The organism is Micromonospora sp. NPDC005172, assembly GCF_040608555.1.
Classification (GTDB): Bacteria; Actinomycetota; Actinomycetes; order Mycobacteriales; family Micromonosporaceae; genus Micromonospora.
The window spans coordinates 1-54,100 of the sequence record NZ_JBEXIL010000042.1; the positions used below are offsets into that span (position 1 = coordinate 1).

The following is a 54,100-nucleotide window of genomic DNA, read 5'->3' on the forward strand; positions in this document are numbered from 1 at the left end:
TATATTGCCCTCCGCTTCGGCGTGTCGCGGCAATAACTTCATGATCAACCGCGGGGTGCGGCCGGGGGTGGGGGGGCCGGGGGTGGGGGTGGGTGGGGTTAGTGGTTGGGGGGGATTACGCGGAGGTGGCCTCGGCGGCCGGTCTGGTGGGGGTTCTCCGGGCGTGGCTGGTCGGGCTCCGGGGGGCGGGGAGCCGGACGGGCGGCCTCGCGGACCGCCTCGGCAAGCGCTACCAGGTCGTCAGTGGTGGGCGGGGGCGGCTCGAACTCGCCCTCGTGCCGGACCACGTCCCAGCCGCGCGGCGCGGTGAGGCTGCGGGCGTGCTGCTCACACAGGTCGTACGTGTGCGGCTCGGCGAACGCCGCCAACGGACCGACCACGGCTGTCGACTCGTTGTAGACATAGGTCAATGTGGCGACCGCTTGCCGGGGGCAGCCGTTACGGGAGCAGCGCCGTGGTGACCTCACGTGCGGCAGGGTATCTCCATTACCGGGTCCGGCGCATCGCTTCGCGTTGCGACACGCCCGTCGTGGTGATCACAATCCGCGGTTCGTGCCGCGCCGCGCCACGCTGGCGGCGGTGCCGCTGGCCGGCCCGGCACGGGGGCTACCCTTTGCCTCATGACGAGCCCGGAACACCGCCGCCCCGGCCCCGGCCGGCGGACGCACCGCGACCGGCACGGGCGTGGCCTGCGTGGGCGCCTGGTGCCGGCGACCGTGCCGTTGGCGCGGACCAAGGCGGAGGTCTTCGATGACCTGGTCCTGGACACCGTCGAGACGTTGGAGCGACGGTTCGCCAAGGAACTGGCCGGCGTCGAGTTTGCGGTCGAGGACGTTCCGCCGGACCTGAATGTCTACGACTCCGACGTGCTGGAGGACGGCGAGGTGCCGCTGGCCCGGCTGCTGCCGGGTCGTCCCGGCCGTCAGGAGGTGCCGCCCCGGATCGTGCTGTATCGCCGGCCCCTGGAATTCCGGGCGATGGACCGCGAAGATCTCGCCGACCTCGTCCATGACGTGATCATCGAGCAGGTGGCGAACCTGCTCGGGGTCGACCCCGACGAGCTGGCCTGAGTCGGGCGGCCCCCACCGCCTCGACTCCGCACCACCCCCGACCCCGTACCGCTCAGGCGGCGCGCCGCTTCAACTTGCGCCGTTCCCGCTCCGAGAGCCCACCCCAGATCCCGAACCGCTCGTCGTGGCCGAGAGCGTATTCGAGGCATTCGGTCTTGACCTCGCAGCGCGAGCAGATTCGCTTCGCCTCGCGGGTCGAGCCGCCCTTCTCGGGAAAGAACGCCTCGGGGTCGGTCTGCGAGCACAAGGCCCGCTCCTGCCACTCCGGCGCGTTTCCGAGCAGGTCGGCCACCTCAAGCTGGCCGTCCATCAAATGCCTCCTTGTCGCGCACCGGCGTCATCGCCGCTGCAACCCCCCACGCGAAAGGCGTGCGTGTCCGTCCGGTCCCGTTTTGTTGCGTTCCGTGCGAACAACCCCATTCAAATTACACGCGTGTAATGCGTGCGCCGTCAAGCCAAACTTGATAATGGAGTCGCCCTCCCGACAACCCTGGCCGGCCACCAGGACCGTCCAGCCTCGCAACCTGCCCTATCGATTCAGACCCCGGCCGAGTAACGCCCTCTCCGGCGAGTTGCCCGACTTTTCTGCCGTGGCGCTCCCCCGACGCCCCATCGGGCGAGGAGCGCCGGCACCCTCCCTCACAAAGCTGATCTTGGTGGGGGACAGGTTAACGCGGCGCGGTGCAGACTGCCCGTCCAGCCGTGGACAGCGATCGCACCCCGCCCACGATGTGGACGGGGTGCGAACGGAAAGGTGGTGCGAAGAGGTCAGCCAGCGACCCCGAAACCGCTGCTCGGCCAGGCGAACTCGGCTATGCCTCCACCATGGACGGACACGGTGCCGGCCGACGTGCTCTCGTCCCACCAGACGGTATAAATGCCCTCGGGCAGATCGGGGTAGACCGCACTGTGGAACGAACCGTCCCGCACCCGGCGCTCCCGTACGGCCGAGTGGACCCGCCGATCGTCGCCGCGACTGATCTCGATCTCCCGGCCGTGCAGATCCCGACCCGTGTAGATGATCAAGGCACCGGTGTCGCCGCCCAGATCGAGGACGACGCTCCCCGCCTCCGACGGCCCGTACGTGTGCTCGTGCATGACTGCTCCCCCGGCCGTGGTCAGGACGACGCCGGCGGGTTGTTGAACCCGTCGTACGGCGTACCGAGGTAGGGGAAGTTCGCGAGGAACGGAGCCGTCACGTCCGCGGCACTGAGCCCCGGAGTCACGGCGCCGGCCGCCGCGTCCGGCCGGAACGTCTTGTCGACAAGCGGAACGGTCACGCCGGCGATCGCCCGCAACGCGATACTCACCACGTCGTCGCCGACCCGCCGCCCGTTCGGGAACCCGGCCAGGTCGCCGCCGAGCACACCGAACCGGTCCGGCCGACGGTTCGGCGCGATCGCCGTGTTCAGGCGCAGCATGTCGGCCTGCACGTCGCCGGTGACGTTGGTGAAGCCGTCGATGAGACCGGCCGGCACGCCGGTGAGCAGGATCGCCACCAGGTCCGCGCGGGCCTTCTTGGACTTGTTGAGCTTGTCCAGGTTGGGAAAGACGTCCGGGTACAGCGCCGGCAGCAGCGCCGCCAACTCCGGCTGCTCGACGAACCGCGCGAACCGCTTGTCCTCCGACGGCGGCAGCGAGTTCCACAGGTCCTTCTTGGACATCGGCACGATGACCTCGTTGAACAGCGGATTGCCCAGCCGGGAGACCTGGGTGAACGGGCCGGTGGACGTGTCCGCTCCGCCCCGGTCACCGAGCACCCGGACCTGCCGGCGCGACGCCGACGTCCACACCCCCAGCACGGAGGCGGCATCGGCGGGACCGTACCGGTTGGCGCGGCGACGCACCTGCTTCAGCGGCACCTGCACGGCGATGCTGTGCACGTTCATCCGGTCGGTGGCGTTGACCGGCTCGCCCTCGGTCTTGAAGATCTTCTTGCCGGCCACGTGCAACTGCTGGAACGGCCGCAGCGTGCCGAGGTCGAAGATCGCCCCCAGGTCGACGAAGAAGCCGTCCGCGCGCTGCCCGGCGAAGACCCGCTCCCCCGTCGACAGGGTGTACGTGGCCTGCCGTACCAGGTCGGCGTACTTCGGGGTCGACAGCGGGCCGACGTTGCACGGTGGGCACGGCAGCTTGTGCGCGAGCCGGTGCTCCTTGCCGTCGGCGATCCGGGTCAGGCTGTAGAACTGCCGGCGGTTCCAGTTCCTGCTGTCCAGCGAGTCGATCGGGCCCGTGTTGTAGAGAAAGCTGTTCGGGTTGGTGATCTCGGTGGTGAACTCGAACCGGTAGGTGACGTCGGGATGCCCGTCACCGTTGTTGTCGATGTGGATCTCATAGCGCACGTCGTCGCCGAACTCGAAGAAGTTCGGCCCCCCGGACGGGAGCTGCAACGGCACGTAGTTGGCGATCAACGTGACCGTGTCGGGCTTGTCAGGGCTGACGAACGCGTAAAGGTCGGAGCTGTCGGCGACCGGATCCTTGGCTATCTCCGGGGCCTCGCGGTGGGAAGACATGGCGGACCAACCTCACTGGGCGGGGACTGATGGCGGGGCGGAGGGTGCTGGTCAGCGCCGGGCGGCGCGGCGCAGCCGGTCCGCGAGGCCGCGGTCGCGTACCTCGATCCGGGATTCACCGACGAAGACGTCCATCGTTCCGGACGCGGCGTCGCGCAGATGCACGACGATCGGCTCGTCGGCCCGAGCGGACGCGCCGGGCGCGTTCTGGGCGGCCGACAGGCCTGGCACGGTGAGCGCGGCCGCGCCGAGGGTGGCGCTGGCCGCGGCGGTCAACGTCTGCCGGCGGGTCAGTCGCGGCCAGGGCCGCTTCCGCTGATCACTGGTCATGGGGAACCTTTCCGGCGGCGGCGCGCACGCGCCCGCGGTGACGGACGGGTCCGGTGCCGCCGACCGACGCCGCCGGGCCCCTGAGGAAACACCGGCGGCGATCCTCGCCGCGACCGCCGCCGGCACCGCTTGGTACGGCCGACGGCGGGAAAAGGTTCGACCTCAGCGCCGGGCGTGACCGTACGCGGTCGTTCGCTTGCGCGCCGGACGCCCGGCCGCCGTCGCGATGGCCCGCAACTGCTCCTCGGTACGCGCCGAACCGTTGTCGGACCCCGCCATCCGGGAGATGGTCTCCTCCATCAGCGTGCCGCCCAGGTCGTTGCAGCCGCCCTGGAGCATCACCACGGTGCCCTCGTCGCCGAGTTTGACCCAGGAGCACTGGATGTTGTCGATCCGGCCGTGCAGCAGCAGGCGGGACATGGCGTGCACCACCCGGTTCTCCCGCCAGGTCGGCCCCGGTCGGGCGATCCCGGCCAGGTAGATCGGGGCGTTGGTGTGCACGAACGGCAGCGCCACGAACTCGGTGAACCCAGCCGTACGGTCCTGCACGCCGGCCAGCACCCGGAAGTGCGCGAGCCACTGTCCAGGGTGGTCGACATGGCCGTACATCATGGTGGAGCTGGACCGGATGCCCAGCTCATGGGCCGTGCTGACCACCTCGACCCAGGCGGCCGCCGGCAGTTTGCCCTTGGTCAGCACCCAGCGCACGTCGTCGTCGAGGATCTCGGCGGCGGTGCCCGGAATGGTGTCCAGACCGGCCTCGCGGAGCTGGGTCAGCCACTCGCGGACCGGCACGCCGGCCTTCGCCGCGGCCGTGACGATCTCCATCGGGGAGAACGCGTGCACGTGCATCTCCGGCACCCGTGCCTTGATGGCACGCACGATGTCCGCGTAGCCGGTGACCGGCATCTTCGGATCGATCCCGCCCTGGAGGCACACCTCGCTGGCACCGGCCGCCCACGCATGCTCGGCCCGGTCCGCGACCTGGTCGACGGAGAGCCGGTACGCGTCGGCGTCCCGCTCACGCTGCGCGAACGCGCAGAACCGGCAGCCCACGTAGCAGACGTTGCTGAAGTTGATGTTGCGGTTGACCACGTAGGTCACGTCGTCACCGACCGCGTCCCGGCGCACGTCGTCGGCGAGCCGGCACAGCTCGTCCAGCGCCGGCCCGTCCGCGCCGAACAACGCCAGCGCCGCATCCGTGTGTGCGGGTTCGAGCAGCGCCGCCGGGTCGTCGGCCGCGAGCCGCAGCCCGGCCGCCAGGTCACGGTCCGCGCCGCCAGCGGCCGACACCAGGGGTACGTCCGCCCGGCGCGCCGCCGCCTCCGGGCTGACCTCTCCGGCCACCGCCTTCGCCTCCGGGGTGACCTTGCCGGCGACCGCTTTCGCCTCCGGGGTGACCTTGCCGGCGACCGCTTTCGCCTCCGGGGTGACCTTGCCGGCGACCTCGGCCCAGTCGCCGTAGACGCTGTCGAAGTCGCCGCGCCGGTCGTCGGTGCGGCCGGTGGTGTCGATGGTGGCGTGCAGGTCGATCCGACCGCCGAACACCTCCTCCGGCTCCTGCCAGGGGCGGCCCTGCGGGAGGGCCGACTCGACCGCCATCCCGGTCGCCGGGTCGGCGAGGGCGCTCACGTGCGGCAGCAGCCGCGGGTCGAGCCACGGGTCGCCCGCCCGCACGTACTCCGGGTAGATCGTCAGCCGCTCGCGCAGCGTGAACCCGGCCAGCTCGGTGTGCGCGGCCAGTTCCTCGATCTGCGGCCAGGGACGCTCCGGGTTCACGTGGTCCGGGGTGAGCGGGGAGACGCCGCCCCAGTCGTCGATCCCGGCGCGCAGCAGAAGCGCGTACTCGCCGGCGATGAGGTTCGGCGGGGCCTGGATGCGGGCCTTCGGGCCGAGCAGCAGCCGGGCCACCGCCACCGTGGCCGCGAGATCATGCAGCTCCGCATCGGGCATACCGCGCATCGCCGTGTCCGGCTTGGCCCGGAAGTTCTGCACGATCACCTCCTGGAGGTGCCCGTACTCCCGGTGCGCACGGCGGATCGCGAACAACGCGTCCACCCGCTCGGCCGGTGTCTCCCCGATGCCGATGAGGATGCCGGTGGTGAACGGCACCCCCACCCGGCCCGCGTCGTCGAGCACCCGCAGCCGTACCGCCGGCTCCTTGTCCGGTGACCCGTAGTGCGGCCCACCCGGCTCGGACCACAGCCGCGTCGCGGTGGTCTCCAACATCATGCCCATGCTGGGCGCGACCGGCTTGAGCCTCTGCAGCTCCGACCAGGACAGCACGCCCGGGTTGAGGTGCGGCAACAGGCCGGTCTCCTCCAGCACGGCCACCGCGCAGGCGCGCAGGTAGTCGAGGGTGGAGTCGTAGCCGCGCTCGTCCAGCCACGTACGCGCCGCCGGCCACCGCTCCTCCGGCCGGTCACCGAGGGTGAACAGGGCCTCCTTGCAGCCCTGCGCGGCACCCTCACGGGCGATGGCCAGCACCTCGTCCCGGTCCAGGAACGGCGCCGGCAACCGATGCGGCACGGTGGCGAACGTGCAGTAGTGGCAGCGGTCCCGGCAGAGCCGGGTCAGCGGGATGAAGACCTTCTTCGAGTACGTGACGACGCCCGGCCGTCCGGCCTCGCGCAGCCCGGCGTCGCGGATGTGACCGGCCACCCGGAGCAACTCGTCGAGAGCATCACCACGGGCGGCGAGCAGCGCGGTGGCCTCGTCAAGGTCCAGCGCCCGCCCGGCGGCGGCCCGGCCCAGGGCCCGCCGCACGCTCGCCTCGCTGGGACCGGAGTGGGTGCGATCAACCATCCGCTCACCCTATGCGCACCCCACCCCACCCACCCCCAGCCCCGCCCGCCCCGCCCTCGCCCCGGCCGCCCTGCCCTCGCGCCGCCCCGCCCTGCCCGGCCCTGCCCGTTCCGCCCAACCCGGCCCGGCCCTGCCCTGCCCTGCCCTGCCCTGCCCTGCCCTGCCCTGCCCTGCCCTGCCCTGCCCTGCCCTGCCCTGCCCTGCCCTGCCCTGCCCTGCCCTGTCGATCATGAAGTTATTGCGCGTTCACGCGGCGTGTCGGCGCAATAACTTCATGATCGACCGAGGTGGGGCCGGGGGGCGACCCAAGATCTGCGCAACTTCCCTGTTGTTGCTGCCTCGGAGGCGGCTGAGGCAGCAACAACCCTGTTCTTGTGCGGATCTTGAAGGGGCGTCGGGCGTGGATCGCGGGTCGAAGGGCGGGGCCGGGCGCGGGGTGGGCCGGGCGCGGGGTGGGCCGGGCGCGGGGTGGGCCGGGCGTGGGGTGGGCCGGGCGCGGGGTGGGGTGGGGTGGGGTGGGCCGGGCGCGGGGTGGGGTGGGGTGGGCCGGGCGGGGGTGGGCCGGGCGGGGGGTGGGATTGAGTTGGGCTTCGGCGGGTGGGCGGGCGTGGGTTAGCGGGGTTGGTCGGGGTTGATGTGTTGGGTGCGGTCGTTGTCCTCGGCCGGACGCGGGATCGCCTGGGTCGGGTCGGCGGCCGGCTCGGCGGACTGGCGCGGGATGGTCTGGGTCGGGTCGGCCGACGGCGGCTGTCCGAACGGCGGGGCAGGCGGCGCGGACTGCGGTGCCGCCTCGAACGGCGGCGCGGACTGCGGGAACGCCGCTGCCGACTGCGGGAACGACGGCGCGGACTGCGAGCCCGGGCTGGCCGGCGGCGCGGACTGCGGGAACGGCGGCGCGGAGTGCGGGTGCGGCGCTGCCGACTGCTGGTGCGGCGCTGCCGACTGCTGGTGCGGCGGGGCGGACTGCGGGGCCTGGAACGGCGGGGACGGCTGGCCGTACTGGCCGGGGAACTGCGCCGGCGGGTAACCGCCCTGCTGGCCCGCCTGCGGGTAGCCGCCCGGCTGGCCGGGGGTAGGCCATCCGCCCTGCGGCTGCCCGCCGGGCTGGCCCGGCCAACCGCCCTGCTGCTGTGGCCAACCCGGCTGCGGCTGGCCGTAGACGCCCGGCTGCGGCTTCGGCTTGGGCACGTAGTAGAACGCCCGCCAGATCGTGAAGACCACCCAGGCGGCCACCGCGAAGATCACCATCCAGGCGAACCGGGTGAGGATGCCGAGCAGCGCGTCGAGGATCTCGGCGTTGGCGAGGCGGCCCACCGTCCAGATCAGCATGGTGAGCGTGCCGAGCAGCGCGCTGAACGCGTACTCGCCGAGAGCCACCTGCGTGATCAGCTTCGCCTTGGGCAGCACGGGCGCGACGTGAGTGGCCAGCAGCACGGCCAGCAGCGGCAGAACCACCGCCTCGACGCCGATGAACATGGAGAAGGAGCTGCCCGCCCGGCCGGTGAAGTCGGTGTAGTCGGCGGGACTGATGAGCCGGAGCAGCCCCACGAAGAGGAACACGGCGTTGGCGCCGAGCAGGGCGAACGCACCCAGTTCGCGCAGTGGCTTGGTCAGCTGGCGGGCCTGCGTCGCGTCGGCGGACGCGGGCTCGGCGGGGCTGGTCACGAGCTCCCCCTCGGGGCATGGACGGACAGGGCGCACGTGAGCCTAGTCTCCCCCGGCACCGGCGGACCGGAGGCGTCACGTGCGCGAGGATGGTCGACATGCGCATCGTGGTTCTGGCCGGCGGCATCGGGGGCGCCCGGTTCCTGCTCGGCGTCCGGGCGTACGCCCGCGAGGTCGGTGCCGAGGTGACCGCCGTGGTCAACGTCGGCGACGACCTGTGGCTGCACGGTTTGAAGATCTGTCCCGACCTGGACAGCGTCATGTACACCCTCGGGGGCGGCGCCGACCCGGAGCGGGGCTGGGGTCGGGTCGGCGAGAGCTGGACGGTCAAGGAGGAGCTGGCCGCGTACGGCGCGGAGCCCACCTGGTTCGGCCTCGGCGACAAGGACATCGCCACCCACCTGGTCCGCAGCACCATGCTCAACGGCGGGTACCCGCTCAGCGCGGTCACCGAGGCACTGGCGACCCGTTGGAAGCCGGGCGTACGCCTGCTTCCGGCGACCGACGACCGGCTGGAGACCCACGCCGTGGTGAGCGGTGGGGGCGAGCCCGGGAGCAGCGCCGGCGCTGTCCGGGACGACCAGGGCCAGCGGGCCATCCACTTCCAGGAGTGGTGGGTGCGGTACCGGGCGAACATCGAGACTCACCGCTTCGTGTTCGTGGGCGCGGAGACGGCCAAGCCGGCACCGGGGGTGCTGGACGCCATCGGGGCGGCCGACCTGGTGCTGATCGCCCCGAGCAATCCGGTGGTGAGCGTCGCGCCGGTCCTCGCCGTACCCGGGATTCGTGAGGCCGTGGCGGACGGCCCGGCACCGGTGGTGGGCGTCTCGCCGATCATCGGCGGCGCTCCGGTGCGCGGCATGGCCGACCGCTGTCTCGCGGTGCTCGGGGTCGAGTGCAGCGCGGCGGGCGTGGGCCGGCTGTACGGTGGCCGGCCAGCCGGCGGCCTGCTGGACGGCTGGCTGGTCGCCGAGGAGGACGCCGACACGCTGGTGCCGGAGGTGACGGTCCGCGCGGTGCCGCTGCGGATGACCGACGAGGCGGCGACGGCGGCGATGGTCCGCGCCGCGGTGGAGTTGACGTGAGGCTGGAAATCCTGCCGGTGCTGGGCATCGGGCATGTGACCGAGGGTGACGACCTGGCGGCGTTGATCGCCACCGCTGCGCCGTGGCTGCGCGACGGCGACGTGCTGGTGGTGACGAGCAAGATCGTCTCCAAGGCGGAGGGACGTTTGGTCGACGTCCCGGCGGACGGGCCGGAGCGGCTCGCCGCGCGCGACGAGGTGCTGGCCGGCGAGACCGCGCGAGTCGTGGCCAGCCGGGGCGCGACCCGCATCGTGCAGACCCACCACGGGTTCGTGATGGCGTCCGCCGGGATCGACGCGTCGAACGTCGACAAGACCCGGCTGGTGCTGTTGCCGGTGGATCCGGACGCGTCGGCCCGTGAGCTGCGCGCCGCGCTCCAGGAGAGGTACGACCTCGATGTCGCCGTGATCATCAGCGACACCATGGGCCGGCCCTGGCGCAACGGACTGACCGACGTCGCGCTCGGAGTCGCCGGTATGCCGGCCATCCGCGACCATCGGGGCGAGGTCGACCCGTACGGCAACGAGCTTCAGCTCACCCAGATGGCCGTGGTCGATGAGCTGGCGGGCGCCGGCGAGTTGATCAAGGGTAAGTGTGACCAGGTCCCGGTGGCCGTGGTGCGGGGCTACCTCACCGCCACCGGCGCGGACGATTCCGGGGGTGCTCGGGCACTGGTCCGTGACGCCGCACAGGACCTCTTCTCGATGGGCACCGCCGAGGCCCGGGCCGCCGGGCTGGCCGACGCCGCGACCCTCACCGAGGCCGTCGGCGCGGAGCCGGTCGACCCCGCCGCGGTGCGGCGGGCGCTCGAAGCGGTGGCCGGGGTGGTCACGCCGGGCACGGTCTTCAACCTCGTCGACGAGTCCGAGGTACGCGCCGGCCTGGTCGCCCAGGTACCGGGCTGGCCCGCCGACGCCACCGCGCTGGTGCTCGGTACCGCCCCAGCACCGATCGACCCGATGGACCTGGTCCGCTTCGGCGCCGACCTGCACCGGCTGCGCCTCGCCCTGGCCGCCGAGGGCGTCCCGTCGACGCTGCTGCCCCCACCCGCCGGCAGCCCGGCAAGCGCCGCCCTGGCCCTGTAACCACCCCCGGCGCCCCCGGCGCCCCCGGCGCCCCCGGCGCCCCCGGCGCCCCCCGGCGTCGATCATGAAGTTATTGCCTGTCGCCTCGGCGTGTCAGGACTATAACTTCATGATCGACGCTGCGAGGGAGGGGCGTCAGGCCTCCAGGACGGCTCGGCCCAGGGGGGTCAGGGTGTGCAGCACGGTGTTGCGGTCGCGGTGGCTGACGAGCAGGCCGGCGTTGCGGAGCACCGTGGCGTGCTGGCTCGCCGCCGCCGGGGAGATGTCGAGCCGGCGGGCCATCTCGCCCGTGGTGCAGCCGTCGTCGCTGGCCTGCAACACGGCGGCCCTGGTCCGGCCCAGCAGCGCGGCGAGCGAGTCGCGGCTCGCACCGGACGCGGCCGGTGAGTCGCCGTCGGTCGCGGCGAGGCCGCCCAACCGGTCCACCGGGTACACCAGGACCGGCGGCAGCGCCGGGTCGAGCAGGGCGACCGGGGTGGCAGCGCAGAAGAAGGACGGCACCAGCAGCAGCCCGCGCCCGTCGAGGTGCAGCTCACGGCTGTGCGGGTAGTCGCGCACCTCGAGCACCCCGCTCTCCCAGCGCATGCTCGGGCGCAGGCTGCTCAGCAGTCCCTCGACGCCACCGTCCAGCAGGGCGCGCGCACGACGGTTGCGGTCCGCCGCCACGGCGGCCTGGATGCGGCTCCAGTACGGGCTGATCGCCATCGCCCGGTACTGCTTCATCGACTCCGCGAGGTGGTGCAGCGTCGCCACGTCGCCACGGGCCAGCGCGGCGGCCGAGGCGGGCAGTTGGTTCCCGGCGGCCACCAGGGTCAGGTCACGCTGGAGCAGCTCGATCGGGGTGCTGCGGACCGCGTCCAGCCCCGCCTCGAAACCCTCCAAGCTGGCGTACGGGGTGAGGAAGTCGGGGAAGTAGCCGCGCGGCGGGTTCAACGCGAAGAGCAGTCGAAGCTGGTCGGAGGCGATGTCCTGGCGCAGCTCGCGGGTCACGGTGTGCCGCCAGGCCGACGTCAGCGGGTCGCGGTTGCGGCCCTGCAACACGTGCAGGCTGAGGACCAGCTCCCAAACCGGGTCGGCCGCCGGCGCCACCCGGGTCCGGAGGATGTCCTCGCCGGAAAAGTGGATCTTCAGCATGGAGCGCTCCCGTGTCGCCGGCAGAGGGATGCCGGGCGACCGTTTCGACTCTACCTGGCCGGCAGTTATCTCCATCTTTAAGCCTGGGCTGAAAAACCTCGACGCTCCCGGGGGCGGTTGGGCATGCTTCCAATGCCCGCGCACGGCACCGACGCGTCCTGGACGCACTCGACGCCGGGGCACCGGGAACTGGGGAGGGACCGGTGATCGGGCGGCACCACGAGGGTCTGCGGCCCTTGCTCCGCAGAGGTGTCGTCCGGTCACCCCACCGCTGCGGTGCGCCTACCCCCGCTCAGCCGACCCAGAGCGCGACCCGGTGGTCCTCGTCCGTGACGTAGAACGGCCGGCCGTCCACCTCGGCCAAGCCCTCGACGTGATGGAACGGCGTCAGGTCGGCCACCTGTTCCCCGACGAGCCGGTAGCCGTCGCCCGTCCGATCCACGGGCAACCGGAACCGCACGTGCCGGGAGGTGACCGCACCCCCACCCGGATGGTCGTCGAGCAGCACCGAACCCTTGCCCAGCGCGTCGATCGAGCCGATCACGGCCGCGTACGCGCCGTCCGCCGTCGACGCGAGCGCCCGGAAGCCGGTCAACTCGCCCGGCGGGGTCACCCCGGCCACCGCGTACGCGCCCAACGCCCGGGGCCACACCGGGTCCGCGGCGAACATGCCCGGCACGCCGGACACCTCCACCAGGATCGGTTCACCGGCCCCGGTGACCGGGAACCGCAGTCCGAGCAGGACCGTGCCCTCCGGGGTGAAGGCTGCCGCCTCCACGTTCAGGGGCAGGTCGTCCGGGGCCAGGCGACTCACCCAGCTCTTCGCCCGACTGGTCCCCCGGGCCAGGGTCTCCACGATGAACCGGTCCCGCACCCGCTCGCCTGGAGGCAGCAGGGTCAGCGGCGACGCGGCCAGGGCGTCGTTCACCGTCCGGTGCAGCCGGAACCGGTTGCGCACCACCTGCACCGGCAGCGGACCAACCGCCGCGTCGTCCTCGCGGAAGCGGGCCACGAACGCCCGTCGGGGGCGCAGCGGGCCGGCCTTCGAACCGAAGTGGGAGCCGAAGACGTACACCCAGCCGTCGTGGTGGGCGAGCGCCTCACCGTCCTCGGTCCGGTCGTTCTCGGCCCCGGCGTCCGCCGTGACGTGCCGGGCCGTCCACTCACCGTCGTCCAGCTCCAACAGCAGGGCCAGGCAGCGCTCCACCGGGCCCTCGTCCAGCACGGTCCAGAAACCCCGCCGCGCACCGTACGAGCGCAGCAGCGCCGGCGATCGCACCGGAAGCAGATCGCTGGCCTCGTTGCCGGCCACCACGAATTCGAGGAGTCGCAGGGTCACCGCGCCAGGGTACGGAGCCCACGCTCGTACAGTGTCGGGGTGCCTGACACCGCGATCACCGGACCCGCCGTCGACCCCACCGATCCCGCCGCGTTCGCGACGCTGCACGCCGAGGCCGTCGCGCTGCTCGAGGGCTGGCAGCCAACCAGCCCGGCGGCGGCCGACGCGCGGGAGCGGACCCTCGCGCTGCTCGCCGCCGGGCCGATCACGATGAGCCGGCAGCACCGCCCCGGCCATGTCACCGCAAGCGCGCTGGTGCTGGACCCGACCGGTGCACGGGTGCTGCTCTGCCTGCACGCCAAGTTCGGCCGGTGGGTGCAGCTCGGCGGGCACTGCGAGCCGGTGGACCGGACGCTGGCCGGGGCCGCGCTGCGCGAGGCCACCGAGGAGTCCGGCATCGATGGCCTGCGCATCGACCCGGTACCGATCGACATCGACGTACACGAGGTGGGTTGCCAGGGCGGCTCGCGCCACTACGACATCCGGTTCGCCGTGGTCGCCCCGGCCGACGCGGTCGAGCAGGTCAGCGATGAGGCCGAGGAGCTGGGGTGGTTTCCGCCCGACCGGCTGCCCGAGCCGCTGGCCGGTGGGACCGTACAACTCGTCGAGCCGGCCCTGGCCGCCCTGCGCAGGTTCTGACAGCGGGTCTGCGCTGGCGACGGCCTGCCGCCGCCAGCGTTTACGACACCGGTCAGACGTAGCCCTCTTCGCCGCGCTCCTTGAGCTCGTCGACCAGGAGCTTGACGTCCTGGGCACGCTCACGCGGACAGACCAGCACCGCGTCCGGAGTGTCCACCACGATCAGGTCGCGCACACCGAGGACCGCCACCAGCCGACCCGACTGCGGCACCACGACCAGGTTGGCGGTGTCCCGCAGGAGCACGCCGGGCTTGGCGTCGGTGCCGAGCACCACGTTGCCCGCTTCGTCGGCGGGTAGCACGTCACCGAGGGTGTGGAAGTCGCCGACGTCGTTCCAGCCGAAGTCGCCCGGCACCGTGGCGACCCGACCCGCGGTCGCCGCGCCCTCCATCACCGCGTAGTCCACGGAGATCTTCGGCAACGTCGGCCAGACCGTGCCGAGCACGTCGTCCTGCTCCGGCGTGCCCCAGGCAGCGGCGATCGCCATGACGCCCGCGTGCAGGGCCGGTTGCTGGCGGGCCAGCTCGGCGAGGAACACGTCCACCCGCCAGACGAACATGCTGGCGTTCCAGAGGTGCCGACCCGAGCGGACGTACGCCTCGGCGACCTCAGCGGCCGGCTTCTCCTTGAACTCGGCCACCTGACGCCACGGCGTGCCGTCGGTCTCGTCGCCGGTCTCCAGGTAGCCGTATCCGGTCTCGGGGCGGGTCGGGGTGATGCCGACCGTCATCAGCATGCCCTGCTCGGCCCCCCGGACCGCCTCCTGGACCGTGCGCACCCAGTTGTCCGGGTCGCTGATCAGGTGGTCGGCGGCGAAGCTGCCCATCACCGCCTCCGGGTCGCGGCCCGCGATCACCGCCGCGGCCAGCGCGATCGCCGCGCAGGAATCCCGGGGCGACGGCTCGACCAGGATGTTCTCCTCCGGCAGCCCGGTCAGCTGCCGGGCGACCGCCGCGACGTGCGCGGCACCGGTGACCACAAGGGTGCGATCCGGTGTCGTCAGCGGCGCGAGCCGCTCCACGGTCGCCTGCAACAGCGAGGAGCTGGTGCCGGTCAGTGGATGGAGGAACTTGGGGTGGCCGGCGCGGGACAACGGCCACAACCTCGTGCCGCTGCCACCTGCCGGGATGACCGCATAAAGCATCCGCACATCATGCCCGACGCATCCCCCCGCAGTGGCACGGGTCACCATGAGGGGCCCGAATGGTCACGAACGGGCGCGACTCCATGCGGCGATGTGCACCTCGGCGCTGGACTCCCAGGTGAACTCCTTGGCCCGGTCGAAGCCGGCCTTCGCCAGCGACAACCGGCGCTGCTCGTCGTCGAGCAGGGCGGCCAGGTCGGTGGCGATCTGCTCCGGGTCCTCGGAGGTGTACGCGACCGCGTCGCCACCCACCTCGGGCAGCGACAGGCGGGGCGTGGTCAGCACCGGGGCGGCGCACGCCATCGCCTCCAGGATCGGCAGGCCGAACCCCTCGCCGTACGACGGGTACGCGGCGACCAGCGCGCCGCCGAGGAAGCCGGGCAGGTCGGCGTACCGCAGATAACCGGGGCGCAGCAGGCGCAGGTGCGACGGGACCTCGGCCACCGCGCGGTCGATGTCGTCGTCGTGCCCCTGCCCGCCGGCGATCACCAGCGCCGGCGGGTCGGTCCGGTCGGCCACCGCACGAGCCCAACCCCGGATCAGATTGGGTACGTTCTTGCGCGGCTCCTTGGCACCGAGGAAGGCGACGTAGCTGCTGTTGCCCAGCCCGAGCCGAGCGCGTACGCGGGCCTTCTCATCCTCGCTGGGCGCGTGGAAGGCGGCGTGGTCGACGCCGTGGTAGGCCACGTCGATGCGGGTCGGGTCGGCGTCGAGCAGCCGGATCAGCTCGTCACGGGTGGCCTTACTGGGCACGATCACCCGGTCGGCGCGACGCATCGACGTCTTGATGGCGCTTCGGAAGAACGTCCGGCGCGACTTGTCGTAGTGCTCCGGCTCGGTGAAGAACGTCGCGTCGTGCACGGTGACCGTCACCGGACAGCCGGCCCGCAGCGGGCAGGTGTAGAAGGGCGAGTGCAGCACCTGCGCGCCGACCTGCTGGGCGAGCAGCGGCAGACCGGTCTGCTCCCAGGCGAGGCGGGCCGGGCGGTGCGCCACGGCGGCCGGAGCGGGGATGATCTCCGCACCGGGCAGCATCCGGGTGTAACGCTCCAGGTCGGTGCGGAGGCTCACCACGGCCAGCTCCACCCCCGAACCGCACACCTTGCCGAGGGCACCGAGCAGACCGTCGACGTATCGACCGACGCCACCACGGTCGGTGGGGACACTCGTGGCGTCGATGAGCACGCGGGGCGGGCGACCGGCGGTCACGGGGCGACTCCTTGCGGGTGGGTCTGTGGGGAACAACACTCCGGGGGTTAAGCCTACGCCGGAGTACGGGGGCGACGCTGACTGCGACCCGACCGTACGCCGACTTGTCATCGTCATCGAGTACGGGTGCCAGAGGCGTATCGTTCGCGCCGATGGCCGACAACATTGCCCGGGTCTTCGCCGACGCGATCGCGACCGACCCGACCCGACCGCTGCTGACCTGGTACGACGACTCCACCGGAGATCGCACCGAACTTTCCGGCGCCACCCTGGCGAACTGGGTGTCGAAGACCGCCAATCTCCTCGTCGACGAGGTCGGCCTCGCGCCGGGCACACCGGCCGGCGTCCTGCTCCCTCCGCACTGGCAGACCGCCGCGGTGCTGCTGGGCTGCTGGTCGGCCAAGCTGAGCGTGCTCGACACGCCGGGGGACGTGGACGTCCTCTTCGCCGCCGCCGACCGGTTCGACGAGGCGCAGTCCTGGCCTGCCGACGAGCGGTACGCCCTGGGTCTCGCGCCGCTCGCCGCCCCACTGCGGCAGGTGCCGCCGGGCTTCGCCGACTACGTGGTCGAGGTACGCGGGCACGGCGACTACTTCACCCCACAGCCCGGCCCCGGCCCCGCAGACACGCACCTTCTCGCCCGCGCCGAGGCACGGGCGGTGGAGTTGGGCATCGAGCCGGGCGCGCGGGTCCTGGTCGACGCGTCGCGCTATCCCGACCCGGTCGACTGGCTCCTCGCGCCGCTCACCCGTGCCGCCACGGTGGTCCTCTGCGCCAACCCGGACCCGGCCCGTCTGGCCACCCGGCTGTCCAGCGAGAAGGTCACCCACTCCCTCCCGTAGCCCGCTCGCCGCAACCGACGACAGCCCGCGCCGGCAGCACCGCCGAGCGCCAGCACGGTCGAGCGCCAGCACGGTCGAGCGCCAGCACGGCTGAGGGCCGGCATCGCGGAGGGCCGGCACGGGAGGGGTGCCCGCACATCCTTTGCTCTGCTTCCCTATAGGCGACACAGCGCTGGCCCCGGTGTCGCCTATGTTGAAGCAGAGCAAAGGACGCATCGACCACTCGGCCTGGGCACCTCCGCCCTCCCCAGGTCCAGCCCAGCCAGGTCCAGCCCGCCCCGGCCCAGCCCGCCCGACCCAGCCCAGCCGGCCGGGTTCGGCGATCTTGCAGTTTTGGTTGCCGATATGCGAGTGATGCCCCTTAATTCCCGACAGCAAGTGCAAGATCGCGGAGAACGTGGGCCGTGGCGGTGTGATCAGCTCCAGATCGGCGAACTGGGGGTATTCGAGTCAGCTGATACCGCGAGGTCGGCGAAGTTGAGTTGATCACCTGGAGTGAGGGCCGCCGGGGGCGTGGGTGCGGGACTGGGCGAAGGTGGCGAAGGCGGTCAGGGACTCGGGGTTGGCCAACGCGCCCTTGGCGGCGGCCGAGTCGACCGGCGTGCCGGTGAGGATCTTCTTGACCGGCACCTCCAGCTTCTTGGCCGAGAGGGTGCGGGGCACCGCGCGTACCTGGTGGATCTCGTCGGGCACGTGCCGGGGTGAGAGGGACGTACGCAGCTCGCGGCTGATCTTTGCGCGCAGCGCGTCGTCCAGGGTCAGGCCGTCGGCCAGCACCACGAAGAGCAGCAGCTCGCCCGCGCCGCCCTCGTCGTCCTCCAGGTGCACCACGACCGAGTCGACGACCTCGTCGAGCCCTTCGACCACCGAGTAGAACTCGGCGGTGCCCAGCCGTACGCCGCCTCGGTTGAGGGTGGCGTCGGAGCGTCCGGTGATCACGCAGCCGCCGCGGGCGTTGATGGTGATCCAGTCGCCGTGCCGCCACACACCCGGGTAGACCGAGAAGTACGCCTCGGAGTAGCGGACGCCGTCGGGGTCGTTCCAGAAGCCCACCGGCATACTCGGCATCGGCTCGGTGATCACCAACTCGCCCAGCTCGCCGATCACCGGGATGCCATCGGCCGAGCGGGCCTCCACCTTGGCGCCCAGGGCGCGGCAGGCGATCTCACCGGCGTACACGGGCAGCAGCGGCACTCCGCCGACGAAGCCTGTGCACACGTCGGTGCCGCCGGAGAGCGACTGGAGCTGCACCTGGTCGCCGACCGTCTCGTACACCCATTCGAAGCCCTCGGCGGGCAGCGGCGCACCGGTGGAACCGACGCCGCGCAGCGCGGACAGGTCGGCGACCTCTCGGGGGACGAGGCCGGCCTTGCGGCAGGCCAGCAGAAACGGCGCCGAGGTGCCGAAGTACGTGGTGCCGGTCTCCGCCGCCAGTCGCCACAGGCCGCCGAGGTCAGACTCAGCCGGCCGGCCGGGCTCCGCCCGGACCCCCGGGTTGCCGTCGAAGAGCACGATGGCCGCGCCCACCGCCGGCCCGGAGACCAGGAAGTTCCACATCATCCAGCCGGTGGTGGTGAACCAGAAGAACCGGTCGGACGGGCCGAGGTCGTGGTGCAGGGCCAGCATCTTCAGGTGTTCCAGCAGGATGCCGCCGTGGCCGTGGACGATCGGCTTGGGCAGGCCGGTGGTGCCCGAGGAGTAGAGCACGTACAGCGGGTGGTCGAACGGCACCGGCGTGAACGTCAACGGCTCGTCGGTGGGTGCGGCCAGGTCCGCCCAGGCCAGCGCGCCCTCGGGCGTGGGGCCCGTCGGATCGAGGTAGCCGATGCTGACGGTATGCCGTAGCGACGGCAGGGCGGCGCGGATGGCGGCGACCTCGGCCCGCCGGTCGACGGGCTTGTCGCCGTACCGGTAGCCGTCCACCGCGACCAGCACGGTCGGCTCGATCTGCTGCCAACGGTCGGTGACGCTGCGGGTGCCGAACTCGGGCGCGCAGGACGAGAAGATCGCGCCCAGGCTGGCGGTGGCGAGCAGCAGGACGTACGTCTCAGGAATGTTCGGCGCGTACGCTGCCACCCGGTCCCCGGCGGTGACGCCGAGCCGGCGCAGACCAGTCGACACCCGGCGGACCTGCTCACGCAGCTCGGCGGCGGTGAGGGTGACCGGCGGTCGGGTCTGGCCGTGCGCGATCACGACGGGGTCGTCGTCGGCGCGGCCCGGCATCCGTAGCACGTTCTCGGCGTAGTTGAGGGTGGTGCCGGGGAACCAGCGGGCACCGGGCATCGTCCGCTCGGCCAGCGTGGCGGTGGGCGGGGTGTGCGCGATGACGTCGAAGTGGTCCCAGATCGAACGCCAGAAGGCGTCCAGGTCGGTGACCGACCAGCGCCACAACGCGTCGTAGTCGGCGAAGTGCAGCCCGCGGTGCTCCCCCAGCCAGCGCAGGTAGCTGCCGATCCGGGACCGCTCGTGCACGTCCGCCGGCGGCGTCCACAGCACGTCACCCACCGCTCCACCCTCCCTGAGGCCCGCACGACACTGTGCATGGGCCGTGGCGCCATCTTGCCCTACCTCGAAGCGCCATTCTGCGCACCGGGTGGGCCGATCGACGCGTGCCCGGCCCACACTCCAGCGCGGCAGACCATGTGGGTCAGCCGGCCCGATGCGCCAGGATGGCCTTGCGGCGGGCCAGGCGGTGTTCGCGGCGGATCTCCGCCTCCCGGTACCGGCGCTCGTCCTCCGGCGTCTCCGGCAGCACCGGACGGACCGAGCGCGGCGCGCCGCCGACGTCCACCCCGACGAAGACGAGGTACGCGGTGGCGACCCGAACCGGCGCGTCCTCGGCCGAGTCCCACCGCTCGGCGACCACCCGCACGCCCACCTCCATGGAGGTCTGCCCGGTCCAGTTCACCTGCGCGTGCGCATGCACCAGGTCACCGACCCGGACGGCCTCGGAGAAGACGATCTCGTCGATCGCCGCGGTGACCGCCGTTCCGCCGCTGTGCCGGGCGGCGGCAGCGCCCGCCACGTCGTCGACGAACTTCATCAGGACCCCGCCGTGGACGGTTCCGTAGAGGTTGACGTCCACCGCGGTCATGATCTTGCTGAGGGTGACGCGGGAGTACGACGTCGGCTTGCCGGTCGGAGCGGCGGAGAGGTGCTCGGTCATGCCGGAAACGGTACGGTGCGCGGATGCGACATCTCTGGAGCTTCCTCGCCGGGTTGGTGGTGGCACCCATCACGTGGGCGCTTGTCACACTCGGGCAGGACGGGTCGAGCCGGACGGTCGACCGCTGGGTGGAGATCGGCACCTTCAACACCGCCAACCTGATCGAGCCGGCCGTGTACCTCGGTGTCGGCGGTGTCCTGCTCGGGCTGCTCGGCACACTGCGCTTCTCGCCGGCCGGCCCGCTGGTGGCCGGGCTGCTGCTGGTCACCCCGTACGTCGGAATGTTCGTGGCGCCGTTCGAGGTGCGCGACGCGATCCCGCACGACTGGAAGGTGTTCGGCGACCCGCTACCGCTGCGGCTGCCGGTCGAGAACGGCACGCTCTTCCTGATCGGCCTGCTGCTGCTGATGGCGACGTTCAGCGGTCAACGTTGGCGGCAGTGGCCGCAGCCGGCGACCGTGCCCGGCGCGACGCCGACCCCGGCGGAAGCCCCGCGCGGCGACGACTTCACCATGACCGACTGGTCGCCGTCCGAGCCCGCGGAGCGCGACACCGCACCGTTGACCCTGGGCTACCCGGCCGATCCGACGCCGACCGAGCCGCTGCCGCGCCGGGTGGGCGGCGAATCGCCGTGGTCCGCGCCTCCGCGCGGCCAGTCGCGGCCCGAGGACACCACCGAGATCCGCTGACCGTCGGGCGGGCCGGGGAACCGGCCCGCCCCTGCAAGCGGCGGGCTCGGTCGACTCCGCCGGTCGCCGGTCCTAGTGCACGGCGACGGCCAGGTCCGCATCGACCGCGCCGAGGGTGGCGCGAGGCACGACCAGGATCATGACCGCCAGCGCCGCGGCCATGCCGCCCGCGATGACGAGCGCCATCGGTACGCTGCCCGTCCCGAACAGACCGGCCAGGGGCGCCGACAGCGCGCCGACGCCGAACTGGACGGCACCGAGCAGTGCCGCTGCCGTACCGGCGGCCTCGCTGTGCCGGCTCATGGCCAGCGCCGGCGCGTTCGGCAGGGCCAGACCCGCGGCGGCCAGCACCAGCCACAGGGACGCGAGCAGCGTGCCCAGACCACCGAAACCGGTGGCCGCGAACAGCACCAGCAGCAGACCGGCGGCCGTCCCCATGACCAGGGCGCCGACGAGGATCTGCTGTGGGGTGTAGCGCCGCAGCAGGCGGACGTTGAACTGGGTGGCCCCGATCAGGCCCACGGCCCCGGCACCGAAGGCCAGGCCGAACTGCTGCTCGTCGAGGCCGTACTGGTCCTGCAGGACGAAGGACGACCCGGCGACGTACGCGAACAGCGACGCCATGGCCAGCCCGGCGACCAGCACCAGACCGACGAACGCCCGGTCGTTGATTAGCCCCCGGTAGTCACGCAGGGTCGCCGCCACCCCGCCGTGCCGACGGCGCGACACGTCCAGGGTCTCCGGCAGCTTCAACGCCGCCACGACGATCAGCGCCGCGCCCAGCACGGCCAACGCCGCGAACACGCCCCGCCACTCGGTCCAGCGCAGCAGGCCACTGCCCAGCGTCGGCGCGAGGACCGGCGCCAGCCCCATGACCAGCATCAACCGGGAGAAGATCCGCGCGAACGACGCGCCGCTGAACAGGTCCCGCACGACGGCGGTGGCGACCACGGTGGCAGCGGCGACGCCCAGGCCCTGCAGGACACGCAGTACGCCGAGCACGGCGATGTTGGGGGCGAAGACGCACAGCACCGAGGCCACGATGTGCGCGGCCAGTCCGGCGAGCAGCGGCAGGCGTCGCCCGACCACGTCGGAGACCGGCCCGATCAGCAACTGGCCCAGCGCGAGGCCCAGCAGTGTGCCGGTCAGCGTCAACTGCACGGCCGTCTCGGTGGTCTGCAGGCCGGTGGTGATGGCGGGCAGCGCCGGCAGGTACATGTCGATGGTCAGCGGGCCGATGGCGATCAACGCGCCCAGCACGAGCACGAGCTGCATCCGCTGGCGGTTGGTCATCAGGTCGCCGGGCAGCGCGTCCTGCTCGGGGGCGGTCTTTTCCATCTTGATCTCTCTCCGGTGCTGACGCGCCGTCATCGAGAGATTGACGAGGCGGGGTGGGCTGACTTCCTCGCCCTGCAACGCCATGGGGGTGGATCAAGATTCCCGCGCTGGCGTCGGTCCTCGGCCCACGTTCCCGGGAAGGAGGCCCGGCCAATTCGACCGCGGCCGACCCGTGATGCGTCGGTGTAATGACTTGCAGAATAGTGGACAGGCTCTTTATAAATTGTTCCTCCCAGTCGGCAATCATGCCCGCTACCAGCATGAACAACATATTCAACGCACCTCCCGGACGTCGGCGGCGAAGTGACCAGAATGACAGTTCCGACGACACCGATCGTGAGCTGTTTAAGCTCCCTCCCGGAGTGCGGCATAAACCTCCACGCTCCGCGAAAACCCATTTTCGCGTGGCGGGTACCGAGGCCACGCTTCGACGAAACGGAATGCAGTCATGAGTGAACCCCCCGTGACAGCCGAGCCGCCGGGCGACGTGTCACCGCCGCGCGAAGCGACCGATCGCAGCCCCTGGAACTGGCTCCTGATCCTCCCGATCGTGGTGCCGCTGGCCCCCGCGCTGTTCAACATGGATTCGCCGCGCCTGTTCGGCTTCCCCGCCTACTACTGGGTGCAGTTGGCCTTCATCGTGCTCGGCGTGGCCACGACCAGCGTGGTCTACCGGATGACCAGGGACCGGGCGGTGAGGTCGTGATGTGGCGGAACCACCTGACTGAGATCATCGTCTTCACGGTGCTGTTCCTGCTGGTCAGCGCGATGGGCTTCCTCGCGGCGCGGTGGCGGGCACCGAAGGACATGGCGCACCTCGACGAATGGGGCTTGGGCGGTCGCACCTTCGGCGGCTGGATCACCTGGTTCCTCGTCGGCGGCGACGTCTACACGGCGTACACCTTCGTGGCGGTTCCGGCACTGATGTTCGGGGCCGGGGCGGCCGGGTTCTTCGCCGTGCCGTACACGATCATCGTCTATCCGCTCGTCTTCCTGGTACTGCTCCGACTCTGGTCGGTGTCGCGCCAGCACGGCTTCGTGACGCCCGCGGACTTCGTCCGGACCCGCTTCGGCTCACCGACGCTGGCGTTGATCATCGCGATCACCGGTATCGCCGCGACAATGCCGTACATCGCCCTGCAGCTGGTCGGCATCGAGGCGGTCCTCAAGACGATGGGGGTCACCGGGGACAGCACCGTTGCCCGGCACCTGCCGATCATCATCGCGTTCGCCATCCTCGCCGCGTACACCTACCAGTCAGGGCTGCGCGCACCGGCGCTTATCGCGTTCGTCAAGGACAGCCTGATCTACATCGTGATCCTGGTGGCGGTGATCTACCTGCCGTACAAGCTGGGCGGTTGGGGCGAGATCTTCGACGCGGCGGACGCGAAGTTCAAGGCGACGCCCGCGCCGGGTGACGGCATCCTGCTGAACCAGAACAACCAACTCCAGTACGTGACGCTGGCGCTGGGCTCGGCACTCGCGCTCTTCCTCTACCCGCACACCCAGACGGGCGTCCTGGCCAGCCGCAGCCGTGCCGTGATCAAGCGGAACATGTCGGCGCTGCCCGCGTACACCCTGCTGCTCGGCTTGATCGCGCTGCTCGGCTACATGGCCATCGCGGCCGGCGTGAAGCCACTGCCCGGTGCGAAGGAGGGCACGGTCGACAGCAACACGGTCGTACCGCTGCTGTTCGACCACACCTTCCCGGACTGGTTCGCCGGAGTCGCGTACGCGGCGATCGGCATCGGCGCGCTGGTGCCGGCGGCGATCATGTCGATCGCGGCGGCGAACCTGTTCACCCGCAACATCTACAAGGAGTACCTGAAGAAGGACGCCTCGGCGGCACAGGAGGCGAAGGTCTCCAAGGTCGCCTCGCTGGTGGTGAAGGTCGGCGCGGTCGCCTGCATCGTGTTCCTCGACCCACAGTTCTCGATCGACCTCCAACTCATCGGCGGCGTGATCATCCTCCAGACGCTGCCGGCCGTGGGTCTGGGCCTCTACACCCGCTGGTTCCACCGGGGCGCGCTCATCGCCGGCTGGGTGGCCGGCATGGGGCTCGGCGTCTGGATGCTCTACCAGATCCCGAACCCGGCGACGAAGCGCGCGCACTTCGGTGGGTCCGCGTTCCCGCTGGAGAAGTTCGGCTTCGACACCCCGAAGACGATCTACGTCGGTATCGTCGCCGTACTGGTCAACCTGGTGGTCGCGGCGCTGGCGACCCTCGCGCTGAAGGCCGGCCGGGTGCCCGACGGCACGGACGGCACCAGTCCCGGCGACTACTTCGTCGACGAAGGCGACGAGAAGCTGGCCCCGAGGACGCGCCAGGACGGCGACGAGGTGGCCGTCGAGCCCGCACCGCAGGTCTGAGCACCGACGGGGTACCCGTGAAACCGCTCCCGGGTACCCCGTCGCCATCGGGAGCAGCCAACCTCGACAGTGGACGGTGGCATGGGCCGATACCCTCAGCTTGATTCCTGCAACCCTGGTTGGGGGCCGCCCTCATGCGCATTCTCATGCCACTGCCCGACAACGACTTCGACGTGACGGAAGTCGCCGTGCCGTGGCAGGTTCTGACCGCTGCCGGGCACCAGATCCAATTCGCGACCGAAGCCACCGGGGTAGTCCCGGCCGCCGATCCGCGACTGCTCACCGGCGTGATTCTGGGCCGACTCGGCGCGGCCGACGAACCGAAACACTTCTACCATCAGCTCGTCCAGAGCCCCGATTTCCGGAACACGGTGGCCTGGGCCGACCTGAACCCGGCCGACTACGACGGGCTCATCCTGCCCGGCGGCCACGCCCCCGGCATGCGGCAATATCTGGGCTCCGAGATCCTGGCGGACAAAGTCGCCCAGTTCTGGGCGCTCGGCCGCCCGGTCGGGGCGATCTGCCATGGCGTACTGGTCCTGGCCCGGACGATAGACCCGGCAACCGGACGCAGTGTCCTGGCGGACCGACGTACGACCTGCCTGCTGAAATATCAGGAGCGCGCCGCATATCTCCTGACCGCGTGGAAACTCGGACGTTACTACCGCACCTACCCCGCATATGTCGAAGACGAGGTACGGGCCGCGCTGAACTCGCCTGGGCAGCTCGAACGTGGACCACGGGTCCTCAACCGGCGCGGTACGGCCACCGATGACACCTCCGCCTTCGCCGTGCAGGACGGCAACTACGTCTCTGCACGGTGGCCCGGCGATGCCTACCTGTTCGCGAGAACCTTCTGCGAGCTTCTCGACGGCAGCTCGGTGCGCGGGAACCGATAGGCCCCCTCTAGCTCGGAGCTGCGGGGGCAGGCCGCGGTCAATCCTTCAGGAGCTCCCGCGCCATCACGATTCGCTGCACCTGGTTCGTTCCCTCGTAGATCTGGGTGAACAACGAGGGCATGGCTTCTTAGCTGGTAAAACTCGCTGGTCTGACCCTCGCCCCAGGATTTCCCCAGACCCCCGCGCAGGACTCGTCCACCAGTATCGGCGCACTACGAGTCACTTCGTGTCGGAGCAACAACCAGCACCATCCAACACCGGATAGCACTGACTTGGTACTCCACGCCAGGCTGTTCGGTGTCCGCAGGCCGCCCGAGGAGCTTCAGCCGCCACTCAGGGTCACACTCAGTCGGAGCGGATGCTTGCAGAGTTCAGCGGGCTGCGCGCCCTCCCGGCGAAGTCAGCGCGGCGCATACCGACGAAATTCCAGCCAAAATACCAGAACGACGACCACATCATGGCGCAGAAGAGACGCGGGTCGATCTACGCCCTGTCCCTGACGGCCCATCGGTCAAGGCGACGCGAGCATGACCCGTTTCTGACGGCAACCGACGCCTCGGGTCCTCGATGACCATTGAGCGACCGATTCCATGCCGAACAACCCAGCAAGGGCGCGTCTGCACAGTTAGACACAAACCAGACACGGCAGAGCCTTGCCGGACGCGCTGGTCCTGAAACCGTGGCGCCTCAATCGTCATCTGCCACTTGAGGAAGGGCCGCGATCAGGCTGCTGCTGGTCCTCCACGGTCGTCACCTAAGCCTCTGCAGTAGCGGCGCAGGGCGCAGGCAGGGGCCACTCGGGCACCAGCACATAATCAGTGGAGCACCATAGCTGTGGTCGCTCCCTGTTGCACGGTAACCTCCCTCCATGCCCGGCGAAGCGATGCACAAAAAAGGTGCTGACGGGGCGCAGCGCGCCAAGCGCTGGCTCGACGCGACCACCCGGACTCGTGCGTCATGGACGAACGAAGACGAAGTAGCCGGCGGCCGACTCGAGTTTCATTGGCCGCACGCCGGCCAAGAGCCTTACTCTTTCGATGTCGGGGGATTTCTTTACGGACAACCTTTTGACAACCATTCATTCATGGCGGAAGTCAAGAACTACTCAGGCGACAACCTCGGCAACGACTATGACGACTTTCTTGCAAAATGCTACCTCACCTGGCGGGACAATACCCGTTGGGCGAATCAATTCATGTTTCTAACGTGGCACCCGTTTCGCATAAAGACCTGGACTCAGCTGCGCGACCCGGACGCGATCATCAAGGGATGTGTTGCTAACCGTCGGCGACTGTTCGGCGTCGATGATGAGATCGAAGCCCGGACACACGTGGATAACTCCCTCATAGACGAGCTTAAAAATCGCCTCTGGCTAGTCGTGCTTTCTGAAAAGCAGGAACAACTTCTGATATCTGACCAGGATCGCGCCCTGATCGTGTCCTCGCGTATCGAGAAGGGACTGATGTGAGCCAGTTCGGTGACGCCATAGCCGCCCTGGTGGGCCAAAGTCCCTCGGAACGGATCGGCGCTATCAAGGCAGCAGTTGCGGACAATCTACGCGCCGCCGACAGTCGAATGAGGGTCGACACCACTGACCACTTCAACCATTCATTCGTGCCGGATCTCATTCTATCTTGGCCGGGCCAGACCGAGAAACGCCGCGTTTTCCTACGAACCTCGTATCGCATTGAAGATCTTCTTCGTGACGTCGACCTTCTCGCTGGCGATAAACCTATCCTTATGCCGCTGGTTCCAATGCGCGAACAGGAAGACGCAGATGCCTCTGCGCTGAATGAACGTACTCGAGAAAGCCGGACCCTTGTCGCCGATCCATACGGATTAGAGGTTTTCGCCGAAGGACGCGATGCCGCGCCAGTCGTAGGGCTGCTCACTCACGCGATACTTCAAGGTGGGCGTGGGGTCATTACGACCGGCCGGGCCCGTGAGATTAGCAGTCAAGTTGCGGCCGGCTTCTCCGGGGCACGTAATGCCGCCTATGAAGCCACCAGCACAGCCTTAGACGCGAGTGAACGCAATCTCGACTCACACCGCGCATCCCAGCTGAACCGCCTGCTTCACGCGCTGTGGATTGGCTCGGGCGCCCCCCCGAGTGAATTTCCCGGTGACAACGACGCGACGGCCAGCTTGGACGAAGAAGCATTGCGCTTTGTTCTTGAACTGCCTGACCTTGAGGACGACGCCTTCTGGAGCCGCCTTGGTCTCAGTCTTACTACTTCGCGGCTCTGCCAACTAATCGACTTTCCAGCCAACGCAAATCTTCAACGACTGTTGAAATACAGTGCACATCGCCTAACCGCCAAGGCCTGTCGCCTGATCGCGGCTTCGGAGCATCCGACGAGTGCCGCGCCACGCTGGTCAATCACGTCGAGCACTCTCACGCTACATTTACCTCGCTATCGCATACATTTCGCGCCACGGTCGGTGATGGAACTACCCGAAAACAATTCGATTTATCAGACGGTATCAGCTGCAGAACTCAAGAGGCGAGCAGACACCGCGGGAGTCGACGTTGCCGAGGTACGTCTATCGAACGGCGATGCCACCGTGACCTATGCCTCGATTGAACGACCCGACGTAGCCCAAGACGACTTCTTGGGCGCCATCGCCGCTCTCCTCAGCAACGGCTTCGTTGCTAGCGTCAAAGTGCAAATCGGCAATGGATCGCGAAGCGTGCGATGCTCTTTCGACACCCGCACCGGTGCCGGAAATGGCAATGCTCGGTTCCTCCTAGCCGAACTCGCCACTGTCGCTGCCCCACTACTCAGTCCGACGCGCGATGACGACTTAATAAATATCCGATCCGCAACTTCTTCAGGCGCCGCAGAGACTGAGCTGACATGAATTTCTTAGTAGAAAGCGAAAGCTTAGCGATAACTGCACTGCTAACCCTTAGTTAGTTCGAGGAGTTGCAGGGAGGCTGCGGCAGCTATGTACAGCATCGAGTCAAGTAGCACCGCGGAGCTACTGCAATACTTGCACGAGTCGCTGCACACCAAGTTTTCAGAATTACACCAATCGAGGCGGCAGTTCAAGCACACTTCACCAGTTTTCGCACTGGAACACGACCTAGCTGGAGACGAACTCGACCTTCTGACGTCCACCGTCCGTCTCGAGGTACGGAAGGGCCTGGGTGCCGCTCAGCGCCAATGGTGGCTACCGTTCGTCGTCTATGCTGCCGAATCTGGATACCGCTACGTCGGCGATGAGTACTGGCCAAGCTTCGAACGGTCGACCCCAGGATGGCGCGGTGACCAACGCCCATGGCTGAAAACCTGCTTCCAGAAGTTCGGGACCGACTATGGCGGCGCTGTGCCAACCGGGGCCTTTGCGTCCAACTTCACGATTATCGCTTGGCCAATCACCCACGCGGTCTTGCCGACCTACTTGCAACGCCAGCTCGCCCAGTTGTTGTTTGAATTTAGGGACGCACTCACATCTGATTTGCTGGATGATCCGGCCAACCTCGGCGCACGGTTGGCTCGTCGGGCCTCAAACTACACGGAGAGGTTCAGGATCTTCTGCGAGAATAGAACCCTCGTCGGCCAAGTCGCCGCTGCACTGCTGTCGGGCGATGAGGAGCAAACGCCCTACCTACTGCCGTCGACATTGAAGCGGATTGTCGATAGCTTGTCCGGAGAGCGGCAAGCCCGTCATTGGCTTAAGTCGGCTCAGAGAAGTGCGAGCTGCGTGCGTGGCTTCCAGCGACAAAGGGCCGACACGACCGGGCAGAATAGAACCAAAGTCGTCTCGCGAGCGACTGATCCGCTCCTGTTTCTGCGGCTCGAGGCTGGTTGGACCGCCTATGCCGAGTTGCCCGACCTGACCTCTCTTGGCGCCGGACTGCCGGCCGTGTACGAGCAACTCCGATCATCGCGGGGCACCGTAAACGGGGCAGCCCGGGCTGTACCGCCGAGCGCCCTGCTTTACAGCGGTCAGGACGTCAGGCTCGCCAGGTGGCCGCAGCCTGACCGGCCATTCCTTCAGCTGGAGCGGGGCGACGAGAAGACCAATCTATTGTTGGCTGATCAGTGCGTCATCACCAGCGGACCGTACTGGCTATTTCGCCGCCAGAGCGACGGTGTCGCGCTTGAGGTCAAGGGTAAATTCGTACGTCCTGGTCACCGGTATGTTCTGGTCATGCTTCAGGCCGCAACGCCGCCCGTCGTCCCGTGGTGTGCACAGGTCGCAATCGACGTGCAGGGGGTCAACGCGTACGAGCTATCGATTCCCGAGCAAATCAATGAGTCTGACGCGATTGCGCTAAATGCCAGCGGTATCACCGTCGCGTCACACGTCGACATTCGCCCGGTAGGGGTCGTTGCGAGCGCTTGGACTGGGGACGGCGAGGTCGAGTGGCTCGCGGGCGAGCCGGCCATGCTCGGTGTCAGGTCTGATCTACTTCCGCAGCGTTGCCGGGTGACTGTCGACGGCGTCACCTACTTCCTCGACTGGGCGCTCGGTGAATTGGAACTACTGTTTTCTCTACACAACCTGAGTGTTGGCACTCATGATCTCAGCGTCGTGCTGCTTGGCGACGGCGGCCGGAAACTCGCCGCAGGCTCGCTCGAAGTTACGATCCGTGATCCGCAGGTACGTCCCGAAGTTGCTTCAGTGGGTGAGGGTATCCGCATGCTAACCGCTCCCGCCCGCCCAACGTTGAGTGAACTTTGGGATGATCGCGCAACTGTCACGATCGACGGGCCGTCCGGGAGCAGTGCAGAATTGCTCATAACGCTACGCGGCAGTGACGACAGAGCCGTGGCCGAACTGAAGCGGTCGGTTCGCCTACCTGTCGATGAGGCCTCGTGGAAGGCGACGGCGAAGGCAATCCGAACTGACCGACGCTTCAGGAATGCATACGACCAGTCCGAGTCATGCGTCGTCACTGTGCGGCGAGATGGAATCGGGTTTGCGACGTTAACCTGCGAACGCGGTTTCCAGGCACTTCGTTGGCGCTTCGCGCGGTCGCACGATGGTCAGGTCGTTGCGAGCCTGATCGACCGCACCGACGGGGGAGGCACCACGGTCGAGGTCTTCGACATCGAGGCCCCGCTGGTCCCCATTCCCAAGGCGCCTGCTGAACCGTTCGGCGTTCCCGCCCGAGGTGGCCTAGCGATCGCAAGGTCGGGTGATGTGGCCGCCGCTATCGTCCTGCCGACGAATCCTAACGCGGTCCTTCGGCTACCTCCTGCGCAACCGGAAATTCCGTCTCCTACACGGTCAGCTAATGCGATCCTTCACCTCGCCCGAGCACACCAACGGTGGCTAAACGCTGATCTCCCGGCGGATATCTTCGCGGCGTACGAGCAGCAGATGGTCGGGGGCGCGATCGCCCGATCGATTGGCGCCGCTATCGGCGGCGGCTACTGGGCTCGGCTAGAGTGGCGAATCGCCGCGGCTAGCGAACCTGCCGACCACCTCCAAGCCATGCAGGACGCCGTCGGCGTCAGCGGCCCGCAAAAGGCGATCGCTTCTACCATTGCCCTAAACCTTTACAAATGGCTCACGCCCAATAGTTTACTGTCCGGCTTCGAACAGGTCATCATGCCACATCTCGACGGCTACGGCATCGCCGGACGGCCAACGACGCCCCGTCTTCTTCTCATGCTCGCAGGTCGCCCAGGTTACATAACGGAGTGGGAAACATCGGAGGCAGAGTTCATTCTCGAGTGCGTGCTCAAGTCGCCGATACTTTACCGAGCGGCACGCTTCGCCGTACTCGGAACTCACGCGCTTAGCGACGCCGCTGGTGTGCGGTGGGAGTATTAGTGAAACTCACCAGATTGTCTCCTGATGAAGCGTCGCGCATCGCTATTGCGACGCTAAGAATGGACGCAGAGAGCGTCGATCTTGGGTCGCGCGAGGGAGTAGCGGCATCGCTGCGCCGAGCCGCGTCTTTCATGTGTCCAACGAGTCCCAGCCGCCTGATCGGCGCCGTACTTGACGCGATCCGCCCAGTGAGTGCCTGCGAGCTTGGCCGCGACGATGTGGTTGACGTTCTTGAATTATTGGTGGCATCCGGTGATCTGCTTGAGCTGCGGCGTGACAGTGGCAGATCGACGCGGCTGCTCTACCTAGCGCCTCCGTCGTATATCGAGCGCGTACCCGGCACTTACCTGCTTATGGGCATCCGGCCGTACGGTGCACCGCTTATCGAGGACGAACTCGCGCTCAACATCGACTACGAGAACCACACACGTGTCTTGAAACTCGATCCTTCGAATGCTAGACCGAGACTCGCGACGCTCGGACTTCAGTCCCTTCCGAAGGACCGCTGGGTGGCTAGTCCGGCATCGGAACCGCCAGCGGAATTAGTCGGCCGGTACCGCGCGCGCCTCGACGCCGCAGGCCAAGCCGGCCAGCTCGATGGCCTTTCGATACTTGATCCGTCGTCGTCCGTCCGCTACTACCGGGGTCGCTGGCGGTCGCCAGCGCCCTCTGACGCACACGATTTCATCGCGCGCCGGCCACAGGCCTATGGCGCCGACCTGTGGTGCCTGCTTCGCCTCCAGGCGGGTGTCGCTCAGCGCCTCATCGAACTGCCAGTTGACGATCCTCTCGCTTCCGGACGCGACGAAGCGTGGCGGTACCAAGCCGCCGCCGACGCGCTAGCTGGCGTCCGACAGCTATTCCGAATTCGGCGAGGCGCCACCCCTGACGCCATCTTCGACTTCTTCTCGCCGTTGCCAGGATTCACCGAGCGTTACATGCAGTTGGTTGGCCTATCACTCGGCAAGACGCCAGGAGCTTTGTTCTCCTATCGAGTTCCGCATTCTGCCACTGGCGACGTTGCGGCATTTCTAGCAGACATGCTGTGGATGGCTCAAGAGGAGGAAACAAGTGGGGTCTGAAGCGCCCACCATTGCCGAGACGATCGCTGAGATCCAAACGGCGCTAAGGGACTACATAGAGGCGACGTATCACGTCGGTCACGCCGTAATCATCGAGCAGCGTCGCCAGTTGCTGGAAACTGAGGGCGTACTGTTTAAGGAACCTTTCATCGAGAGCACGCCGAGGTACCAGACGAATCGGCGTTTCGCCGATTTGGATCTTGATCCTGCAGTACACCAACTCTTCGGCATGCTGACCACGAAGGCTGGCAATCTCGATCGGCTGCTCCATGACCCGCCATACACTCACCAGGCTGAGGCGCTGGAGTGGACCTCGCGCGACGGCATGAGCCTCGCGATCACGACCGGTACCGGCTCCGGCAAGACTGAGTCATTCCTCTTGCCGATGCTGGCTAAGTTTGCGACCGAGGCTGCACATAGGCCATCATCGTTTAGAGCGCCTGCCGTCCGCGCCTTGATCCTATACCCGATGAACGCGCTGGTGAACGATCAACTCGGTCGTCTACGGCTCCTGCTCGGCGACCCGCGGGTAACGACCCAGTTCGACGCGTGGGCGGGTCGGCCGGCGCGATTCGCGCGTTACACCAGCCGCACTCTGTACCCGGGCGTCCGCACGGCGAAGAAGGACCAGCAGCGCCTCAAGTCAATCGAAGAATTCTATGTGTCCCTTATCGACCAGGCCGACGACCCGACATCACCCTGGCATCAGCAAGCAAGGGCGCTTAGGGGGAAGCTCGAAGCGAGGGGCAAATGGCCGGCCAAGCCGGACCTCAAGGCCTGGTACGGCCCCAAGGGCTCCCGCTGGCAGGACACGCATGGAAACTTTCTCCGGGCGGTCACGCAGGCCGACGACCCGGAGTTGCTGACGCGCCATGAGGTGATTACCGCGCCGCCGGACGCTCTCATCACCAACTACTCGATGCTCGAGTACATGTTGATGCGGCCGCTCGAACGGCCCATCTTCGATGCCACACGCCAGTGGCTGGGCGAGAACCCGGACGAGAAGTTCCTTCTGATCGTAGACGAGGCGCACCTCTACCGTGGGGCAGCAGGGGCAGAGGTTGCTCTGCTATTGCGTCGGCTCCGCTCTCGGCTAGGAATTCCACCAGAGCGGCTCCAGGTAATCTGTACCAGTGCTAGCTTCACGAGTCCTGACTACGCCCGCGACTTCGCGGCCCAGCTCGCCGGCAAGGACGTGAGCGACTTCCGCACCGTTACTAGCAAGTGGGCCCTCCGGGCTGGCGCCAGCACTGGCACCGATACGGATGCGATAACGCTCGCAGCCGTTCCGCTCGAGGACTTCTATAACGGCGAGACCGATGCAGACCGTACCGAGGCAATCACTGATCTGCTGACGTATCGGGGAGTTCACGACGATGATCGCGGCATCGGTGCGCTACTCGACGAAGCGCTTGCATCGTTTGGACCGATGAGCCTCCTTGTCAACGAGACCATGCAGAAGGCGCAGCCGGTAAGCGAGCTTGGTCAGGCGATCTTCCCTGGTGTCAAGCCCTCCGTCGCCGACCAAGCTGTGACGACGCTCGTCGCCCTAGGAAGTGCCGCGAGACGAACAGCTGATGAGCCAGGCCTGCTCCCTTGCCGTATTCACGCCTTCTTCCGTGGGCTTCCCGGACTATGGGCGTGCCTCGACTCTGAGTGCGGCGCCGTCAACCGAGGTACCTTGCCGCCGCCCGGGTTGGGGCCGATCGGGAAGCTTTACGCTCAGCCTCGAGCGACTTGCGACTGCGGCGCTCGGGTATTCGAGTTCTACACATGCCGCCACTGTGGCTCAGCGTATGCCCGCGGTTACACCGACGACTTGGCGGACCCATCGTTCCTTTGGCACGAGCAAGGGGGCGCATTCCACAGCACCGCCGGCTCGATCCCGGAGCTATTCGCACTCGATCTACTCCTCGAGGAGCCCACTGCCGGTCAGGTGCAAGTCGCCGAGATAGACCTCGTGACGGGCTGCCTTAACCCGTCGAAGGCTCCGACTCGCGGGCGAGTCGTGTTTATCCCAGAGCTGCGGAGCGGCGAGACCGTGACGAGCGACGACGGCGATGACGACGGTGATGACCAGGCTGAGGCGAACGGAGAGTTCAAACCCTGCGGCGTCTGTGGCCAACTTGCCGGTTTCGGCCGCTCGTCCGTCCAGGACCATCAGACCAAAGGCGACCAGCCTTTCCAGGCTCTCGTCGCCCGGCAGATCGAGGTGCAGCCCCCGAGCGCGCCATACACTGATTTCGCGCCCTTGCGCGGTCGCAAAGTACTAGCGTTCTCCGACTCGCGCCAGGTTGCAGCACGGTTGGCACCGAATTTGCAGGCTTACTCTATGCGGGACGTCATTCGTCCGTTAATTCTTCGAGGGTGGACTGACCTCGCAGCACAGCCGGGCATCGGGCCGCAGTTGAGCCTGGAACGGCTCTACCTCGCCGTGCTGGCCGGCGCCAAGGAGCTCAAAGTTCGGCTGCGACCCGAGCTCCGACAGGCTGAGTCACTCCACGTCCTCAAAGATGTCGGCAAGGCCATCGATAAGGGTGCCCTGACCGGTAACCTCCCTGCGACGTTGGAACTTCTTATGCTGACGACAGTTCCACCGCAGGCCTTGCTACGCGCTATATACGCAACCCTTACCGATAAGTACTACGGTCTAACATCGCTCGGGCTAGCATCACTGCGAGAGAAGGCGAGCCTAACCGGTGACTTGCTCGCAGAGCTTCCGCGTATCGACGGCATCGCGGCCACCGAGGACGAGAGGCTTGCTCTGCTGCGGATGTGGTTAGCGCAGTGGGGCACTCCCGCCCGCGGCATCTGGTTCCCATCGATGACCGAGGAATGGTGGCGCCAGAAGGGCGGAGTCAAACCGCACTCGGGAAGCTTCCAGGCGATCGAGCGTTGGCTTGGCACGCCCGCAGCAAAAAAGACGTTCAAGCAGATCTGGCTCCCGACTCTTCAGAGCAGATTCTGCGAGCGCACCGGTCAGAAGTTCCGTTTGCTTGCTGGCAACGTCGCACTCGAGACTGGCGGCCAGTGGGGATACTGCGAACGCTGCCGGTTCACACAGCGCCCATTTCCCGGATCGGAAAAATGCATCAATTGCGGCACCAACAAAGTTCGCACTCTCGACCCAGAGACTGACGGAGTCTTCCAGGCGCGCAAGGGCTACTATCGGGCCAGCACCTCGCGCGCCCTGCAGACGCCGCCCGATCCACCCATGAGCATCATCGCTGCCGAGCACACCGCCCAGCTTAACGCTTCGCATTCCGACGCTGTTTTTTCACGTGCCGAGGAGTACGAGTTGTTGTTCCAGGACGTGAACGTAGGCCTACCTCGACCGGGCGAGCCGGAGCGGGCCGCCATCGACGTGCTGTCATGTACGACCACAATGGAGGTCGGCATCGACATCGGCAACCTTTCCGGCGTCGCGCTGCGGAACATGCCGCCCTCACGTGCCAACTATCAGCAGCGCGCTGGCCGCGCGGGACGTCGCGGGAACGCGGTGGCAACGGTGATCGCGTTCGGCAGCGCCGACACCCACGACGATCACTATTTTCGCAACCCCGCCCTTATGATCCGCGGACAGGTCGACGACCCAGTCCTGACACTAGACAACGATGAGATCGCGCGGCGCCACGTCACTGCCTATCTACTGCAGCGCTACAACCAAGATCGACTACCCACCATCGATCCCGAGGATCAACCGCAATTGTTCGAGGTGCTGGGCACGGTGCGCGGGTTCGCCGGGACAACCTCGCCGCTCAACCGAACTGATTTCGAGGATTGGTTGAAGCAGCATGAAGCGGTCCTGCGCCGCGACGTCGACTCTTGGCTACCGTCCGAACTGATGCCGACTGACCGCGAAGCTGTCCTCGATGGCCTGGTCACCAGGACACTGGAAGATATCGACGCGGCTCTCAACCTTGAGGCCGATGGCAGCCTAGCGCGGGCCGAAGCCGGAGACGCAGCACCAGCGGAACAGGCGGCCGAAGATGGTGGCCCCGCCGAAGACGAGTCGGAAATGCCGACCGAACAGCGCAGCCAGAAAAACCTGCTCGACCGACTGCTCTACAAAGGGGTGCTGCCGCGGTATGCCTTTCCCACGGACGTGGTCTCATTCCATGTCTTCGACCGGGACAAGTCAGAGCCGTTCCACACAGTGTTCCGCTACGAACCCAGCCAGGGATTGCCGATCGCGCTCAGCCAATACGCCCCGGGCAAGGTTGTGTGGATCGACAACAAGGAGTGGACTTCTGGCGCAATATATGCGCCCATCCGTAAGGACCTTTTTCAGGCGTGGCGTGACCGCTGGCTCTACTTTGAGTGCCAAGTCTGCCATTACGCAAAGCACTTCCCGTATGACCAAGCGGAACGCGGTGAAGAACGTGATTGTCCGGCCTGCGGTGCTGCAGGCAAGTTTGGCAAGGCGATGAACTGGATGCGTCCCCCTGGATTTGCTCACCGTGCGAGCGAAGAGCCCGGCACGAGCCCAGACGACGCACCGGCAAACAGTTACGCAACAAGGGCCAAATTGGTCGCGGAGGGGCCAGAGGAGGAGGACGCCTGGGACCAAGTCACGGATCGCCTCGAGCAGACCTACCGTCGCGACACTCTCTTGGTCACCAATACTGGGCCGAAAAGCGAGGGCTACAGCTACTGCACTCGTTGCGGCATAATCGAGCCCACGAAGGGCGCGACCGGCATCGTGGTTGGTACTCATCCCAAGCCATATCCGGACGAGCGCGAGCCGGACTGTCAGGGGTCGGCATCATCGCGCGGCCTGGTTCTTGGCACCGATTTCATCTCCGACGTGCTGCTGGTTCGGCTCCAGGTCAAGCAGCCGATTACTCTACGACCAGAACTGCTGTCGACCCAAGTAGCGCTGCGAACGATTGCTGAAGCCCTAACGCTTGCGGCAACCGGTGAACTCGATGTCGATGCTACTGAGCTTCAAGCTGAATGGCGTCCTGCGCTAACTAAAGCCGGCAACGACGGCCTCGATGCTGAAATCTATCTCTACGACACCTTGGCGGGCGGTGCTGGGTTCACCCGCCGAGTCCACGGATACGGCCGATCGATCTTCGAGAAGGCACTCGATCGTTTGGAGAAGTGCCCAGCGGACTGTGACGCGTCCTGCTATCGGTGTCTGCGGAGCTTCCGCAACCGATTCGAGCACGGCCTGCTCGACCGTAGAATTGGCGCGGCCTTGCTGAAGTACGTCCTGAACGGCACGATGCCGGCACTTGACGACGTGCGGGTAAACCAGTCGATCGACAAGCTTCTGGCCGACCTGCAGAGCCGGGATATCGGAGAAATCGAGTTCAGGAAAAACGAACCTGTCGAGATCGACGGTATTGGAACGATCACCGCGCCGATCCTGGCTCGCGCTCATGGAAACGATCGCATCTTCTACATCCAAAGCCCGTTGACCCGCGACGTTCCGCCCAACCAAGAACTGTGGGAGGCTAAAGAACTGGGCACGGTGCCGATACACCCAGTCGATGATATGATCGTCATGCACAACCTGCCCGTCGCGAGTCAGCAGGTGCTGAAATGGCTCCTCTGAGTCTAATGCCGCAGCTAAACTTGCCTGATCTGTAGCTGCGGCAGTTCCTTGGCATGATCGACGCCTGCGCAACGCAGGCTGCGCATCTGCGCGTGACAATGCTCATGTGCGACGGGTTGGGTGATCGCAGTTTTGCCTGTCTCGGTAATTCGGGGGCGGACGAGTCGCGCTCGTGTTGATCGATGAGGTCGTGGGGTGGCGGGCGGGTCTGGATGACTTGCTGGCGCGGTTCGCGCACCGGTTTGGGCGTACGGAGCCGCGCCAGCAGGCGCTGACCTACCCTTGGTTGGGTCATTGTCACCGCTGGCGAGCAAGAACGGTTGGGCCCTTGGCCGCGGCGGCCAGCGATGTGACGCTGGGTCGAATGCGGCGGCTGCTCAACCGGTCAGCGTGGGACCCGGACGCGGGCCGCGATGACCGGCTCGCCTACGTGGGCGAGCGCCTCGGTGACAACGGCGGGGTGTTGCTTGTCCTGCCGTCGCAACCTGGCAAGGGGTCAAAGCTTGCGCTCATCCGGCGCCCAGGACCATACACAGGTCTCCCGCGAGCGCTGCCGGAAGTTGGTCGAGACCAAGCCGACCCGCACCGCAGCGGCGAGGAGCGAAAGCGGCGCGGTAGTGGTGCGGGTTCCCTCTACCGCCTGACAGTGAGAACGTGCGCCCAGCCGGGCCTGGGTCTGGGGCCGGAATTTGGTCGCATTCATCCGTACTACCTGGGCACGTTCACTCGTACGCCGACATGCGGCCTACGTGCCCGACGCCGTCGACGGATAAGGCCACTGACTGCTGATCCGACGCACCCCACCGACCTGGCCTACTACCTGTGCTCCGGCCCCCGCGGGCACCCAGGACGAGGACCTGATCCGGATCACCGGGACCCGGTGGGCGATCGAGGAGTGCTTCCAGACCACCAAAACCGGGTCGGCTTGTACCACTACCAGGTGCGGCGGTACGACGCCTCGCACCGCCGACAATACTGGTTCGGTCCGCCCACGCCTACCTCGCTCGTCGAGCGCTAGGCTTGGCGTGCGATCGCATATCCCTGAAAGGCCACAGGCAGCAACTCGTCGTCTGTGGAAAGTGGCACCCGCGCGCCGTGACGAATCGGACGGACCAGCCGGTGCTGTTGCATTGACTCCCGGACACGATCCTGCGCGGCACGGTTCCGTCCCCAACGTTCGAACCACCACTGTGCCACCGCCTGTCCTTCGTCGTTTGGCTCAGGATCGACCAAGTACGCAGGTTCCTTGTCGATTCCAAGGGAGTAGTCCCGCACATTGGCGACGAGCGGAACGCCGTACAAGATCCGCTCACGTCCGTGTTTAAGTAACTCATTGGTTGGCCATCCAAGAGCGGCAAGACCGAGGCGTACCTTGCGGAGCCGAGGACTGACGCCCTCACCGAATAAACTATTCACTCGGACGCGCGCGCCGGTGTGTTCTGAGAGGCGGACCATTGCCTCTACAGTCTCGTCAGAAAAGTGCGACGTGCCGAACGACCGTGAGCGCCCTAGCTCATTAAACCCCATGCGCGCGTGCTCGGAGCCACCCATCACGCTGGTCGGCCAGAATAGGCGGTTGTACTGGCTCGACCCTGTCCCGTAGAGCGAGGTTGTAGTGACGAGCGATAGCCGAGCCTCACGCGTGATCGGCCGTCCAGCCATCGCCGAGGCGATCTCGCTCGGTCGGCGGTACTTGGCCTTGTATGCCGCGAGCACCGTGGGTGAGACAGCCAGAGCTCCGACCAGCTTACCGGCGGCCAAGGCGTTATAGGGTGCGACCGCGCCACAGATGGTCAAGTCGGCGATGACGGTTCCGACGCGCTCGCCTCGAGCCCGCCGAACGAGGCGCCCAATCTGCGTCCTCGCTCTTGAGTCATCCAGTGCTCGCCGAAGGCGAGCGGCTGTTGGCTTCGGGGCGAAGTGGGTTCCGAGAATGTTCCTAATTTCCAGCGTTTCAGCAAGCAGAGCTGAGCGCTTCGAGCGGAATAGATGGGTTTCGGCTCGTTCGACCCACGCATCCGTCTCGATGTTGCGCACTTCTCGGATAGGTCCGCCGCGGTGATGCTTGGCGCGGTGTCGCTCGGCATCGGCGCGCAGCCGAGCGATCACGTCATTCGTTGGACGCTTCAGGTCATCCGGTTGCAGAATGGCATCCCGCAAGAGATCCTCAACGTAAATCCCATCCTGCTGTACTTCAATCCGTCGCGCCAGCCAGCGGGCTAGGCGGTCTGTGGGGGCTTTCTCGATAGCGGCGAGGACCTGTTTGGTGTCCCATCCCATCCAGGAATCGCGTTCCGCAATCTGAACGACAGGGCTGGAGATCGCCGCAAGTCCGATCACTGCGTGATACTCGGTCGCCGCGTCACGGATCAGGATTGGCATCGAGCGGCCAGGGATCGTCGAGTAGGCGTTGGACCACGTGTGGCGAAAGTAGCGCCAGATGTCGTGCAGCTTGAAGCCGGTCAGCTCACACGTCGCGGCAGAGTTCACGATCTGCACGTAAGGCCGGATCGCGTCGGTCACATCCGGGCTGGCCTCCAGAGATGCCGCGAGTTCGCGGCCGTCACGCATGAGGTTAAAGATTGAGATGAGTCGGTCACCGCGTTGATGCGTGCGCTCCATACTCTCGACGAAGCGCCGCACGCTTGGCTGGCGAAGTTGCGCGTCGCGCCGAAGGTGTTCTTGTCGCCGGACGCGTGCCTTCTCCGTCTCGCGCTCGGTATGGGTCTGCGGCGGGCACACCAACGGACCTAACTTGTCGACGTCGATGGTCCAGCCCTGGTCCACGAGATCGATGATCGTGTGCGCAGCTGCAGCGAGCCGTGGCTGGTTATAAAGGTCGCCCAGTTCGGCGGCTTTAAGCCAATAGGCGTGCTCAAGTGGAGCGCCTGGATCAAGATTTGTCGCAGCCAGCAGCCGGCAGAGTCGGCTGAATCCCTGCCTCTCCTTCCGGGAAGCGCCCAGCGGAAGAACAAGCGGCAGGTACTTTACGTCGTCGGTCATGACTTCCGCAGCATCCGTCCGTAGTTGCTACTCCAGATTTGGAGCAAGTCGTCGAAGTGCTGGCCAGACCGCTCCATCTGAGCAGCGCTCCGCGCAAAGGAGAGCAAGAAAAGTTCTAGGGAGGTCCGAAGCTCCGTGGCGGCTTCGCTTTCGATGGATTGAAGAGGCCGAAACAGTGCAGCAAAAGCCGGATGGTCGACGTTGAGCGTGAGGTCGAGCATCCGCTGCGTGAGGGTCGAACGAAACATCGACTCCACGGGCATTGGCTCTGACCCGATTCTATAGTTCAGCGCACCCCCTTGGCGCCCGGAAACGATGACGGGGAGATCGCGATCCGCAGCGGCGGCGATCCGACAGGAAGCCTGAGCTGCCGTCTGGAATTTAACTTCCTCAAATGCCTGACGAACACGGGCGTTTAGCAGGCGCGCGATGGACTCGAGTTCCGGCTCAACCGCCTCGCGCAGTGCGGCCGACGGGCGGACCCCTTGTTTATTGATCGTGATGCCGAAGTGCTCGTCGAGCATCGGCTCAAACTCGATTTCGCAGCGCCACCAGTCGTCATAGTTTTCCTTACGCTTCGCGCCCATGAGATGCCAGCCGCTCGCGATCTCACGCCCGGCCCGAAGAATTGAAACGCCACCTTGACCAACAATGCCGATTCGACGCTTGGTCGCGTTGTCCAGACCATGCCATCGATGTACGGGCAGCATCGCAAACCGCACGGTCACAGCGGACGTCTCGCCGGTTCCTGTCTCTAACTCGAACTCAAGCGGCTGAAACTCGAGCCGCGCGGTTGCACGCTCGACCTTTGTGCTCAGCAGCATCGGGTCTACCGGGTCCACCTGGGATCCATTGATCGTCATAGCTGTACCGGAAGCGAGAAACCGCCTGTAGATCCGTCCCAATGCACGGTGCAGGGAGCGCTCCAGCCACCCCAGCCGACGGTACTCAATCCGATCACACTGCGACCAACGAACGCGGCAGCCTGACGCACCGTTGCTCGTGGATGACCCACGCCTAGCGGTTAGGTTCGGGCTGGCTCCCGCAGCAACCGCGTCGACGTCGAGCGCGACGCAGTACTCCGCTCCACTACCGCGCCAAGTCGTCACCTCGACGCGCCGCGCCTGACTGAGACTGGCTGCGGGTAGCCCCATCCCGAACCGACCAAACGACTGCCGGGCGTCGAACCGTGACGAGCCCCCGAACCGCAGGCAAGCCTCCAGTTCGCCCTTGGACATTCCCATGCCGTTGTCCTCGACGACAATCTCCGGCAGAGCGTCGCTGGGCCACTCGATGGTGATGGCGATGTTCGTCGCCCCCGCCTGCAAGGAGTTGTCGACCAGTTCGGCGAGAGCTGTGGACAAGCTCAGATACCCAGACTCGCGGACCGCCCGGATGAAGTTCGAGGGAACCACGAGGTCGTCAACTGGGTGATGTTGTCGGCTCATGATCCTCCGTGCGTCGACGCGAAACCCTCCAGGCTCAGAGTAGCTGCTCGAGAGGGTCCGATGCACTGGGGCATCTGCGCTTGATCGCCGCCTCACACACGAGTCGTTAAGGTCACGGTGATGCGCTTCGTCTTGGCCGGTTCGGTCAGGTCGACCCCCTGCCCACTAGCGAGCAGGAGACGCGCCGTGGGGCGCATGGAGCCTGCAACCATCAGGAGCGGCTGAACCCCGTCCAACCAGACCAACTTGCCCGTCCGCTGAAGGTCAAAGACGATGGCGTAGCGGGTGGTGGTGATGGCAACGACCCGGTTTTCGACCGACGTGCTCTCGATCGCGTCGCCAACGATGGCCTGCGGGAGGGGTGCGGTCGACTTGAGCGAGTTGATCCCGAGCACTTGGAGTGTTGCGATCTCCCCGCCCTGAAGGCGATCCAGAATCGCCTGAATCTCATCGATAGTCTGGGTGACAGTCACGGAAGCATCATCCCGCCGTCGCCAGCAGGGTGGGCATCCCGGTCCATGGTCAACGGCTGCGTCAGGTCACCTGTTCCTGGTAAAGCGAGGCACGGACACCGCGCGATGATCACCGGAAGATGCGGCCCCGTCGTCCCCTGCCCTTGAGAAGGATGGCCGCCCTGGGTCAGCACCAGACCCATGACTACCGCTCCCCGGCCAACGATGAGTGGACCCTATGGGTGATCCAAGCTACGCGTCACCGTATTGCTCGCAAGGCCGGGGGTTGGCGGCGAGGCCTGCGAATTCGTGCGGTATGCACGGCGCTGGGCGAGGAGCGACGCTCCTCCCCCGCCTTCCGGTGTCAAGCCCCAGCGGCCGATAAGCCAAAGACTTTGCCGCTCTCGCCGTACTGCCGGAGTCGCCAAGGTGGGGCTATGACACCGCTCGCGCCGGGGGCGGATGCTGCTCCTGCGCCAGCGCTGCTACGGGGCCGCGATCGATCGCACGCCCACCTCCTCAACCGCCAAACTCACTCTGTGCAACCTCCCCGTCGCAGGGTCTCAATAGATCGCATTCTTGGTCCGTTGGTTTCAAAGTTCGACCGGCCCTCCTTCCTCATCAAGGTGCCGGAGGATCTGGCCGTACCACGTCGTGGTCCTGTCTCGTCTCCCGCCGGGACGTAGAGACCGATATCCGGTCCAGGCAGCGAGGTCAGCGATCTGGACCCACTGGCTTGTGTTTGCGTGCCGGAAGAAGGGGTCCTCGATGAGGGCGCGGCTGCCGTTAGCCAGGGCGCGGTGTGCGCGGTTGTAACCGCCGTTGGTACCGTCGCCGTCAACTACGACGGTGCCGAAGGTGGCAGCATCGTGGAGGTCGGCGTCGAGCTTCGCGATCATGCAGCGGTAGAGGTCCTGCTTGTCGCGTTCGAAGTTGCGTCCGCGGGCGTTGGTACGGCGATAGACGCTGCCAAGCGTGACGCCCGGCAGGCCAGCCATCGCGGTCAGACCTTCCTGGATGACGCTCAGGCCAATCCGCGCGGTCCTGCGGACAGGGTCTTGCGCCCAGGTTCCTCGGCCGCCCGCCAGTTCGGTGGCATGCAGCCGGATATCGGCGGGGATGCCATAGCGGCGGTAGACCGCTGCGCGGAATCTCAACCATCGCTGGGTCGCGTCAGCCCACTGTGCTGGATCGATCCGGATCCAGCTAAACGTGGTCAGGCCGTGGGCTTCGCTACCGGAGTCGTCGACGTAGTACAGGGCGAAGTTGGTGCCGGTCATGGTCATATCGGCTCGCTCCGAACAGGGTGCAGTAACGGTAATTGGGAGCGGTCAGCGTTCGGAGCTGTGGGTTTCGAGCCAAGCGTCGATATCGCGCCTGCGGTAGCGGCGATATTTGCCCACCTTGTACGACTTGGGTCCTTTGCCCGTGTAATTCATGTAGTACAAGGTCTGGGGCTGCACGCCCAAATATCGAGCAGCCTGTTCGTGGGTCCACATGCCTGTCGGCTCTTCTCGCATCATCAACCAACTTGTCGATTTGGCAAGCAAACTCACGCTACTTGCTGGGTGGAGAAGTAATATGACCAGCAAGCTTGCGACTTGTCAACCAAGCGAGTAGAACTTACGAACATGACAAGTGAGCAGCTCAGTGGCGAGGCCACGCCGGGTGAGGTGGTGCGGCTACGCCTCAAGGAGATCCGGAAGAAGCGCCGCCTGAATCCGGACAAGGCTGCTGAGCTGTATGACGACCCGGCAATGTCGCCGACGGTGCTGATGAACATCGAGGCGGGTCGCCGCCGGACCCCGGTCACGGTCGACGAACTGTTGCGCTTCGCCTACGCGCTGAACGTTCCGCCGGAGACATTGCTGGTGCCCGACGCCGGCCAGCAGGTGCAGGTCGCACCCGGCGTGGTGGTCGACTCGATTCAACTGCTGCGATGGATACGCGGCGAGCAAGCACTTAACGGCACTGACGCGGCGCAGTACGAGACTGCCGCGGCTGAGTCACTCGAACCGTCCGGCCGCGGGGTCCCGCAACAACTGCGCGACGAGTTTCTGACCAGGGCGCAGGCCGCGTTCGACGGCTTCTTCGCCGACAGCGACGAGATCCGCCGCAAGACGCGCCAGCAGGTCCGCGAGGTACTGGGCGAAGTCCGCACCGCCGCCGCCGACGGCGCACCCACTGAGGAACTACTCGCGATGATCGACGGCTTCCTCGGCCGGCTGGAGTAGCCAACCGGCACCAATGCCTCTGCGCGTAACAGACCACTCGTGACCTGCGGCTTGGTCACGAGCCGATAGCCCGTACCCGACAATCCGCGGCGCGCCACTCGCACCGACGGCCGATACCGCACACCCTTCAGCCCGCAGCCTGGCCCGCCGCCGGGGCGATACCCCCTGTCCTCAACCCGCTCGCTGTGCACGAGCCGGGGCGATGACGTGCGCCCCGACGCCAGCCGGCTTCGCAATGCACCAAGGAGTTCCCCTCATGGCACGAGCATGGATCAAGCCCAGCGCCGACGGTCCCGGCCACACCTGCTTCTGGATGGATCCAGACCGCCGGCAACGACAGAAGACGTTCCGGCGCAAGGTCGACGCGGAGAACTTCCGCACCCGCAAGGAGCGCGAACTCGACACCGGCACATACCTGGAGACCGAGCGAGGCGCCGAAACCGTCACGACGCTGTTCGAACGATGGGCCACCACACGCGGCCTGGAGAACTCCAGCGTCCGGCAGTACCGCAGCATGCTCAACCAGGCGGTCCGGCCATACTTCAAGGCCAGAACGACCGGGGCGCTCAAGCTCGCCGACATCCAGGCGTGGATCTTGTGGATGCGCGACACCAAGAATTACCAACCGCAGACCATCCAGACCCGGTTCGGGTACCTCAGCTCGGCACTGCAGTGGGCGGTCGACAACGACGAACTCGGCCGCAACCCGGCCAAGCGGGCCAAACTCCCCGGTCGCCGCGCCAATGTACGCCGCGTGGTGAAAGAGAAGATCGTCGTCCCGACACGCGTCGAGATCGAAGCGCTCATCGCTGCCTTCGACCCCCGATACGCTGCGGTGGCCTGGTTGATGGCTGGCTGCGGGCTACGAGTCGCTGAGGCGATGGGCCTTTGTCGCGACCAGATCGACTTCCGCCGGGGACTGCTGCACGTCAACCGGCAAATCACCGAGGACGGCGAAAGCGACAGTGGCAAGAACGCCGGCCTGCATCTCAAGATGTACACCAAGCACCGCGATGCCGAGTCCCCCGGTCGGGCCGTGCCGCTTCCCAAGATCGTCGCCGCGGTCCTACGCGCACACCTGAAGAAGTTCGGCACCCTCGCATGGCAGAGCAGCCAGGGTCAGGTCCACCTGCTCTTTCCCAACCACAGCCGGACCGGCCTGCTGTACCAGTACTACTTCCGCAACCAGATCTGGCAGCCGGCACTCACGGAGTCGAAGGTGTCGTTCACCAAAACCCACGCGCTGCGGCACTTCTTCGCCTCCTCGATGCTCGACAACGGGGTGCCGATCACCGACCTCGCGGTCTGGTTGGGCCACAGTAACTCCAAGGTCACTGACGAGTACTACGGCCACCTCATGCCCGAAGCGCCCGAACGCGGCAGAACCGCCATGGACACCGCAATGGCCACCCCCGCCAACGAATAAGGCTGCCGTTCAGACGGACCAGCCGGCCGTCGTCACTTCTTTGCGTGATCCTCAGGACCACGGTGACCAGCCAGCGACGGCGACCCGAACACAGCAGGACCTGCCGATCCACAAACGTGGGGCAGGTCCGCCCTCCGACCGTAGCACCCGCTGACCGCGCCAGGTCCCGTCCGGCCGCACCCCCGGTTATAGCGGCGTGCCTTCGCGCAGCTTCGTCGTCGACGTTGACCTGCTCTCGGGCGGGAGGCCGCGGGTGCGATTGCTGACCCTCGATCCTGACCGACCGCGGCTGGCCCCTCAAGGCCCACCGTCGCAGCCGCGTCTGCGCGTCGTACCGAGCGTGGGGTGGGCCTGTGCGGGGCTGCGCCGATCGGCCGGCCGGGCGGATCGGGCCAGCACCGCCCACCCGGCCGTTCCCGCGCCGGGTAGGGCGTCCTTGTGGTTTGGAAAGGACGTTCTCTGTAATGACGACCACTCTGTTGTCCCGACCCGTATCAGACGACCTCAGCATCGCCGAGGTCACAGCACCTGCGGACCTTGCGGGCCCTACGCTCCGGGCCCAGTACCTCGACCCTCGTGACCTGGTCGATAACCCGCGTAACCTGCGCACGGACGTCGGTGACCTGAGCGATCTGACCGCCTCGATGGCGGTCGTGGGAGTTCTCTGCCCGTTGGTGGTCATTCCGGTGCCGGACCAGCCGAACGCGTTTCAGTTGATCATCGGGCACCGCCGGAAGTACGCGGCGATCGAGCTCGGCATGGAGCAGGTGCCGGTATGGGTCGCCTCCGACGAAGGTGCTGCGGCGCAGATCGTCGCGCAGCTTGCCGAGAACGGCCACCGGGTGGGGCTGACCCCCACCGAGGAGGCTGAGGCGTTTCACCAGCTGACGTTGCTGGACTGGTCGCCGGAGCAGATCGCCACCGTGCGGGCGATTCCGACGGCCAAGGTGAAGCAGACCTTGAAGCTGCGGGAGTTGCCGCAGGCGGCGCGCGGCGCGGCCGACGCCGGCACCCTGACGCTGGAGGATGCCGCCGCGCTCACCGAATTCACCGAGGATCCGGCTGCCCTGGATCGAATCCTGAAGGGCACCGGGTCGAGTTGGGGATTCCGGCACGCCATCGCCGCCGAGCGGTCGAAGCGGACCTTCGCGGCGGCGAAGGAGCGGGCGAAGGCGGAGTTGGTGCTCGCCGGGGTGAAGGTGACGTCGAAGCCGAAGGGCTACCCCTGCAGCGGTACGGCCGTGGCCGCCATGCAGCTCGCCGACGCCAACGGCATTCCGCTCGATCCAGACGTGTATCCCACGTTGGCCGGGCTCGCAGCGTTCGTCGAGAAGATCGGCGACCATGCCCAAACGACTTTCTACTGTGCGGAGCCGGACCGGTATGGCTACCAGCGCCTGAGCTACGGCAGTCGTCGGGGCGTCACGGAAGAGGAGCGTGCCCGCCGGGAGGCAGCCGAGCAGGCACGCGCCGAGTACCTTGCTGGTCTGACAGTCGCGGCGGACGTGCGGCGGGAGTTCTACCGCACCGCATACGGGTCGGCGCGGGCGGTGAAGCGGCTCTTCCTGGAGGCGCTTCGGGCAACTGTCGTGGACGGGTTGCGGTTCCGCGACGTCGACGGCCTGTACGCCACTCTTGGTGGCGTCGATGGTGCCGCTGCCGTGGTGGCTCGGGAGGACAAGCTGCGTCGCTGCCTGGTGGCGCAGTGGATCTGCGTCCAGGAACGCAACCTCGGCTACGCGGCCCGCGACGAGACGTGGGCGTTGGATGACGAGGCGGCGGTGGCGTGGCTCGACCAGCTCGTCGCCGACGGCTACACCCTCTCCGAGGCGGAGACGACGCTGCGGGATTCGCTCGGCCGTGACCCGCAGGACGAACTGCCCAACGACGAAGACACCGACGAGTCCACGGCCGCAGACGCCGAGGATCCAGATTTCGGCGATATCGATGCGGAGACCGAGCAGGCCGACGGCGTCGCTGCGGACGACGACGTGCTCGCCGCACCGCATACCGCGCAGGAGCCCGAGCCCGAGGCGACGGAATCCGAGGCAACGGGCCCCGAGGCCGATGACCTCTCGGACGCCGATGAGCTGGCCGACGTCGAGAAGCAGACGTTTGACGACGGACCCGTAAGCGGCAAGTCCTGATCTGAAAATCCGCTATCGGCGGGGGTCCACGCACTGCGCGTAGGCCCCCGCCGACTCGCGTGCCAACCCGACTCCGCAGCGGAGCGAGGTCACTCACCGCGCCAGCTCTCGACATTTCCGATTGGAGCCCCGTGTCCACTGACGCCGACTTGGTGTCCGAGGTCGATGACCCTAAGCGCCGTCTGGCGCTGATCCGCCAGCGGGAGATCCTGCTGGCATTCGACGAGTACGGGCCCGGCTATCACCGGGTCACCGGCGATGGCTGCCGGTACGTCGCCGAGATCGTCAACGCCACCCCCGCCGAGTGGGAATGGATCTACGCCCATGCCCGGACTCATCCCGAGGTGCTGACCCAGGCGGGGCCAGCCCACAACCCCGAGCAGTGGCGACAGCTGCGCCGCGAGCAGGGCGAAGCGGCGTTCCGCGCCGCCGATGCCGCTTTCACCGCCGGCGACGCCATCGCCGTCCTTGACCACCTCGACGAGGCCCGCGCGCTCGGCGCCATCGGACCCGAGCAGTGGGAGCGACTACGCCTGGCCGTCGCGACCGCCGCTGACGCCGGCCGCTGACTCCCTCAACGAACTCCCCACCTCCAGACTCTCCTCGAAGGGACCGATCCCTCATGTCTTCGATGATCACTGTTCCGGCGCACCGCAACGTCGACCTCGACCAGCTACGCCGCATGCTCACCGACCAGTCCACCCGCGCAATGGACGTCAAGGCCGGCGCCGGACGGATGCGCGCCGCCGGCGGCAGCCTCGTCCTGGACGGCACCGAGCCGCAGCTCGGCCCGGAGGGGGTGACAATGACCTCCGGCACCTACACGATCAACGACGTCGCCACCGCCGGCCTCGCCGACAAGCTCGGCATCCCCGTCGCGTACCTGCGGCGCCTCGCCGCCGAACACCCTGACCTGTTCGACGACAACGTCAACGGCTGGCTCGCCCGCGACTCCCGCAGCTTCCTCATCCGCTGCCTACGCAACGACACCGGCGGCGGCATCGTGCGGGCGGTCCTGTCCGACCGCTACAACCGCATCGACAACCTCGACGTACTCTTCGCCGCGCTCGACGGGATCCGCCGCGCGAACGTACGGGTCCAGTTCGCCGGCTGCGACCTGACCGACCGGCGCATGTACCTGCGGGTCTACTCCCCCCAGGTGCAGGTCGCCGCCCCCCGCCTGCTGGCCCGCTACCGCTCCCCGTTCGACGGGCGGGCCGGCTCCGAACTACCGATCGTCTCGGCCGGATTCCTGATCTCGAACTCGGAAACCGGAGCGGGAGCGTTCAGCATCGCCCCGTGGGTGCGCTTCGAGGTCTGCCGCAACGGCATGGTCATCCGCCGCAACGCCCTGCGCCGTACCCACATCGGCTCCCGCATGACCGGCGCAGACGGGGTCGTCACCGCCTCCGAGGAGACCACCCGCCGCACCCTCGACCTGATTACCTCCCGCACCACCGACGCGGTCACCGCCTTCCTCGACGCCGACTACATCACCGAGGTCCTACGCGAGCTCGACACCGCTGCCAGCACCCCCGTCACCGACCCCAACACCACCCTCAAGATCGTCGGTCAGCGGCTGCGCTACAGCGAGGACCAGCAACGCGACATCCTCGCCCACTTCATCGCCGGCGCCGACCCCACCGCCGGTGGGGTCATGCACGCCGTCACCTCCGTCGCCCAGACCCTCTCCGACGCCGACGCCGCCCACAGTCTCGAGGCCACGGCCGTCCAGGCCCTGCACCTCGCCGCCACCACCGCCTGAAACCACCTCTCTCGCACATTCGCGCGCCCGGACCCATTCGCAGGTCCGGGCGCGCGCCGTGTACTCGCCCAGGAGCCATCCTCATGAACCACACATCTCCTCGCTCCCGATCCGACGACGCCCGACAGCAGGACACGGAGCCGTTCGTGATCATGGATTGGATGCAGTTCCGTCTCGCCGTCGGCGCGGGCCTGGCGCACGGTCCTGCCCGCGTCGACCGAATCCTGTTCACCACGGACGGACCTGCGCTGCCCACCGTGGTCGGCGACGATGGGGCCGTGTATCAGCTGACCTACGACGTCAACCGGGCGCATACGTGGGTCATCGCTGTCCAGGCACCCGGCGAGGTCCGGCGGCCGGTTCGCGGCGCGGCCTGCGATGAGGTCGGGTTCCGTCTCGCCGGCGGCCACCCGCACCTGGTCTACGAACTCCTCGCCCGCGCCCACCACCCGACGACCATCGTCCGCGGCACCCTGGCGGACTTCCCCGCGCAGGGGCCGCGGTGACTCCCCTCGACAGCTACCGCGATGCCGTTGGCGAGAGAGGGCGGGGCCGGTGAGCGTCGACCTGGAGGCCGTCGTGCACCTGGCGAGCCACGACCGGCGACTGGCCCGCCAGGTCCTCTCCGCCCAGCAGGCCCAGGCCGCCGAGGAAGCGAGGATCGCCGCCGCTGACGCCGCGATGCAGCGTCAACTCCAGGCAGCAGAGCGGCAGCAGCACCTCGCCGCCCAGACCCGCGCCACCCAGCGCCGCGAGGCCGAGGAGAGAGCCGCCGATCAGCGGGCCCGCCGCGAGGCCCGCGCCCGCGCCGCCCGGCAGCGGGCAGCGCGTTGGCGGCACCGAGCCGCTTCGCTCGTCGGGTACGTGCGGGGGCACGCCGATGACGTCTACGCCGCCACCATGTACCTGCTGGCCGTCGGTGGCGCCGTCTACGGACAGATCACCGCAGCCCAAGCCCGCGGCTGGCCGATGCTCGCTGGGATCGTCGTCGCCGTCGCGATCGAGGGTCTGGCACTGGTTATGGCGCTGACCGCGCAGAAGATGCGCCTCGCTGGGGAAGCCGCCCGCACCCCACGCGCCCTGACCTGGCTCTGCGCCGCTACCGCCGCCGGCATCAACTACCTCGGCCACCAACATGCCAGCCGCGTCGGCGCCGGGCTCCTCGCCGTCCTGTCCCTCGCCGGGATCGTGGTCTGGGAGATCCGCAGCGGTGCCCGACACCGCGTCGAACTGCGCCGCCGCAGGCTCCTACCCGATCCGCCGGCCGCGTTCGGCTGGCGCCGCTGGCTCCGATACCTGTCCAGCACCGCCGCAGCCTGGTCCGTCGATGTCCGCGACCGTGTCAGCCCTCGCGCCGCCTACCTGCTGCGGAGGGCCGCAGCCGAACGACAGGCCCGGCGGACTGCCGCGAGGCGCAACCAGGTCCGCCGGCTGGCACGCCGCACGGTCCGCGTCGCATCCCGGCGGGGTGACACCGGCGCGGTCCTCGCATCTCTGACTTGGTTCGCCGAACACGGGACCAGCCGCCCGGTCCCCGCCCTGCCCCACCCACAGGTCCACCACGAGACGGGACAGGTCCCGGACCAGTCCTCATCACCACAGGACCGCGCCGACACCGAACTGGACCCCACGTTTGCTTCAGAGCAAGCATTCCCGGCGCAGGCCCGGACCCGGCCAGCGCCGGACGCTGCGCTATCCGCAGGGTCGGACCCGGCAGCGCGGACAGCCCCGGCGCAGGACCGGACCGCAGTCGACAGGGACAGCAGTGAACAGGACCAAGGCCACGATCTCCCGGACCAGGTCAACGCCGAGTGGTCCACGCAGCGGACGGCGATTCCGCCCTCCGGCTCAGGGGGAACTCCTGCGTCGTCGGCCGTCGAGTCGAACGACCGGGTCGAGGTCCGGAGCGTCGGCGACAGCGGACCGGGACCGCGAGAGACTCCGTCGACGGTTTCCGGCCCGCAGTCCACGGAATCAGCCGGGCGCTCGACACGCCGGGACGGTGCCGGCCAGCTGCAGCCACGGGCGGTCCCCGACGTTACGGACCTGATGGACCCCGGACGTCGAGTCGCGGACCGCCTGAGCGCTCAAGGCGTGACGCTGTCCCGTTCGGTCCTGATCAAAGGGCTACGCACCGATGGGGTCCGCGTTTCCACCGACCGTGCCACGGCTCTCCTCGCAGCGCTCCGGGCTGACGAACCGGCAGTCCTCCCGTCGCCGCAGGACTAGGCAAGCCCTCATTTCCGGTGCCAGGCCGGCGTCTCGCCGGCCGGCGCCGATCATCCCTCACGCGGCATCGAGCAACGCCCAACGCCGCGACAGCACAAAGTCCCCGAACATCCTCCAGGAGAAGCACCGCGATGCCCGACCTTCACCCCACTTCGACCAGACCGGGAGGGCTGCCGATGAGCGGCCACATCCGCCACCCCCGCGACCCGCGCCAGTCGGTGTGCGGCCCGCCCGCCGCCGACGTTCTTCAATGGGAGACCGAAGCCCCACCTCGCAGCGACTACACCTGCGAAGACTGCTACACCCTGCTCCCCGAAGCCGCCCGACCCGACGACGCCAACCACCGGCCCGGCGACCCACCCTCATCGGCACGCTGCGCCAGATCGTCGCCAACCGGCAAACGCCAAGATCAACGGCGTCTTGGCGGACCTGTGGTCAGCCAGTGTCACCATCCTCATCTGGGACCGGCTCCGCGCCGACAACCAGCAACGACTGCTCGCCCTGCCGCCGCACGAGCTGACCCTTCGCTGCATCGCCATCCACACCCGCCTCACCGAGAAGGGAAACAGCCAGTTATCGGCGGCCGACCACCGCAGTGGTTCCACTTCGGGCCATGGTCTTCGACATCGACGCGGCCAAGACTCTGATCGCCTCGGCGCCTCGTGACACCCTGTCCCTCGACGTCACCACGTGGTCGCGTACGGCCTACATCGCCTCGATAAGCCGAATCCGCGGACGGCGAACCTCATCGGTCCGACAATCGGCGCCTTGAACCGGACCTACGCCCTGGCCACCGACCTGAGCACACCACGGATCGTGGCGCAGGTCCACATCACCGGCCAGCCACCCGCCCCACTGCTCATCGGCGGGACACACCGGCTCGACCGAGTCAGTCGCGAACGGGTGCCAGAGCTACTGCGGCAGCCGCGGACTGAGATGCTGGTGGTGAGGTGGCATGGACGCGAGGCGGCCACCGTGTGATCGTCGGTACGTGTGGACATAACCTTCAGCTATGAGGGCATGAGCGGGCAGGCTGGATTCCGGGGAATCAGGAGCGCCCTCTGGCGTCAGCCGACCGCCTCGACGTCGTCGTCGCGCGGCGGATTCGGTCCCACGGCCTGCAGACGGATGGGTCAATAACCCCGGACAGGTCGACGTCAACGAACCCACGCCAGCCGACTGTCGAGCTTGTTCGCGCATGCCTTCCTCGCGCGTTGGCACGTTCGCCGGAGCCGCCTCCTGAACCACGCCCTCACGTAGAGAGTCCCGGCGATATCACATGCCCGCCGGGCACGTTGACCCGATGCCGGTGAGAAGTCGCACAGAGATCGACCGCAGTCGGTCTTGTAGCGATGGCTCGATTAATGACAGGGTCGAGCCATCACATAAACCGCACGGGAGGATCACAGAGTGTCACACTCGTTAGTGAAGCGGTCACTCGGAATTATCGGTGCCGCGACGACAGGATTGCTGCTACTGGCCGCTCCGGCTCAAGCGGCACCTGAGACCGAAGCAGCCGGCGGCAAGCAGGTGAAACCGACGGTTAGCCTCGGTCTTTCGTTTGGCCGTCAGTCCATTGTTATTGTTCGATGAATGCGATTCGCGTGGTTGTCACTGTTTTGTAGGCATGCTGACGGCC

The 54,100-nt window shown here is 67.5% G+C and carries 42 protein-coding genes and 1 pseudogene; 24 read left to right on the forward strand and 19 right to left on the reverse strand.

The annotated features are described in order from the left end of the window. Window positions 1-98: 98 nt before the first annotated feature. Window positions 99-467: a DUF3499 domain-containing protein gene (locus tag ABZV06_RS24485; protein ID WP_355239687.1), complete on the reverse strand. Its 369-nt coding sequence runs from the start codon at window positions 465-467 to the stop codon at window positions 99-101. 153 nt (window positions 468-620) lie between these two features. On the opposite strand from ABZV06_RS24485, the gene ABZV06_RS24490 reads away from it, so the two are divergent. Beyond that, window positions 621-1,070: a metallopeptidase family protein gene (locus ABZV06_RS24490; protein ID WP_091292591.1), complete on the forward strand. Its 450-nt coding sequence runs from the start codon at window positions 621-623 to the stop codon at window positions 1,068-1,070. Between the two features lie 52 nt (window positions 1,071-1,122). Here ABZV06_RS24490 and ABZV06_RS24495 read toward each other — a convergent pair whose 3' ends face one another. The 6 genes from ABZV06_RS24495 to ABZV06_RS24520 all read right to left on the reverse strand — a co-directional run bounded on the left by ABZV06_RS24495 (window position 1,123) and on the right by ABZV06_RS24520 (window position 8,383). Continuing rightward, the gene (locus ABZV06_RS24495; protein ID WP_007455784.1) at window positions 1,123-1,380 is read right to left on the reverse strand and encodes a WhiB family transcriptional regulator; all 258 of its coding nucleotides are present in this window, start codon (window positions 1,378-1,380) and stop codon (window positions 1,123-1,125) included. A gap of 458 nt (window positions 1,381-1,838) precedes the next feature. Further along, entirely contained in the window at window positions 1,839-2,168 is a 330-nt protein-coding gene (locus ABZV06_RS24500) for a phospholipase (protein WP_355624432.1), read from the reverse strand. A 20-nt stretch (window positions 2,169-2,188) separates the two neighbouring features. Beyond that, window positions 2,189-3,583: a DUF4331 domain-containing protein gene (locus ABZV06_RS24505; RefSeq protein WP_355239681.1), complete on the reverse strand. Its 1,395-nt coding sequence runs from the start codon at window positions 3,581-3,583 to the stop codon at window positions 2,189-2,191. Window positions 3,584-3,634: 51 nt separating this feature from the next. Next, window positions 3,635-3,913: a hypothetical protein gene (locus tag ABZV06_RS24510; protein ID WP_355239678.1), complete on the reverse strand. Its 279-nt coding sequence runs from the start codon at window positions 3,911-3,913 to the stop codon at window positions 3,635-3,637. 162 nt (window positions 3,914-4,075) lie between these two features. Beyond that, window positions 4,076-6,718 (reverse strand): bifunctional FO biosynthesis protein CofGH, encoded by a 2,643-nt coding sequence (locus ABZV06_RS24515; protein ID WP_355624434.1) that lies wholly within the window; start codon window positions 6,716-6,718, stop codon window positions 4,076-4,078. A 612-nt stretch (window positions 6,719-7,330) separates the two neighbouring features. After that, entirely contained in the window at window positions 7,331-8,383 is a 1,053-nt protein-coding gene (locus tag ABZV06_RS24520) for a hypothetical protein (RefSeq protein WP_355624436.1), read from the reverse strand. 98 nt (window positions 8,384-8,481) lie between these two features. On the opposite strand from ABZV06_RS24520, the gene cofD reads away from it, so the two are divergent. Then, on the forward strand, window positions 8,482-9,468 hold the full coding sequence (gene cofD, locus ABZV06_RS24525; RefSeq protein WP_355624438.1) for a 2-phospho-L-lactate transferase: 987 nt from the start codon (window positions 8,482-8,484) through the stop codon (window positions 9,466-9,468). Next, window positions 9,465-10,553, forward strand: a complete 1,089-nt coding sequence (locus tag ABZV06_RS24530; RefSeq protein WP_355239666.1) for a coenzyme F420-0:L-glutamate ligase — start codon at window positions 9,465-9,467, stop codon at window positions 10,551-10,553. Before cofD ends, ABZV06_RS24530 begins: the two co-directional genes overlap by 4 nt. A gap of 135 nt (window positions 10,554-10,688) precedes the next feature. Here the strand turns inward: ABZV06_RS24530 and ABZV06_RS24535 are convergent, their stop codons facing one another. Further along, entirely contained in the window at window positions 10,689-11,687 is a 999-nt protein-coding gene (locus ABZV06_RS24535; protein WP_355239663.1) for a winged helix-turn-helix domain-containing protein, read from the reverse strand. 292 nt (window positions 11,688-11,979) lie between these two features. Beyond that, the gene (locus ABZV06_RS24540) at window positions 11,980-13,026 is read right to left on the reverse strand and encodes a hypothetical protein (RefSeq protein ID WP_355624440.1); all 1,047 of its coding nucleotides are present in this window, start codon (window positions 13,024-13,026) and stop codon (window positions 11,980-11,982) included. Window positions 13,027-13,080: 54 nt separating this feature from the next. Between ABZV06_RS24540 and ABZV06_RS24545 the strand changes: the two genes are divergently transcribed. Further along, a complete protein-coding gene (locus ABZV06_RS24545) occupies window positions 13,081-13,665 on the forward strand; it encodes an NUDIX hydrolase (RefSeq protein ID WP_355624480.1) in 585 nt (194 codons plus the stop codon). A gap of 52 nt (window positions 13,666-13,717) precedes the next feature. Here the strand turns inward: ABZV06_RS24545 and ABZV06_RS24550 are convergent, their stop codons facing one another. Next, complete coding sequence (locus tag ABZV06_RS24550; RefSeq protein WP_355624442.1) at window positions 13,718-14,809, reverse strand: sugar phosphate nucleotidyltransferase; 1,092 nt, start codon at window positions 14,807-14,809, stop codon at window positions 13,718-13,720. Window positions 14,810-14,872: 63 nt separating this feature from the next. Beyond that, the gene (locus ABZV06_RS24555) at window positions 14,873-16,018 is read right to left on the reverse strand and encodes a glycosyltransferase family 1 protein (protein ID WP_355239655.1); all 1,146 of its coding nucleotides are present in this window, start codon (window positions 16,016-16,018) and stop codon (window positions 14,873-14,875) included. 152 nt (window positions 16,019-16,170) lie between these two features. Between ABZV06_RS24555 and ABZV06_RS24560 the strand changes: the two genes are divergently transcribed. Further along, window positions 16,171-16,860, forward strand: a complete 690-nt coding sequence (locus tag ABZV06_RS24560; protein WP_355239653.1) for a TIGR03089 family protein — start codon at window positions 16,171-16,173, stop codon at window positions 16,858-16,860. A gap of 486 nt (window positions 16,861-17,346) precedes the next feature. On the opposite strand, the gene ABZV06_RS24565 is transcribed toward ABZV06_RS24560, so the two are convergent. Both ABZV06_RS24565 and ABZV06_RS24570 read right to left on the reverse strand, forming a co-directional pair. Beyond that, window positions 17,347-19,365: an acetoacetate--CoA ligase gene (locus ABZV06_RS24565; RefSeq protein ID WP_355624443.1), complete on the reverse strand. Its 2,019-nt coding sequence runs from the start codon at window positions 19,363-19,365 to the stop codon at window positions 17,347-17,349. Window positions 19,366-19,507: 142 nt separating this feature from the next. After that, window positions 19,508-20,026 (reverse strand): hotdog domain-containing protein, encoded by a 519-nt coding sequence (locus ABZV06_RS24570; protein WP_355239647.1) that lies wholly within the window; start codon window positions 20,024-20,026, stop codon window positions 19,508-19,510. A 23-nt stretch (window positions 20,027-20,049) separates the two neighbouring features. Here ABZV06_RS24570 and ABZV06_RS24575 point away from each other — a divergent pair, with 23 nt between their 5' ends. Then, window positions 20,050-20,715, forward strand: a complete 666-nt coding sequence (locus ABZV06_RS24575; protein ID WP_355239645.1) for a hypothetical protein — start codon at window positions 20,050-20,052, stop codon at window positions 20,713-20,715. 72 nt (window positions 20,716-20,787) lie between these two features. Here ABZV06_RS24575 and ABZV06_RS24580 read toward each other — a convergent pair whose 3' ends face one another. After that, window positions 20,788-22,053: a Bcr/CflA family efflux MFS transporter gene (locus ABZV06_RS24580; RefSeq protein WP_355239642.1), complete on the reverse strand. Its 1,266-nt coding sequence runs from the start codon at window positions 22,051-22,053 to the stop codon at window positions 20,788-20,790. Between the two features lie 448 nt (window positions 22,054-22,501). On the opposite strand from ABZV06_RS24580, the gene ABZV06_RS24585 reads away from it, so the two are divergent. From ABZV06_RS24585 to ABZV06_RS24625, 9 genes and pseudogenes are all read left to right on the forward strand, one after another. Beyond that, complete coding sequence (locus ABZV06_RS24585; RefSeq protein WP_355239639.1) at window positions 22,502-22,759, forward strand: DUF3311 domain-containing protein; 258 nt, start codon at window positions 22,502-22,504, stop codon at window positions 22,757-22,759. Then, a complete protein-coding gene (mctP, locus tag ABZV06_RS24590) occupies window positions 22,759-24,423 on the forward strand; it encodes a monocarboxylate uptake permease MctP (RefSeq protein ID WP_355624482.1) in 1,665 nt (554 codons plus the stop codon). Before ABZV06_RS24585 ends, mctP begins: the two co-directional genes overlap by 1 nt. A 134-nt stretch (window positions 24,424-24,557) precedes the next feature. Then, window positions 24,558-25,322, forward strand: coding sequence for a type 1 glutamine amidotransferase domain-containing protein (locus ABZV06_RS24595; RefSeq protein ID WP_355624445.1), 765 nt, complete (start codon window positions 24,558-24,560; stop codon window positions 25,320-25,322). Between the two features lie 868 nt (window positions 25,323-26,190). Further along, window positions 26,191-26,790, forward strand: a complete 600-nt coding sequence (locus tag ABZV06_RS24600; protein ID WP_355624447.1) for a hypothetical protein — start codon at window positions 26,191-26,193, stop codon at window positions 26,788-26,790. Beyond that, window positions 26,787-28,184 (forward strand): hypothetical protein, encoded by a 1,398-nt coding sequence (locus ABZV06_RS24605; RefSeq protein ID WP_355624449.1) that lies wholly within the window; start codon window positions 26,787-26,789, stop codon window positions 28,182-28,184. Before ABZV06_RS24600 ends, ABZV06_RS24605 begins: the two co-directional genes overlap by 4 nt. Before the next feature lie 87 nt (window positions 28,185-28,271). Further along, window positions 28,272-31,112, forward strand: a complete 2,841-nt coding sequence (locus ABZV06_RS24610) for a hypothetical protein (RefSeq protein ID WP_355624451.1) — start codon at window positions 28,272-28,274, stop codon at window positions 31,110-31,112. Continuing rightward, window positions 31,112-32,194, forward strand: a complete 1,083-nt coding sequence (locus ABZV06_RS24615; protein ID WP_355624453.1) for a hypothetical protein — start codon at window positions 31,112-31,114, stop codon at window positions 32,192-32,194. The genes ABZV06_RS24610 and ABZV06_RS24615 overlap by 1 nt, the downstream gene beginning before the upstream one ends. After that, window positions 32,184-37,757, forward strand: coding sequence for a DEAD/DEAH box helicase (locus ABZV06_RS24620; protein ID WP_355624454.1), 5,574 nt, complete (start codon window positions 32,184-32,186; stop codon window positions 37,755-37,757). Before ABZV06_RS24615 ends, ABZV06_RS24620 begins: the two co-directional genes overlap by 11 nt. A 793-nt stretch (window positions 37,758-38,550) precedes the next feature. After that, window positions 38,551-38,715: pseudogene (locus tag ABZV06_RS24625) on the forward strand (IS701 family transposase); the annotation flags it as partial. Between the two features lie 56 nt (window positions 38,716-38,771). Here ABZV06_RS24625 and ABZV06_RS24630 read toward each other — a convergent pair. The 5 genes from ABZV06_RS24630 to ABZV06_RS24650 all read right to left on the reverse strand — a co-directional run bounded on the left by ABZV06_RS24630 (window position 38,772) and on the right by ABZV06_RS24650 (window position 44,183). Then, window positions 38,772-40,760: a Druantia anti-phage system protein DruA gene (locus ABZV06_RS24630; protein ID WP_355624456.1), complete on the reverse strand. Its 1,989-nt coding sequence runs from the start codon at window positions 40,758-40,760 to the stop codon at window positions 38,772-38,774. Further along, window positions 40,757-42,208, reverse strand: a complete 1,452-nt coding sequence (locus tag ABZV06_RS24635; RefSeq protein WP_355624458.1) for an ATP-binding protein — start codon at window positions 42,206-42,208, stop codon at window positions 40,757-40,759. The genes ABZV06_RS24630 and ABZV06_RS24635 overlap by 4 nt, the downstream gene beginning before the upstream one ends. A gap of 92 nt (window positions 42,209-42,300) precedes the next feature. Further along, entirely contained in the window at window positions 42,301-42,681 is a 381-nt protein-coding gene (locus tag ABZV06_RS24640) for a hypothetical protein (RefSeq protein WP_355624460.1), read from the reverse strand. Window positions 42,682-43,253: 572 nt separating this feature from the next. Next, window positions 43,254-43,946, reverse strand: a complete 693-nt coding sequence (locus tag ABZV06_RS24645; RefSeq protein WP_355624462.1) for a DUF3800 domain-containing protein — start codon at window positions 43,944-43,946, stop codon at window positions 43,254-43,256. 45 nt (window positions 43,947-43,991) lie between these two features. Beyond that, window positions 43,992-44,183 (reverse strand): helix-turn-helix domain-containing protein, encoded by a 192-nt coding sequence (locus ABZV06_RS24650; protein ID WP_355624484.1) that lies wholly within the window; start codon window positions 44,181-44,183, stop codon window positions 43,992-43,994. Window positions 44,184-44,261: 78 nt separating this feature from the next. On the opposite strand from ABZV06_RS24650, the gene ABZV06_RS24655 reads away from it, so the two are divergent. The 9 genes from ABZV06_RS24655 to ABZV06_RS24695 all read left to right on the forward strand — a co-directional run bounded on the left by ABZV06_RS24655 (window position 44,262) and on the right by ABZV06_RS24695 (window position 53,442). Beyond that, window positions 44,262-44,894: a helix-turn-helix transcriptional regulator gene (locus ABZV06_RS24655; RefSeq protein ID WP_355624464.1), complete on the forward strand. Its 633-nt coding sequence runs from the start codon at window positions 44,262-44,264 to the stop codon at window positions 44,892-44,894. Between the two features lie 313 nt (window positions 44,895-45,207). Beyond that, a complete protein-coding gene (locus ABZV06_RS24660) occupies window positions 45,208-46,320 on the forward strand; it encodes a site-specific integrase (RefSeq protein WP_355624465.1) in 1,113 nt (370 codons plus the stop codon). A gap of 464 nt (window positions 46,321-46,784) precedes the next feature. Continuing rightward, the gene (locus ABZV06_RS24665) at window positions 46,785-48,467 is read left to right on the forward strand and encodes a ParB/RepB/Spo0J family partition protein (protein WP_355624467.1); all 1,683 of its coding nucleotides are present in this window, start codon (window positions 46,785-46,787) and stop codon (window positions 48,465-48,467) included. A gap of 131 nt (window positions 48,468-48,598) precedes the next feature. Then, on the forward strand, window positions 48,599-49,036 hold the full coding sequence (locus ABZV06_RS24670) for a hypothetical protein (RefSeq protein ID WP_355624469.1): 438 nt from the start codon (window positions 48,599-48,601) through the stop codon (window positions 49,034-49,036). 62 nt (window positions 49,037-49,098) lie between these two features. Then, window positions 49,099-50,232: a DUF932 domain-containing protein gene (locus ABZV06_RS24675; RefSeq protein ID WP_355624471.1), complete on the forward strand. Its 1,134-nt coding sequence runs from the start codon at window positions 49,099-49,101 to the stop codon at window positions 50,230-50,232. A 161-nt stretch (window positions 50,233-50,393) separates the two neighbouring features. Further along, entirely contained in the window at window positions 50,394-50,738 is a 345-nt protein-coding gene (locus ABZV06_RS24680) for a hypothetical protein (protein WP_355624473.1), read from the forward strand. A gap of 49 nt (window positions 50,739-50,787) precedes the next feature. Further along, a complete protein-coding gene (locus ABZV06_RS24685) occupies window positions 50,788-52,461 on the forward strand; it encodes a DUF2637 domain-containing protein (protein WP_355624474.1) in 1,674 nt (557 codons plus the stop codon). Window positions 52,462-52,881: 420 nt separating this feature from the next. Continuing rightward, window positions 52,882-53,127 carry a hypothetical protein gene (locus ABZV06_RS24690; RefSeq protein ID WP_355624476.1) on the forward strand — a complete coding sequence of 82 codons (246 nt, stop codon included), beginning with the start codon at window positions 52,882-52,884 and terminating at the stop codon, window positions 53,125-53,127. Between the two features lie 102 nt (window positions 53,128-53,229). Then, on the forward strand, window positions 53,230-53,442 hold the full coding sequence (locus ABZV06_RS24695) for a hypothetical protein (RefSeq protein WP_355624478.1): 213 nt from the start codon (window positions 53,230-53,232) through the stop codon (window positions 53,440-53,442). Window positions 53,443-54,100: the final 658 nt, after the last annotated feature.

What these genes read in the sequence shown, in the direction of transcription:
- ABZV06_RS24490 (WP_091292591.1), top strand. Translation starts at nt 621, where the DNA reads ATGACGAGCCCGGAACACCGCCGCCCCGGCCCCGGCCGGCGGACGCAC.
- ABZV06_RS24495 (WP_007455784.1), bottom strand. Translation starts at nt 1,380, where the DNA reads ATGGACGGCCAGCTTGAGGTGGCCGACCTGCTCGGAAACGCGCCGGAG.
- ABZV06_RS24500 (WP_355624432.1), bottom strand. Translation starts at nt 2,168, where the DNA reads ATGCACGAGCACACGTACGGGCCGTCGGAGGCGGGGAGCGTCGTCCTC.
- ABZV06_RS24505 (WP_355239681.1), bottom strand. Translation starts at nt 3,583, where the DNA reads ATGTCTTCCCACCGCGAGGCCCCGGAGATAGCCAAGGATCCGGTCGCC.
- ABZV06_RS24510 (WP_355239678.1), bottom strand. Translation starts at nt 3,913, where the DNA reads ATGACCAGTGATCAGCGGAAGCGGCCCTGGCCGCGACTGACCCGCCGG.
- ABZV06_RS24515 (WP_355624434.1), bottom strand. Translation starts at nt 6,718, where the DNA reads ATGGTTGATCGCACCCACTCCGGTCCCAGCGAGGCGAGCGTGCGGCGG.
- cofD (WP_355624438.1), top strand. Translation starts at nt 8,482, where the DNA reads ATGCGCATCGTGGTTCTGGCCGGCGGCATCGGGGGCGCCCGGTTCCTG.
- ABZV06_RS24535 (WP_355239663.1), bottom strand. Translation starts at nt 11,687, where the DNA reads ATGCTGAAGATCCACTTTTCCGGCGAGGACATCCTCCGGACCCGGGTG.
- ABZV06_RS24550 (WP_355624442.1), bottom strand. Translation starts at nt 14,809, where the DNA reads ATGCTTTATGCGGTCATCCCGGCAGGTGGCAGCGGCACGAGGTTGTGG.
- ABZV06_RS24560 (WP_355239653.1), top strand. Translation starts at nt 16,171, where the DNA reads ATGGCCGACAACATTGCCCGGGTCTTCGCCGACGCGATCGCGACCGAC.
- ABZV06_RS24570 (WP_355239647.1), bottom strand. Translation starts at nt 20,026, where the DNA reads ATGACCGAGCACCTCTCCGCCGCTCCGACCGGCAAGCCGACGTCGTAC.
- ABZV06_RS24575 (WP_355239645.1), top strand. Translation starts at nt 20,050, where the DNA reads ATGCGACATCTCTGGAGCTTCCTCGCCGGGTTGGTGGTGGCACCCATC.
- ABZV06_RS24580 (WP_355239642.1), bottom strand. Translation starts at nt 22,053, where the DNA reads ATGGAAAAGACCGCCCCCGAGCAGGACGCGCTGCCCGGCGACCTGATG.
- ABZV06_RS24585 (WP_355239639.1), top strand. Translation starts at nt 22,502, where the DNA reads ATGAGTGAACCCCCCGTGACAGCCGAGCCGCCGGGCGACGTGTCACCG.
- mctP (WP_355624482.1), top strand. Translation starts at nt 22,759, where the DNA reads ATGTGGCGGAACCACCTGACTGAGATCATCGTCTTCACGGTGCTGTTC.
- ABZV06_RS24595 (WP_355624445.1), top strand. Translation starts at nt 24,558, where the DNA reads ATGCGCATTCTCATGCCACTGCCCGACAACGACTTCGACGTGACGGAA.
- ABZV06_RS24600 (WP_355624447.1), top strand. Translation starts at nt 26,191, where the DNA reads ATGCCCGGCGAAGCGATGCACAAAAAAGGTGCTGACGGGGCGCAGCGC.
- ABZV06_RS24610 (WP_355624451.1), top strand. Translation starts at nt 28,272, where the DNA reads ATGTACAGCATCGAGTCAAGTAGCACCGCGGAGCTACTGCAATACTTG.
- ABZV06_RS24630 (WP_355624456.1), bottom strand. Translation starts at nt 40,760, where the DNA reads ATGACCGACGACGTAAAGTACCTGCCGCTTGTTCTTCCGCTGGGCGCT.
- ABZV06_RS24635 (WP_355624458.1), bottom strand. Translation starts at nt 42,208, where the DNA reads ATGAGCCGACAACATCACCCAGTTGACGACCTCGTGGTTCCCTCGAAC.
- ABZV06_RS24645 (WP_355624462.1), bottom strand. Translation starts at nt 43,946, where the DNA reads ATGACCATGACCGGCACCAACTTCGCCCTGTACTACGTCGACGACTCC.
- ABZV06_RS24650 (WP_355624484.1), bottom strand. Translation starts at nt 44,183, where the DNA reads ATGATGCGAGAAGAGCCGACAGGCATGTGGACCCACGAACAGGCTGCT.
- ABZV06_RS24660 (WP_355624465.1), top strand. Translation starts at nt 45,208, where the DNA reads ATGGATCCAGACCGCCGGCAACGACAGAAGACGTTCCGGCGCAAGGTC.
- ABZV06_RS24665 (WP_355624467.1), top strand. Translation starts at nt 46,785, where the DNA reads ATGACGACCACTCTGTTGTCCCGACCCGTATCAGACGACCTCAGCATC.
- ABZV06_RS24675 (WP_355624471.1), top strand. Translation starts at nt 49,099, where the DNA reads ATGATCACTGTTCCGGCGCACCGCAACGTCGACCTCGACCAGCTACGC.
- ABZV06_RS24680 (WP_355624473.1), top strand. Translation starts at nt 50,394, where the DNA reads ATGCAGTTCCGTCTCGCCGTCGGCGCGGGCCTGGCGCACGGTCCTGCC.